This window comes from Streptacidiphilus sp. BW17 (assembly GCF_041262485.1).
Taxonomy (GTDB): domain Bacteria; phylum Actinomycetota; class Actinomycetes; order Streptomycetales; family Streptomycetaceae; genus Streptacidiphilus.
Genome location: NZ_JBGCCR010000025.1, coordinates 1 through 57,306 on the forward strand (window position 1 = coordinate 1; position 57,306 = coordinate 57,306).

The following is a 57,306-nucleotide window of genomic DNA, read 5'->3' on the forward strand; positions in this document are numbered from 1 at the left end:
GTCCACTGGGCCGACGGCGGCGAGACGGGGCTGGACAACCTCGCCCTGCTCTGCAACGAACACCACACCGATCTCCACCACACCGGCTGGGAACTCGAGATGCGCGGCGGCCGACCCCGAGCCGTCCCACCACCCGACACCCCACCCCCACCCAACACCCGCTACCCCCACCACCCATAGCCAACGAACCGCCGACCAGCCGCCCCACCACCCAGGAAGCGGCCCACCGGCACGCCCGCACGCGTGCGCACCGCGCCCGTCACCGACACAGACGCCCCAACTAGCGCAGGCCGTCACTCGGTGTGACGCTGCGTCTATGACCACCGTTGCCGACCGACCCCAGAGCGCGCCGCCCGTCCTCGACGTCCGACAGCGGAATATCGTCTTCGGCACGATCATGCTCGGGATGCTGCTGGCCGCGCTCGACCAGACCATCGTGGGGACCGCCCTGCCGACGATCGTCGCCGATCTCGGCGGTGCCGCCCACATGTCATGGGTGGTGACGTCGTATCTGCTTGCCGAGACCGTCTCCACCGCGCTGGTCGGCAAGTTCGGTGACCTCTTCGGGCGCAAACGGATCTTCCAGATCTCCGCCATCGTCTTCATCACCGGGTCGTTCTTCTGTGGGCTGGCCACCAACATGTCACTGCTCATCGGCTGGCGCGCGCTGCAGGGCGTGGGCGCGGGCGGGCTGATGGTGACGTCGATGGCGCTGATCGCGGACGTGATCCCGCTGCGCGAGCGCGGCAAGTACCAGGGCGCGATCGGTGCGGTCTTCGGCGTGGCGACGGTGATCGGACCGCTGCTCGGCGGGCTCTTCACGGACCACCTCACCTGGCGCTGGGCGTTCTACGTCAACGTCCCGATCGCGATCGTCGTCGTCATCACCGCCGCGCGGACCATTCCTTCCGTGCGGTCGGCGGTGCGGCCGGTCATCGACTATCTCGGGATCGCCCTGGTCGCGGCCGGCGCGAGCGCGCTGATCCTGGCGACCAGCTTGGGCGGGAACGAGTACGCGTGGGGGTCGCCGACGATCATCGCGCTCTTCGCGGGCGGGGTCGCCGGTCTCGGCCTGTTCTGCTGGGCGGAGACGCGGGCGGCCGAGCCGATGCTGCCGATGCGGCTGTTCCGCAACCCGGTCTTCACGGTCTGTTCGGTGCTCAGTTTCATCGTCGGCTTCGCGATGCTCGGCGCGATGACCTTCCTCCCGACCTTCCTCCAGTACGTCGACGGCGACTCGGCGACCGTCTCGGGCGTGCGCACGCTGCCCATGGTCGTCGGCCTGCTGCTGGCGTCGATCTTCAGCGGCAACGTCGTCAGCAAGACCGGCCAGTACCGGTGGTTCCCGGTGGGGGGCTCACTCGTCATGGCGGCCGGGCTCTACCTCCTCTCCCTGATGAAGCCGGGGACCGGGACCGGGTCGGCGTCGCTCTACATGTTCGTGCTCGGTCTCGGGATCGGGCTGTGCATGCAGGTGCTGACCATCGCGGTGCAGAACACGGTGGAGTACGCCGATCTGGGCACTGCGACGTCCGGTGTCACCTTCTTCCGAACCCTGGGCAGCTCCTTCGGCACCGCTGTCTTCGGGACCATCTACACCAACACGCTCAAGACCAACCTGGCCTCCGGCGTCGCCACCTCCGCCCGGCTGACCGGCGAGAACCCGGCTGTCCTGGCCAAGGCCGCGTCGAGTCCGCAGGGACTGCACGGACTGCCGAAGCCGCAGGCCGCGCCGATCATCAGCGCGTACGCCGACTCCCTGCACACCGTGTTCCAGTGGACGGTTCCGGTGGCGCTGCTGGGTTTCGTGGTGGCGCTCTTCCTCAAGCAGGTCAGGCTGCGCGACACCGCACGGGCCGCCTCCACCGACATAGGCGAGGGCTTTGCCCAGCCGAGCGGGAGCGACTCCAACCAGCACCTGGAGTTCGCGGTCGCGAAGATCATCAGCAAGGTCGACCTGGACACCGCGCGCCAGATCGTGCACAGCTCCGACAGCGGTCTCGACATGGCCGGGGCCTGGGCGGTGATGGAGGTCGAGGGGCTGACCCGGACCATCGGCTACGCGCAGGTCGGACTGATCGCCGCCCGCAGGCGGATCCCGCCAGAGGTGCTGGACCCGGTCTTCGACCGGATGGTGGCGGAGGGGTACCTGACTCGCGATCACGACTTCCTCTCGCACACCCCGATGGGCGAGGCCGAGGCACGGACCATCAGCAGCGCCTGGGCTCGCTGGCTCAACGCACAGCTCGAAGCCGACGTGGGCCACCCGCGCAGCGCGGAGCTCCGGGCAGCGGTGGACACGATCGCCAAGCGCCTGCTGGCCGAGGACCTCGCCCACGGCCTCCCGCCCGGCCGTACCACCGCCGGTCGCGCAGCGGCGTGAGTCGGCCGCCCGCATCAGTTGGCGGCTGATCAGCCGGGTGTGCGGCCCACGCGGTGGGCCAGAGCAACCGCGGCGACAGAGGAGTGCACGTCGAGTTTGGCCATGAGGTTCTGGACATGGCTGCGGACCGTGTTGGTGGACAGGAAGAGCCGTTGGCCGATCTCGGCCCGGCTCAGGCCGGCCGCGAGGCCGTCCAACACCTCCCGTTCGCGCGCGGAGAGGGTGGCCAGTCGCTCGGCGTCCTGCTCCAGGCCGTCGTGGAGCGTCGTCAGCTCGGCAAGGACCTGGGTGAGCAGCCGGGGCGGAATCCAGGTCTCACCGGACCGGACGCCCCGGATCACGGCCAGCAGGTGCTGGAGCGAGCTGTCCTTCGGCACCCAGCCGCGTACTCCGGCGCGTACCGCCGCGCAGGCCAGGTCGTCGGTGCGGGTGCTGTCGCTGAGCACGACCAGCGGCACGCCCAACCGCTCGGGCCAGGGGGTGGCGGTGAAGGCACTGCGGGTCGAGGCACTGTGGGTCGAGGTGCTGCGGGTCGACGCGCTGCGAGTCGAGGTGCTGCGACCGCCGGACCGGTTGGCGGCGAGCAGGAGGCCGATGTCGGCGACTACGACGTCCGCGTGCTGCTCAGCGGCCGCTTGGCAGGCGGCGCGCATCCCGGTGACGGGCAGGGGCGTCATGCCCAGTTGCCGTAGCCCCAGCGCGAGCATCTCGGCGACCGAACGCCGCCGGTCGGCCACCACGACCCGGATGTCGCCAGCCATGCTCCTGAGCCTGCCACCGTCGCCGACACGCGGCCACCGACGTCGGTGGCTGAGGGGGACCGACAGTGTTTAGCTGGGGTCATGGGAGCCACCCACGGAGACCCGTCCGGCCCGGCTGACCCGTCCGGCCCGGCTGACCCGGCTGACCCGGCTGACCCGTCCGGCCCGGCTGGTCAGTGCGGCCAGGACGGCCAGGACGACGTCCCTGGGCTGTGGACGCTCGTTGTCGCCGACGCCTCCCGGCTGCTCGCCGAGGCCTTGGCGTTGGTGTTGTCCAGCCGTGGATACCGGGTCCTGGCCACCGCTGCGACCCGTGACGGGCTGCTGCGCGCGGTGACCACCTGCCGTCCCGACGCCTGCGTCCTGGACCTGCAGCTGCTGGACGGGCAGGCGCTGGACACGATCAGGGAGATCCATGCCCGGGAGCAGGCAACCCGGGTGATCGTGCTCTCGCGCGCGATGGATCCGGACTCGGTGGCGGCTGCTGTCGAGGCCGGAGCGGTCGGCTATCTCGGCAAGGACCGCGGGCTCGACGTGCTGGACCGGGCGCTCCGCGCGGTGGCGGCGGGCGGCGGGTTCATCGAACCGACCCTCAGTCCGCAGACCCCGCGCCCGGCCGTCGGCGGCAGTCGTGGCGACGGCAGCCGGGCGGGTGACGTCGGCGGCGAGGACCCGCTGCGTCGGCTGACGGACCGTGAACGCGAGGTGCTGCGGCTGCTGATCGAGGGGGAGGACACCGCCGCGATCGCCAAGGCGCTGCGGATGTCGCCCCGTACGGCCCGCACCCATGTGCAGGGTGTGCTGGACAAGCTCGGTGTGCACTCGCGGCTGGAGGCGGTCGCGCTGGCGGGCCGCTCGGGGCGCTGGACCGCCCCAAGCTGACCACCCCCAGGCTGAGCACCCCCACGCTGACCACCTCCACGCTGACCACCCCCAAACTGACTGCAGCTCGTTGACCGGCTCTTCGGTCGGGCCGGGACCGCATGTGGTGCCCCGGTATGCGACACGCGTAGGTCCTGTGACGGTCACCGAGGGTGGCCGAAGGCCCCGACTAAGCTCACTGAATGCCGATGACGTGCGAGTTCTCCGCGGACGCCAATCAGCGACTTCGATTCGCTCTGCTCGGGCCGCTCCAGGCCTGGCATGGCGAGGCGGGTCTGGAACTCGGGCCGGTTCGTGAACAAGCCGTCCTCGCCGCTCTGCTGCTCAGACCGGGACGGACGGTCAGCCGACGGCAACTGCTCGACGACGTGTGGGGTTCGGAACCGCCCGGAACGGGCGACCGGGTGGTTCCTGTCTACGTGTACCGGTTGCGTCAACGCCTCGATGCTCGCAGCACGGACCCGAGCACGGACCCGAGCACAGACCGCAGCCCGGCCTCGGTGGATTCCGTCATCGACAGCGTTCGGGGCGGCTATCGCTTCGCTCCGAACAGCGCGTGCGTGGACGTGGCGCGATGGGAGGCGGGCGCTGCCGAAGGCAGGTCGGCGAGGGAGGCCGGAGATCTGGGCGCCGCAGTGGACGCGTGGTCCACGGCACTGGGATTGTTCCGCGGCGAGCCGCTGGCCGGAATCCCCGGGCCGTTCGCGGAGGGGGAGCGGCTGCGGCTGGCGGAGCACCGGTTGCTGGTGGTCCAGGACAAGGCCGACTGTCAGCTCCGGCTGGGGCATCACGCCGAGGTCGTGGCGGACCTGTTCTCCCTGACGGCGACTCATCCCCACAACGAGGCACTGGCCGCCCTGCTCATGCGTGCCCTCCACGCGGGCAACCGGCAGGCCGACGCACTGGACGTCTACGCCGCGATGCGCCGCCGACTGGTGGACGCGCAGGGAGTGGAGCCCGGCGCCGAACTGCGCCGTGTCCACGAGGCGGTCCTTCGCGGCGATCCCAGCGCCCCCCGACAAGCAGTCCCCGCTCGCCCGAAGCGCCGGGCACGGCATGAACTGCCGGTCGAGATCGGCAACTTCACGGGCCGGGACCGGGAGCTCGAGCTGCTCGTCGCGCCCGCCGACGCACAGGCGGTGACCGTCCGGGCGGTGGACGGCATGGCCGGGGTCGGGAAGACCGCCCTGGTGGTGCGCGCGGCGCGCACGCTGCGGGACCGGTACCCCGACGGCTGCCTCTTCGTGGAACTGCACGGGAACCGCCAGACCGGTGAGACCCGCGAGACCGGTGAGACCCGCGAGACCCGTGAGGCAGCGTGCCCGCACCGCGTACTGCGGCGACTGCTGCGGGCGGTGGGCGCCGGTGAGGGCGAGGACTCCGAGGACCTGGACGAGTTGGCCGCCTCGTGGCGGGCGGCGACCGCGTCCTTACGGCTGCTCCTGGTGCTCGACGACGCCTCCCGCGCCGAGCAGGTGCGACCGCTGCTGCCCTCCGGCTCCGGCAGCATGGTGATGGTGACCGGCCGTCGGCGACTGACCGGTCTGGACGCGGACCGCAGGCTCTCGCTGACCCCTCTCGACATCGACGCGGCGGCCGGACTGCTCGCCCGCATCGTCGGCGGCGCGTCCGGTCGCGAAGACTCACAGCGCGAGCGCGAGCGTGCCGCCGTACACCGACTGGCCGCGTTATGCGATCGTCTGCCGCTCGCGTTACGCATCGTCGGGGCACGGATCCAGGACCGTCCGCTGTGGGCGGTGGAGGCCCTGGTGGCGCAACTGGCCGACGACGAGCGTCGACTCGACGCACTCGCGGCGGAGGACCGCAGCGTCGAGGTCGCCTTCCAGGTCTCCTACGACCAGCTCCCGGCCGCCGAGCAGCGTGCCTTCCGTGCCTTGGGCCTGTCACCCACCGTGCGGCTGGACCGGCTGACGCTGGCCGCTCTGCTCGGCGTGACGCCCGCCGACGCCGGACGCGCCCTGGAGAGCCTGGCCGACGCGAGCCTGGTGCAGCGGGTGACGGTCGAGCGCTACCGGCTGCACGACCTGGTGGCCGTCTACGCTCGCCGCATCGCGACGAGCTCGCCTGCCACGACCTCGCCTGCCGCAGGCACGCCCGACGATGCCACGGCCGCCCGGTGCGGTGTGTTTCGACTCTATGTGGCGGCCGCGCACTCCGCCAGTGACTGGGGCAACCCGTCTCTCCGGACCGGCCCGCAGGGTACTCGGCCGTTCGCGGACTGGGAGGAGGCCACCACCTGGCTGGACGCGGCGGGCGGTGAACTGGTCGACGTGATCGGCCAGGCGGCGGCCACGGGCCACCTGGACGATGCCTGCCGGATCGCCGAGGGGCTGGTCGACTACCTCACCCGGCAGGGCCGGTTCCACGAGTGCCGCACCGCGCTGGAGCTGCTGCTGCCGCTGGTCGACCAGGCCGGACCGCCCAGCGACCGGCGGACGGCCGCCGCGCTGCGTACCGGACTCGGCATCATGTACGGGCTGCAGGGCCGTTACGCGCGGGCGCACACCTGGTTCACGGAGGCGCTGGACCTCAGTCGCCGGGCCGGTGACCCGCACGAGCAGGCCAGGGCCTCGGCCGGTCTCGGGACCTTCGCCAACCTGGCGGGCCAGATATCCGAGTCCATGGTGCATTTCGCCGAAGTCATCAGCCTGGCGGGGGAGTTGGCACACGACGACTGGCTCATGGGGTCGATCATGACCCGCGCCGGAGACGTCCACCACCAGCTCGGCGAGTACGACAAGGCGAACGCCCGCTATCTGGAAGCCATCGCCCTCGCCGAGAAGAACGGCAGTCCCAGGCTCCTCGGCAAGACCCTGCTCCGCCTCGGCGGTCTTCAACTCGACCTCGGCCGGCCGGCCGAGGCGGCGGGCACCCTCGGGAAAGCCGAGGACCTGGCCCGGCGTCTCGGGGATGTCCCCCTGTGTTCCGCCGTCCTCGGACGGCTGGCCGAGGCCGAGGTGAAGCTGGGCAACCCGCAGGCCGCTGCCGAACTCCGGCGCCGGTCACGCGCGTTGCTGGAGGAGGAGACCGGCACGGAGTCGGAGATCGCGATCCGTCATCGGATGCTCTGGCAGGGCGCCGTGGCGGAGGACCTGTCCGGGGCACGCGACTTCTTCGAGCGGGCCACCGGCCTCCCCACCGCCGAGGCCAACCGCGCGCGGATCTCCCGCGTGCTGGACGACCTCGGCGGTGGAGAGGTCCGACGCCGGCCCTGAGGTCCGACGCCGGCCCTGAGCGTCAGCAGGCTTACGCGGGGCTTCCGTTGGGGTTCCGCCAGAAGACCCCGTCCTGGCCGTCCTGGGCGAGGGTCTGGGCCATGACGTTGCCCGCCTGCGGGTACAGCGGGTGCAGGGTGAAGTAGCCCTGCACGCTCAGGAGGTTGGCGTCGCAGATGAAGTCGCCGTGGATGCAGTACCGGGCGACCGGGATGCCGTTGAACTCCGCCGGCCCGGCGCCCGCAGAGGTGGCCACCCCGGGTATGCCCAGACCCTTGGGGATCTGGGACAGGACGCCGGTGCCCGGCTGCATCGGGTCGGCGTAGAGCATGCCGTCGACCTGCGAGAGGGGGATGCCGGTGCTCCCGCTCGCGATCGTCTGGAGCACCTGGTCCGCGATCTCGGCACCCTGGGAGTAGCCGGTGATCGTGATGCGGGCACCCGGGTTGGCGTTGTGGGCGTCCTCCGCCGCCTTCAACGCCCCCTGGTAGCCCGCCTGCTCGCTGGCGTCGTAGGTCGGCGCGGTGAGGGCGTCGGGGTTGACCTGCAGCGGGTTGAGGGAGACGAGCGGGCCGTGCGGGCCGAGGATCGGGCCGGCGGTGGCCGGGTAGCACACCTCGACCGCCTGTGAGCCGGCCGGGAGGGCGCCGTTCACGCTGTTGTAGGAGGACGTGGTGGTGGGGCACGAGGGGGTGGCGGTGGTGGCGCCGGTGCCGCCGACCTCGATGTAGACGTGCCCCGCGCTGTCCGCCTGCGCACCCGCGGGGAACGCGACGGCGGTGCCGACCGCCAGCGCCGCCGTCATCACCGCGGTGCGAACAACGCGCACCGTCCTGCTCGTTTGCGACATTGCCGGATCTCCTCATGGCCTCGTGGACGTGCCTGGCAACGAACGCAACCGACGCTAGGCGCGGTTGTTCGCATCCTGATGAAATACCGATGACTCGTGGCCACGCGAGCCCTGCTGACGCTTCGTCAGAAGGTAATCTCCAGCGCCACGATGGGATGGCGGCGCCGCCTGCCGGTCAGGGAGGAGTACACGTTGCCCAGACGGGCCATCAGGTACTTGCGGCCCAGCAGGCGGCGCACCTTCTCCGTGCCCTCGGCGTCGAGCAGCCGGCCGGTGCCCACCGCTTCCGCAGCGCCGGGGGCGATCCGGCCGCGCACGTCGCAGACGACGACCTTGACCCGGGGGTCCCGGCGCAGCCGCTTGACCTTCCACGAGGCGGCCTCGGTCCACACGTACAGCAGGTCGTCGTCCATGACGTGCCACACCGGGGTGGCCACCGGCGTGCCGTCCTTGCGGTAGGTGGTGAGGCTGACGTAGCGAGCGCGCGTCAGCGCGTCCAGAGTGCTCGGGTCGAGTGCGGTCACGTGGCTCAGGCTACTTGTTTTCGCGCGCGGCCAGCCGCGTGGCGACCTCGGTCCTGACCGCCTCCTCCAGCCCGTCCGAGGTGAAGCCGAGGCCGCGCAGGATCCGCGCGGCCGGGCTCTCCTCGGCGCGGATCAGGCCCAGCAGCATGTGCTCGGTGCCGACCCAGTCGTGGCCGAGGTCCGCCGACGCCTGGCGTGCCTGGTCGATGGCCTCCTTGCCCTCCGGCCTGAAGGGGATGTGACCTCCCCGAGGCGGCTTCTTCCCGGCGGGCGGCATCGCCGCCTCGATCGCGTCCCGGACGCCCTGCTCCGAGCCGACCTTCGCCACGAGCACGTCGTATGCCAGGCCCCGCGGTTCGCCGAGCAGGCCGAGCAGCAGGTGTTCGGTGCCGATGGCGTCGTGCCGGTGGGTGCGGGCTGCCTCCTGGGACAGCACGATGCTGTGCCGGTTCAGGTTGGTGAACCGCTCGAACGCGGCGGGTGTGTGGCGCTGCTGGGCGGCCTGCTTGGAGACGCCGATCGCGTCGCCGATCTCGCTCCAGGACGCGCCGGCCTGCCTGGCCTGGCTGACGTAGTGGTCGACGAGTTGGTCGCCGAGGTCGGACATGGTCTGGGCGCGAAGCCGTGCCTCGCTGATGCGGGTCAGTTCGTTGGCGGCGGGAAGCTCCTCGTCGAGGCGGGCGATCAGGTCGGCGAGGCTGATGTCGAGTGGGCTCATGCGTCAAGACTAAGTTGACGGTCGTCGACCGTCAAGAGGAAGTTGACGATCGCTGCGCAGTGGCTTCAGTGGCTTCAGTGGCTTCAGTGGCTTCAGTGGCTTCAGCGGCTTGAGAGGGGCGGGAGGTGGGACGGTCCGTCCAGGACCGTCCCACCTGCGCGGCGCTGAATCAGTGGAGCAGATCGACGTTGCCGTCGAACTGCCAGAGCGGGTTCGGTACCACCTTTCCGTCAGCGACGATCAGGAAGTAGCCGTTCACCTGGACCGGGCCGTCCCCGTCGGCCTCGTACCGCCCGTTCGCGGTGACGTTGAGCTGGTAGATCGCCTGGGCGGTGACTCCGGAACCGCCGACGTTCCAGGAGACCGTGCAGCGCCAGTCGTTGCCCGGCCCCTCCTGCACGCCGAGTCCCTCGCTCTTGTCGCAGCTCGCGACGGTCTGCAATTGCGCCTCGGTGACCGGAGGTTGGCGCATCTGCTGCTGCTGGTACGGGTAGAGCTGGGAGAACACCGTGGCCACCGACTGCTGCACCTTGGCCTGGGTGATGCCGGAACCGCCCGCCCCGGTCGTCACGGCGACGACGCCGACCGTCGCGGCCAGCAGACCGGCGAGCGGGAGCGCGCCCATGGTCAGCACCCTGCGTCCGGCGCCGTCGTTGTTGAGGTTGGTGAAGTCCCGGCGGAGGAACAGCAGGTAGGCCAGCGCCGTGGCGACGACCGCCCACACCAGGCTGACCCCGATACCGATGAACAACGGCCCGAGTTGCTGAGGATCGGTGAAAAGGCCGTTCCAGGAGATGAAGGCGTAACCGGGCAGCGCCAGGCGCACCGCGACCGGCAGCGGCAGCAACTGGGCCACCTGCATGCCGAGGGCGGCGAGCATGGGCAGGAGCAGGCCCATCGGGGATCGGCCCAGGGCGACGGACCCGAGCAGTCCGATGGCGGCGAGGGCGAGCGTCGGCGCCAGCGCGCAGACCCACGCCAGCAGGACCCTGACCGCTGCGTCCCCGCCGCTGAGCAGGTGGCCGTCCAGGCCGACCAGCGGCTGGCTCCCCTCCGCGAGGAGTCCGCCGAACATGCCGGAGAAGGCCAGGCCCGCCACGAGCAGCCCGATCACGGTGACGCTGGCGATCGCCTTGGCCGCGAAGATCCGGCGGTACGAGCGGACCGCGATGAGCAGATGGCGCCAGGTGCCCAGCCGGTCCTCGGAGGAGAACACGTCGCCCGCGACCATGGACGTGACCAGCGGCAGCGCCCACGTGCCGGCGAAGCTGAGCACCACCAACGAGCCGGCCCAGCCGGTGGCGTGCATCCACCGGCCGAACAGGGTGTCCGACGGCAGCGTGCTCTGCTGGTCGATCGCGAAGACCAGCAGGCCAGGACCGAGCCAGCACAGCCCGACCAGCAGGCGCACCCGCCAGGTGGAGAACTGTTTGACCAACTCGAAGCGGAGGATGCGCGTTACGGGTACCGGGCGTGTGCCCGCTGTCCCGGCGCCAGGCCCGGTTCCGGCCTGCTCGGCCGGGGCATGGGTGACGGCCGCGGTCATCGGTCGGCCTCCTGGTCGCTGAGGGCGAGCTGATCCGTCAGGGCAAGCTGATCCGTCAGGGCAAGAAAGGCCGCTTCCAGCGGCGAGACGACGGGTGCCAACTCACGTAGCGCGATGTCCTCGCCCACCATCCGGGCCACGAGTTCGTCGAGAGCCGCCACCCGTGCGCGCACGACGATCACGTCGGTGTCCGGTCGTGCCGGGGCGTCGTGGCCTTCGACGAGGCTCACGCCGGGTGTTGCGACCGCGACCGCGCGAGCGGCGGACGGATCCGAAGCACGCAGCCGGTAGTCGAGTTCGCGGTTGTCGTCGGAGAGCTTCGACACCGGGCCGGAGAAGACCACGCGCCCGGTGGCCAGGATGGTGACCTCGGAGCACAGCGCCTCCAGGTCGTCCATCCGATGGCTGGACATGACGACCGTGACGCCTTCGGCGGCCAGCCGGCTGAGCACGGCGTGCACGTGCTTCTTGCCGACCGGGTCCAGGCCGTTGGACGGCTCGTCGAGTACCAGCAGCCGCGGCTTGGTCAGCAGCGCCGCAGCCAGCCCCAGCCGTTGGCGCATGCCCAGGGAGAAACCGCGGACCTTCTCGTCGGCGGCGTCGGTGAGCCCGACCTGTTCCAGAGACTCCTCGACACCCGCGGTAGGCGCGTCGTCGGGGCGCAGTGCGACGAGCGTCGCAAGGTTCTGCCGCGCGGTGAGAGTGGGGTAGAGGCCGGGGCCGTCGACGAATCCGGAGACACCGTCGGGCGCGGCCAGTTGGCGTCCCACCGGAGCGCCGAGGACCTCCAGAGTTCCTTCGTCGGCGACGGCGAGGCCCAGTAGCAGGCCGAGAAGGGTGGTCTTGCCGGCACCGTTCGGGCCGACCAGGCCGTGGATCTGACCCCGCGTCATGCTCACATCGACATGGTCGAGCGCGACGACATCACCGAAGACCTTGGTGATGCCGCGGCCCCTCACCGCGACGGGAGTATCCATTCGTCCATCCATCCCTCAGCCGCCGCGCAGCTGATGTCAGAGCCCAGCTGATGTCCGAGCCCAGCTGATGTCCGAGCCCAGGTGATTTCGAAGAGCCGGGTGGCGCACCGCAGTGCACCACCCGGCGGGTTGCGCGGTCAGATCCGACCTGTCGAGCTCAGCTGACGTTCAGCGCGGTGTCGTCGAGCACGAACGAGGTCTGGTACTCGGAGTCCTCGGAGCCGGTGAACTTCAGCGTCACCTGCTGGCCGGCGTACGAGCCGAGGTTGAAGGTGTGCTGTGCGTATCCGGTGTTGTGGCTGAGGTTGGAGTAGGTGGCCAAGGTGCCCAGGACGGTGCCGGAGCTGTTCAGCACCTGCACCTTGAGGGTGTCGTAGGCCGTGGTCGTCGAGGTCTCGGCCGTGTCGGTATGCAGCCAGAAGCTGAAGTTGTAGGTGCTGCAGCCGCTGGGCAGGGTGACGGTCTGGGCCACGGTGTCGGTGGTGGTCTTGCCCCAGCCGTCGAGCCACGCGTCGTAGGTGCCGCTGTGCGGCGGTTCGATGCTGTTGTTGTTGATCACCTCGGCGGGGCTGTGCGTCGAGGTCACCGTCCACGGAGCGGCGTTGGAGCTGCCGTTCTCGAAGCCGGGGTTGCCGAGCAGTTGCGCGGCCTTGCAGCCGGTGCTCCCGGTGGGGGTGGCGGACGCCTCGTTGCTCTGTGCCCCCTCGCCCACGCCGTTCACCGCGGTGACCCGGTAGTAGTAGGTCTGACCGGCTGTCAGTCCGGTATCGGTGCACGAGGTCACCGCGCCCAGGCCGCTGCAGCCGCCGCTGCTCAGCAGCGACTCGGTACCGCTGGAGGTGCCGCGGTAGACCTTGTACGAGGTGATGTTCTCGCCGCCGGTGTTGGACGGCGGTGTCCAGCTCAGCGCGACCTGCCCGGTTCCGGCGGTCCCGGTCAGACCGGTGGGCGCGCCCGGTGCCGTTGCCGCGATCGGGTCGGCGGTGACGGTCACCGTCGAGGACGCGGTGTTGGCCGGGGAGGCGCTGTCGGTGACGGTCAGCGTCGCGGTGTAGGTGCCCGCGGTGCTGTAGCTGTGACTCGGGTTCTGGGTCGTGCTGGTGGCTGAGCCGTCGCCGAAGTTCCAGCTGTAGGTGTACCCCGGCGTGCCGCCGGTGCCGGTGCCAGTGAAGGCGACGTTCAGTGGCACCTGACCGGAGGTCGGGGTGGCCGAGGCGGTGGCGGCCAGCGGGTTGCCGACGGCGTTGACCGTGGTCGTCACCTGCGACGTCGCGGTGTTGGCCGGGGAGGCGCTGTCGGTGACGGTCAGCGTCGCGGTGTAGGTGCCCGCCGCGCTGTAGGTGTGACTCGGGTTCTGCGTGGTGCTGGTGGACCCGTCGCCGAAGTTCCAGCTGTACGTGTACGGGGCCGTGCCGCCGGTGGCCGAGCCGGTGAAGTTCTCCGTCAGCGGCGCGTTGCCGGTGGTCGGGGACCCCGTGGCGCTCGCTGACAGGGGGGTCGCGCCCTGGACCCAGAAGTCCTCGAGCGGGTCGCCGAGCGCCGCCTGGTCCGCGGTCGTCATCGGGAAGGTGGACGCGCCCAGGCTGTCGCTCGGGTTGATGACGCCGGAGTGCACGTTCTCCATCGTGCGTTCCATCGCCGCCAGCACGTTGGCCGTGGTGTACGCCACGTGCGAGACGTAGTGCTGCTTGACGTACGCCGGGTTCCCGATGACGAGCAGCGGCACGCGGTAGGTGTTGCTGACGTGGTCCGCGCCGTTGTTGCCGTTCTGGGTGTCGTCCTCGGTGACGACGATCAGGGTGTTGTTCTTGTACGTCGGGTTGCTCATGATCGACGTGACGATGTTGTTCGTCGCGGTGTCGTTGCCAGGGATGTCCTGGTAGCTACCGGGGTGGTCGTTGAACAGCTCGACGTAGTTGTACGCCGGCATCCCGTACTGGTTGACGAAGTTCAGGTAGTCGCTGGATACCGTGCTGTCGGGGATGCTCTGGTTCTGGCAGGTGTACTCGGTGGTGTGCAGCTCTTCCGGGATGGAGGTGCCCGGACGGTTCGGCGGCAGGACCTCGACCTTGCCGTCGCCCGGGTTCTTCCAGTAGCCGCTGCCGCTGTTGAGCATCCAGTAGATGTCGCCGTTCATGATGAACGTGTACGGGCTGGTGCCGCTGCTGGTGCCGGACGGAGGAGTACAGGCGTTGGTGCCCTCGTCGGTGGGACCGGCGTCGCTCTGCAGGAAGCGGTCGAACTCCGTGCCGGTCGACGGGTACGACTGCTGCTGGTTGCTGGACGAGGACTGCCCCGAGAACAGGAACCAGTGGTTGGGGCCGGACGGCGGCTGGACGCCGGTGCTGTACGAGTCGGACAGCGCGTAGTTCTTGGCCAGCGCGTGCAGGTCCGGGACGGAGCTGATGTGGTTGGTGCTCTCCACCTGGCCGTTGCAGCCGGCGGCGATCGTGGTCGCGCAGTCTCCCAGGTAGTCGTCGAAGGTGTGGTTCTCCCGATAAATGATCACGAAGTGCTGGAACGGCGGGAAGTACGGCGCCAGCGGGTTGACCGCCGCGGCGGGTTTCCCCACGATCGTCTTCTGAGTGCCGACCTTCTGCTCGACGGTCTTGTCGGTGATCTTGAAGTTCTTCGGCTGCGGGAACTTCGCGAACTCCACGCCCGGCGCGGCGAACACCGCGCCGGAGCAGTCGACATCGTCCGGCTTGTACGTCATCGGACGCTTGCCGATGGGCAGGTTCGCGGCGTTCGCCGGGGTCGTCGCCGGGTTGAACCCTCTGAGCGTGCACGAGCCGACACCGGTCGTGGGACGCCCTCCGGCCCCCGCGGCCGTGGCCAGCGAGGCCCCGCCCAGTGCGACTACGGCGACTAACGCCACACTCGCCGATCTTTTCTTCCACTTCTTCATTGATACACCCCTCCGCACGTTGACCGTGCATGGCCACTTGACCACCGTCCGTATGGTCATGGCGGAACGGACGCCGGGCAAGTAGATGCGCGTAGAATTTTGTGGGAACCGGGGTTTTTCGTCCGGCGTTCGTCCCTTGTTGTCGGAAGGTTCGACGGGTTTTGGATCTTTGATCCGGCGTAAGTATTCAGAAGCAGGCGCATAGGGTGGGCAGTTCGTGATCGCCGGCAGACCTGGAGTGCTGATGCTTGATTCCTTCGCGTTCGACGAGCTGATCCCGGTGGGTGTGGTAGGTCTCGGCGACATCGCGCAGAAGGCATACCTGCCGGTGCTGGGTGCGCTGCCGGGGCTGGATCTGCGACTGATGACGCGGGACCGGGCGAAGGTGGAGCGGCTGGGGGATGCTCACCGTGTCGCGAGCGAGCACCGGTTCACCGACCTGGGCGAGTTGATCGACAGCGGCATCAGGGCGGCGTTCGTGCACGCGTCCACGGATCAGCATGTGCCGATCGTGGAGCGGCTGTTGGAAGCCGACATCGACGTGTACGTGGACAAGCCGCTGGACTACACGGTGGAAGGCGCCCGCTGTCTGGTCGAACTGGCGGAGCGTCAGGGACGCTCACTGATGGTGGGGTTCAATCGCCGGTACGCCCCCTGCTATGTCCGGGCGAAGGAGGGGCCGCGGGACCTGATCGTGCTGCAGAAGAACCGGGTGGGGCTCGCGGAGGGGGCGCGCACGCTGGTCTTCGACGATTTCGTGCACGTGGTCGACACCTTGCGGTTCCTGGTGCCCGGCGAGATCGAGCACGTGGACGTGCGGGCCCGGCGTCGGGACGGACTGGTGGAGCACCTGGTGCTGACGCTGGGCGGGGACGGTTTCACCGCGCTGGGGATCATGAACCGGGTCAGTGGTTCGACGGAGGAGGTGCTGGAGACCTCCGGAGGCGATGCCAAGTGCGCGGTCGTCAACCTCGCCGAGGTGATCGACCACGACGGTGGTCGGAATGGTGGGGGTCGGAACGGTGGCGGCCAGACCGTCATCCGTCGCGGTGACTGGGTTCCCGTCGCCCGGCAGCGTGGCATCGAGCAGGCGGTCCTCGCCTTCCTCGACGCCGTTCGCTCGGGCAAGGTCGTCGACGGGCGCGACGCGCTGCGCACGCACGAGTTGTGCGAGGAGATCGTGCGCCGGATCGAGGGCACGCGCTGACGGCGTGACCTACGGGCGGCGGAAGGCTCCCTCCTTCGTTGGGGGCTCGTCGCCGAGGAGGTAGCGGGCGCCGGTGCCCAGGTCGGCGGCCGAGTCGTCGGGGTTGTAGAGGCCGCACTTCTTGAGCGACAGGCAGCCGCAGCCGATGCAGCCGCTCAACTTGCGCCGCAGCAGCTCCAGTTCGGCGATCTGGGCGTCAATCCTGCGCTGCCAGGTGCGGGCCACGGGAGCCCAGTCGGCGGCCTTGGGCGCGTGGTTCTCCGGCAGGCGGGCGAGCGCCTCGCGCGCCTCGTCCAGCGACAGGCCGACCCGCTGCGCCGCCCGGACGAAGGCGAGTCGGCGCAGCATCGCACGGTGGTAGCGGCGTTGACCGCCGGCCGTGCGCTCGGAGCTGATCAGCTCGAGCTGCTCGTAGTAGCGCAGCGCCGAGGTCGCCAGGCCGCTGCGCGCGGCCAGCTCGCCGATGGTCAGCTCGCCGCCGGGCAGTCGTTCGCCGGTGCTGGTCACTCTGTCGCCTCCCGCTGGCTTGACTTCAAGTCCACTTGAAGTTGCAGCCTAGTCGCATGACGCTGACCACGGAGAATCCCGCTCGCGATCTGAACGAACTGAACGAACTGAACGAACCGCGCGAACTGCGCGACCTGCACCACCTGATGTCCCGGATGACCGGGGCCGAGAAGCACGGCCCGGCCGCGAGCTCCACGCTGGACGCCCTCTGGGTGCTCTACGACCGAGTGCTGCGGGTGGCCCCCGAGACGGCCACGGACCAGGGCCGGGACCGGTTCCTGCTCTCCAAGGGCCATGGCCCGATGGCCTACTACGCCGTACTCGCCGCCAAGGGGTTCCTCGACCCGGCGGTGCTCGACACCTTCGGACAGTACGACTCCCCGCTCGGCCACCACCCGGACCGGACCCTGGTCCCCGGCGTGGAGATCGGCAGCGGCTCGCTCGGCCACGGGCTGCCCCTGGGCGTGGGGACCGCGCTCGGACTGCGGGCGCAGGGACTGCTGGACCCGGCGGTCTGGGTGTTGATCGGCGACGCCGAACTGGACGAGGGCAGCAACCACGAGGCGATCTCCTACGCGGGAGCAGCGGGGCTGGACCGGCTGCACACCGTGGTGATCGACAACCAGTCCGCCACGCACGGCTGGTACGGCGGCATCGCCTCCCACTTCGCCACTGCCGGTTGGTCCACCGCGACCGTCGACGGCCGTGACCACGACGCGCTCCACGCGGCGTTCACCGCGCCGCACCCCGGCCGCCCGCACGCCGTCGTCGCGGTCGTCGAGCCGAAGAACTGACCCTCCACAACATGTACGCGTCCAAACCTGTACGCGTCCAATCTGCACGCGTCCGAATCTGTACGCGTCCGAATCTGTACGCGTTCGAAGGAGTCCTGCCATGATGCGTGACCGCTTCATCTCCACCGCCAGTGCCCTGCTCGACGAGGACCCGAGGGTCGCCGTCGTCCTCGCGGACATCTCCGCCGCCAGCTTCGACGACGCCGCCGCGGCCCATCCGGACCGGGTGATCAACGTCGGGATCAGGGAGCAGCTCCTGGTCTCGGTCACGGGCGGACTGGCGCTGACCGGGATGCGGCCGATCGCGCACACCTTCGGCAGCTTCCTGGTCGAGCGCCCCTTCGAGCAGGTCAAGTTGGACCTCGGGCACCAGGGCGTCGGCGCGGTCCTGGTCAGCGCGCTGGGCTCGTACGACTGGCCCGCCGGCGGGCGGACGCACATGTCGCCGGGGGACGTCGCGCTGCTCGACACGCTGCCGGGCTGGACCGTTCACGTCCCCGGGCACCCGGACGAGGCCGAGGCGCTGCTGCGCGACGCGGCAGCCGGGGACGGGCTGGTCTACGTGCGGCTCTCCGCGCAGAGCAACGCCGTCGCCCGCCAGGTCGTCCCGGGACGGTTCCTGACCGTCCGTCAGGGGGCGCCGGGCGGGGACGGTCCGGTGGTGGTGGCCGTCGGCCCGGTCCTGGACGACGTGCTGGAGGCGACGGAGGGGCTGGACGTCACGGTCCTCTACGCCACCACCGTCCGCCCGTTCGACGCTGTCGCGCTGCGCGCGGCGCTGGCCGGTCGCGGCAGCGCGGACGTCGTGGTGGTCGAGCCGTACCTCGCCGGGACCTCGGTCCCGTTCGTCACCGAGGCGCTCGACGACCGGGCGCACCGGGTGCTCGGCCTCGGTGTCTCCCGCGAGGAACTGCGGCACTACGGGACCATGGCGGAGCACATCGCCGCGCACGGTCTGGACGCCCGCGCGCTGCGGCGGCGGATCACCGACTGGGCGCCCGAGTCGCTCCGGTAGTCCGGTTGGGGTGGCGACGCGGCCGCAGCAGCGCCCAGACCAGCACGGCCGCCGCCACCAGCAGGCCCCCGGAGAGGAACGCGGCCACGCTCATGCCGTGGACGAAGGCGTTGCGGGCCGTGTCGAGGAGCAAGTCCCCAGCCCTGCCCGGCAGTTGGTGGGCGGCCTGGACGGCTCCGCCCAGCGAGTTGCGTGCGGCGGCCTCGGTGCCGGCCGGGAGCGCGGCGGGCAGGACCAGGCCGGATCGGTAGACGGCGGTCAACACCGTGCCCACCAGGGCGATGCCGAGCGCCGTGCCCAGCTCGTAGGCGGTCTCGGAGACGGCACTGGCCGCGCCCGCCTTCTCGGCCGGGGACGACTCCAGCACCATCGTGGTCGACAGCGCGTAGACGACGCCCTCGACCAGGCCGACGGCCGCGAACGCGGTCCCGATCAGCAGGTACGAGGTGGACGCGTCGAGCAGGCCGAGCGCGCCGAGGCCGAGACCCATCGCCAGCAGGCCCGCCGCCAGTGCGCGGCGGTAGCCGAGGCGGGTGGCCAGCGAGGTGGCGACCAGCGCGCCGACGGTGGAACCGGCGAACGCCGGCATGTCGGCCAGTCCGGCCTGAAGCGGCGACCAGCCACGGACCAGCTGGAAGTACTGCGAGAGGAAGAACACCACGCCGGACAGCCCGATCAGGGCGATCAACGCGGCCAGCACCGCGGCGGTGAACCGGCGTTCGGCGAAGAGCCGGACGTCCAGCAGCGGGACCGGCAGTCGGAGCTGACGACGCCAGAAGGTGACCAGGCAGCTCACACCGAGCACGGCGGCCACCCAGACGTCCCAGCGGCCCAGGCCGGCCGACGCGCCGTCGACCGCGGCCTCCTTGACCGCGTAGACCGCGCCGATGATGCCGACCAGTGACAGCACCACGCTGGCCATGTCCCAGGTGCCCGGCTTCGGGTCGCGCGACTCGGGCAGCAGCCTGTGGCCGAGCACGAGCAGCACCAGCACCAGCGGAATGTTGATCAGGAAGACCGAGCCCCACCAGAAGTGCTCCAGCAGCACGCCGCCGAGGAGCGGACCGGCGGCGGCACCGGCGGTCGCCGCGGCACCCCAGATGCCGATGGCGCGGGCGCGCTCCTTGTCGTCCGGGAAGAGGGCGCGGAGCAGCGAGAGCGTGGAGGGCATGATGGTCGCCCCGGCGACGCCGAGCAGGGCGCGGGCGGCGATCAGCCAGGCGGGGCTCGGCGCGTAGGCGGCGAGCAGCGAGGCCAGGCCGAAGGCGGCGGAGCCGTACAGCAGCAGTCGCTTGCGGCCGATGCGGTCGCTCAGCGAGCCCATACTGACCAGCAGTCCGGCGATGACGAAGGAGTAGCTGTCGCCGATCCAGAGCAGCTGCGGGGCGGAGGGGTTCAGGCTCTCGCTGATGAAGGGCAGGGCCAGCACCAGCACGGTGGCGTCGACGGCCACCAGCAGGACGGCGAGCACGAGCACGCCGAGAGCGATCCAGCGCCGACGCGGGGCGCTGGACTGCATATATCGGTAGGCGGAGGTGGTCTGCGGAACGGTCAGATCCGTGGGCATCTGGGTGTCCTTGGTGAACTCGGGTGTGCGTGGGGCTTGGTGTTGGGGCTTGGTACTTGGAGCAGGGTGTCGTGGTGAGCGGTCAGGCTCGTCGCTCCGCGCCGCCGAGGAAGAGCTCGGTCAGTGCGCGGACGCTGTCCCTGGGGGCCAGGCGGCCGTCCTCGACGGCCCAGCCGATGCCCGCCAGCAGGTCGAAGAACGCCTCGCTGAGCCAGGCGGCGGGGAGTTCGACCCGGAAGGCCCCGGACTGCTGGCCGCGCAGGAAGAGCGCGGCCACGCGGGCGTCCATCCGGTCCCAGGCGTCGGTGATCTCGGTGTCGTCGAAGAGTCGGCTCTCGCCGGAGAGGAAGGCGGTGAGCTGGGCGACCGGGATCAGCGCCGTCGTGAGTCGGCGGACGGCCTCGACCGGGTCGCCCTCGTCGATGGCCGCCTCGTCGAGCGCGGCGTCCATCCGGACCAGGGCGTACGCGCCGATCTCGCGGATCAGCGCGTCTCGGCCCGGGAAGAGCCGGTGCAGCGTCGCCCGGCTGATCCCGGCGGCGCGCGCGATCTCGTCCATCGCGGCGCTCGGCTGCCGGGAGAGCAGCGCGACGGCGGCGAGGAGGACGGAGTCGCGATCGGTGGCCACGAAGAGAGGATAGCTCATTTGAGACACGAATGTCTCAGATGAGCCGCACATGATTATTCCAGATCTCGCTCGGTGAGTGCCTGGTAGAGCGGACGCAGGGTCCGGGCCAGGGCGGGCGGCAGCCGGTCCAGTGGAGGATCGGCGGGTTGCGGGGTCGGCTTCGGGTAGGGCCGGGGCTCGGCCCAGAAGGTGGCGGGGGAGAGCGGTTCGGGGCCGACGCGGCGCGGTTCGCGGTGCAGCCGGGCCGTAAGGCGGGCGCGGTCCCGGCCGCGCCAGCGCAGCAGCAGGAACGGGTCGTGGTCGAAGGCCAGCGCGATCGCGCCCAGCAGCGCCGCCTGGTGACGGCAGGGTCCGACGTCGTAACCGCAGGAGCAGTCCAGGGTCAGCTCGGTGGCCTGCGCGGGGAGCAGCGGCAGGCCGACCCGGGCCAGCAGCGCGTCGACGTCGGGCGGGACCTCGCCTGCCAGCAGTCGGTCGCGGACCGGGAGCAGCGCCGTCCCGGCCTGCTCCCACTGCTGGGCGTCGAAGACGAGCAGGTCCGCCCAGACCTCTACACCACCCACCCGGGCCCGCGCCGCGCCCGGCGCGACGGAGACGTCCCGCACCTGCTTCGAGCCGCCCGCCTCGCGCATCTGGTCCGCGAGCAGGCCGACGCCCAGCGACTCGATCCGCGCCAGGAACCGCTCGGACCAGCTGGTCCACACGTTCTCGCTCACAGCTCGCTCACCGCCTCCTCGGCCAGGGTCAGCACCTCGCGCAGGGCGTCCGGGGCGAGGTGTGTCAGGACGTCCAGGGCGTTGCCGCCCGGGTCGGCCGCGCCGATCACCGCGTCGGCCAACGCGCGTTTGGCGGTGAGCAGTTCGTCGACACGCTCCTCGACCGTGCCGACGCAGACCAGCCGCCGGACCTGGACGTCACGGCGCTGCCCGATCCGGTAGGCGCGGTCGGTCGCCTGATCCTCGACGGCCGGGTTCCACCAGCGGTCGACATGGACGACCTGGTTGGCGGCGGTCAGGTTGAGCCCGGTACCGCCCGCCTTGAGCGAGAGCAGGAAGACCGACGGCCGGTCGTCCTCCTGGAACGCGTCGACCAGTTCGCGACGGGCGCGCTCGGGGACGCCGCCGTGCAGGAACCGCACCTCGCAGTCGAGGCGGCGGCGCAGATAGGGCTGGAGCAGCGTGCCGAAGCGGGCGAACTGGGTGAAGCACAGAGTGCTGTCGCCCTCGGCCAGCGCCTCCTCCAGGATCTCCTCCAGCCGGGCCAGTTTGCCGGAGCGCCCGGCCAGCCGGACCGCGCCGCGCTTCCCCCCGACCTGCCTGCCCTCGCCGCTGAACTGGGCGGGATGGTTGCAGATCTGCTTGAGCCGGGTGAGTGTCGCCAGCACGATGCCGCGGCGCTCCAGGTCGCGGCCGTAGCCGAGCGACTTGATGCGCTGGAGCAGTTGGGTCACCGTGGCGCGGTAGAGGGCGGCCTGTTCCGCCGTCAGATTGCAGAGGACGGTCATCTCCTGCTTGCGCGGCAGTTCGGCGGCGATGACCGGGTCGGTCTTGAGGCGGCGCAGCACGAAGGGCGCGGTCCGCTGCCGCAGCAGCGCGGTGGCGCGGACGCTGGCGTTGCGCTCGATCGCCACCGAGTAGCGCTCCTTGAACCGTTCGGCCGTCCCGAAGAGACCGGGGTTGGCGAAGTCCAGCACCGAGTGGAGCTCGGCGAGACGGTTCTCGACCGGCGTGCCGGTCAGCGCGATCCGGTGTGCGGCCGGCAGGGCGCGGATCGCGCGGGACTGGAGGGTGGCCGCGTTCTTGATGGCCTGTGCCTCGTCGGCCACGATCCGGTGCCAGCGGACGGTGTGCAGCGCCTCGAAGTCGCGGGCGGCCAGGCCGTAGGTGGTGATCACCACATCCGCCGCCAGCGCGGCCTCCCGCACCTGCGCCGCGCCGCCGCGTCGCGCGCCGTGGTGCACGTGGACACGGAGCGCGGGGGCGAACTTGGCGCACTCGCGCTCCCAGTTGCCGACCAGGGACATGGGGCAGACGACGAGGGTGGGCGCGGCGGGCTTGGCGGTGCTTCCGGCGGTTCCGGTGCCTCCGGCAGTCCCGGCGTACTCGGCGGCGAGCAGGGCGAGGGTCTGCACGGTCTTGCCGAGGCCCATGTCGTCGGCGAGGACCGCGCCGAGGCCGAGGTGGGCGAGCGAAGCCAACCAGGCGACGCCGTCGCGCTGGTAGGGACGCAGCTCGGCACGGAAGTCGGCGGGGACGCGCACGTCCGGCTGCTCCTGCGGCAGTTCGGCACTGCCGCCCAGCCGGGCGACCAGCTCGCGCAGGCGTCCCTCGACCCGGACGTCGTGGGTGACGTCGAGCACCGGCAGCCCGATCGGCTCGCGGGCGTCGAGCACCAGCGCGAGCACCTCGGACACGGCCATCTTCCCCTCGCCCGCGCGGTCGAGGAAGGCGATGGCGGCGTTCAGGCGGCTCGGGTCCGCCTCCAGCCAGCGGCCGCGGATCCGGACCAGGGTGTCCTTGGCGCCCGCGAGCCGGGTCAACTCCTCGGCGGTGAGCGGCTCCCCGCCCAGTGCGAGCCGCCAGTGGAAGGCGAGCATCTCGTCCCGTCCGACAGGACTCTCCCGCTCGACCACCCCGGCCTGGGCGGGGTGCGCGGTCAGCAGCATGCCGAGCTCGGGTGGCTCGCGCCACCACGAGGGGAGCAGCACCAGAAATCCCGCGTCGCCCAGGGCGGGCGCGGCTTCGCGCAGGAAGGTCAGCGCGTCCGCACGGTCCAGCCAGCAGCCCTGGGCGCGGTCCTGCTCGGAGAGTTGGGCCAACAGCGGATGGATGCGGGCGGCGCGGGAGAGTTCGAGCGCGAAGGCGGACTCCGGCGCGGGGATGCTCTCCGCCAGCACCTGGGCGGCCGGGCCACCGGCCCACAGTTCGGCGGCGGTGAGGAGTTGGGCGGGTTCGTCGGCCGGCGCCATCACCAGGTCGAGCCACCACCGGTCATCGGGGCCGGAGCCGGAGCCGGAGTCGGAGTCGGAGCTGGAGTCGGAGCCGTCGTCTTCGCTGCTCTCCGCGGCGCCGCCCTGCGGCTCGACCAGGCGGAAGCCGAGACGGAGCGGCCCGGCAGCGGGAGCGGGACGCAGCATGTCGGCGAGCGCCTGCCACCGCGCCGCGTCGCCCGCGTTGTCGCTGCCCGCGTTGTCGCTGCCCTCGGGCAGCGCGCCGTCGTCCGAGGCGAGGGCGACGGCCAACGGATCCGTCGACGCGAGCCGGGCGTCGGCGAGGACCGCGCGGGCCTCGCGGTCGACCAGGACACCGAGCAACTCCTCCGCCAGGCCCGCGGCTCCGCGACGGTGGCCCTCCTCGGCGCGGCAGGCGGCGGGACAGGCGGCGGCGAGGGCGGCGAGTTCGCCGGCGTCTGCCGCCGTCGGGGCCGGGGCCCAGACGGCCTGATGGGGCGTCAGCTCCGCGCGGACATCAATGCGGGGCAGGACCCGGCCGCGGCCCACCAGTCGCCAGGCCAGATCGTGGACGGCCGTCAGCCAGCGCAGGGACGCGCCGTAGCCGACCTCGACCGGACCGCGTCCGGGAATGTCGGGGTGGAGGGCCTGCCGCTCCGGATCGTGCAGCGCGCCGAGCAGCTGCGCCGCCTCGTCGGCGTCGAAGAGAAGCGAGGGGACCTGCCAGGGGACCAGCAGCGGACCTGCTGCGGCGGGCGCCCGGGAGGGTCCCGGAAAGGCGATCTCGGGAGAGGGGAGCGGCGTGCCCTCCGACGTCGGGAGGAGCAGTCGGGTGTCGTCCTCGTCGGCGCGTCCGGCCAGCCATTCCAGGCCGGGGCCGACCGCCCCGAGCAGGTCCCGCAGCGCCTCGGGGGAGGAGGCGAACGGGTGGATGCCCTCAGGCCGGGCGTCGGCTCCCGTCGGGGTTCCCGAAACCGCGGCGTCCTCCGCCCAGAGGGCGAGCCGACGGTCGGCCCGCCACAGGCCGTGCAGTGCCAACATCCCAGAAACCCCGCTCCCACAAGAAACCGGCAGCCGCGACGGGGGCACGGCTGCCGGTGGCGGGCTTGCCTGTCGGATCCGGACAGGCTGCCCTGATCAGCTCTGGTTGTAGAACCCCGAGTCGTCCGAGGCGTTGTCGATGACCATGACTTCGATCTCCGGCGGCGCGAGCAGGAAGACCCGGCGCGCGATCCGCTCCATGGTGCCACGAGTACCGAACACCAGGCCGGAGGCGAAGTCGATCAGACGCTTGGCGTCAGGGTCGGCCATCTGGCTGAGGTCCATGATGACCGGCGTGCCGACGCGGACGTGCTCGCCGATCTCGCGCGCCGACTCGAAGCCGGTGGGCTTGACCTGGGTGATCCGCGGCGAAGGCTGCGGCGCGGGGTCGAGCTCCGGGGAGTCCCAGGGCTCCTCGTAGTCCGGGACCGCCACCGGGTACCTCCCCGAAGGCGCCAGCCACCCGCGGTAGTCGTCACGCAGTGCTGCTCCCATGCCCAACCTCCCCATCCGTCCTGCTACCCCGTGAGATGCGTGTACCCGCGTGATCTGTGTCTCTAGGCACACGCCCGTGCTGTGTCGTACTTTCCCTGGTGCTGTCCGAGTATCGCATTGATCACCGACAAGACACCCGTCCGGACGCGTCGCCGCGCCGTACGTGTCAATCGTTCTGACGATTCGTTCGGACGAAATCCTGAATCACTTGGTTCCATTCGAACGATTGTGCGAATTTCTACTCACTGGAACTGCTGACATCCCGAACGGGCCGGTTTCACCCGATCCAGTGCGGGCATGCTGGCTACTCTGTGCCTGGTGACGCGTCGGTGATGCGTCCGGTGACGTTCCCCGTGACGATCCCGACGACCCGTCAGATGCCGTCGGCGGCCGTCGGTTGTCGCGCCGTGCGCCCATGATTGCGGGTCCGCGCTAATGCGGCCATCGGATTAGCAGAAGGAAACCAGAATCGGCATATTCGGAATCGTTCACATTTTCGATTGGCATGTCTCGGCAATACTCGCGCGGCGCCCTCGGGGTCCTGACGCGCGGGGTCCTTGGGCGAGGATGCCCGCGCCCGCGACCAGACCCACCGTCAGAAGCGTGACGACGGCGAAGGATCCGCGCAGCGAGGTGGCCTGGGCGATGGCGCCGACCGTGGCGGGCGCGATCAGGCCGGAGGTGTAGGTGACGGTGGCGACGCCCGCGATCGCCCGGCTGGGGTTGTCGCCGCTGTGCCCGGCCGCCGCGAAGCAGAGCGGAACGACGACCGCGATGCCGATCCCCAGCAGCGCGAACCCGGAGATCGCCGCGAAGGGAGCCGCAGCCGTCACCACCAGCACGCCGCCGGCGACCGCGATCGCGCCGCCGCCGCGCACCGTCCGCGTCGGGCCGAACCGGCGCACCAGCATGTCGCCCGCGAGCCGGGAGCCGGCCATGGTGCAGGCGAACGCCGTGTAGCTGGCTGCCGCGACGGCGGGCGAGGCGCCCGCGACCGTGCGGAGGTAGACGCCGCTCCAGTCGCCGGACGCACCCTCGGCGAAGACCGCGCAGAAGCCGACCATCCCGATCAGCAGCGCCGAGCGCGGCGGCAGGGTGAACCTGGGCGGCGCCTCCTCCTTCGGCTCGGGGCGGATGTCCGCCAGGCCGCGGCAGGCCGCGAAGGAGAGCAGCACCAGCACGGCGGCCACCGCCGCCAGATGCACGGGCGCGGCCACGGACGCCGCTGCGGCGGCCACGCCGACGGCCGAGCCGAGCAGACCGCCGATGCTCCACATGCCGTGAAGCCCGGACATGATGGAGTGCCCGACCCGTGCCTCCACCTCCACGCCCTGGGCGTTCATGGCCACGTCCGCCACGCCTGCCGCCGCGCCGTAGCAGAGCAGCGCGAGGGCGAGCAGCGGCAGGTCGGGCGCGAGCGCGGGCAGGGCGAGCGCCGCGCTCCACAGCACGATCAGCAGCCGGATCCCGGCTCGGTGGCCCCGTGCGTGCAGCAGCCGGCTCGCCAGCGGCATGGCGGCGAACGAGCCGATGGCAGGCGCGACCAGGGCCAGTCCGAGCTGACTCGCACTCAGATGCAGATGGTCCTTGATCCAGGGGATGCGGGTGGCGAAGCTCCCGGTCACCGCGCCGTGGATGACGAAGACGGCGGAGACGGAGCGTCGGGCTGAAAGGACGCGTCGGGTTGCTGGGCTGCGTCGGGCTGCCGGAGTGGGGGAAAGCTCGGCCACGCCGACAACCTAGCGGCGGACTCGGTTCGGGCACAGCCCCATCCGGCAGCTGGACACCTGCACATGCGAGGTGGCTTGGGCGGTGTCAGTCGCTTGTGCCATGCTACGAGTGACGGAGAGCTGGCAATTGCGACAGGATGATCGTCACGTGAACAGCTATCGGATCGGCGAGGCCGCCGCTCTGCTCGGAGTCAGCGCAGACACCATGAGGCGCTGGGTTGACGCGGGCCGCGTGAGCGCCGAACGGGACGACAACGGTCATCGCATCGTCCCTGGTCGCGAGCTCGCCGCCTTCGCCAGGGAGCTTGCCAGGCCGGAGACGGCGGCGGCAGAGGGGCTTCCCTCCTCCGCTCGCAACCGTTTCCGGGGCATCGTCACCGAGGTGATCCTCGGGGATGTGGCCGCGCAGGTGGAGATCCAGGCCGGGCCGTTCCGGGTGGTGTCGCTGATCAGCCGCGAATCCGCGGAGGAGCTGCGGCTGGAGCCCGGGGTCCCGGCCGTTGCTGTGATCAAGTCGACAAATGTCGTGGTCGAGAGGGCCTGACGGCAACCGCTGCCGTTGTTGACGAACTGCCGTTTTTTGACGAACTGCTCTGCCTGACGAAACCGTGGGGGTTTCCTGATGTCCCGTCTGCACGTGTCCCGTTCCCGCATGTCCGGCGTGCGCCGCGTCGCGGCCGCCTCGACAGTCGCGCTCGCCCTGGTGGGCCTGGCGGCCTGTAGCTCCTCCTCGTCCTCGTCCTCTGCGGGCTCGTCCTCCTCGGCCTCGGCAGGCGCGTCCGCGTCGAGCAGCGCGGCCGTGACGGGGAAGATCACCGTCTTCGCCGCCGCCTCGCTCAAGGACACCTTCACCACGCTGGCCAAGGAGTTCGAGGCGGCCCACCCGGGCACCTCGGTCACTTTCAGCTTCGGCGGCAGCGACACACTGGCCGCTTCCATCGTCAACGGCGCCCCGGCGGACGTCTTCGCCTCGGCCAGCACCACGACCATGCAGACGGTCACCGCCAAGGGTGATAACGCCGGTGCCCCGGTCGACTTCGCCAAGAACGAACTGGAGATCGCGGTCGCCCCGGGCAACCCGAAGCAGATCACCTCGCTCGCCCAGCTGGCCGACCCGAAGTACAAGGTCGCCCTCTGCGCCAAGACCGTCCCCTGCGGCGCGGCTGCCGTCAAGGCGCTGGCCGCTGCCGACATCAAGCTGACCCCGGTCACCCTGGAGCAGGACGTCACCTCCGCGCTGACCAAGGTCGAGCTCGGTGAGGTCGACGCCGCGCTGGTCTACCAGACGGACGTCAAGGGCGCCGACAAGAAGGTCACCGGGGTCAACTTCCCCCAGGCCGCCAAGGCGATCACCACCTACCCGGTCGTCGCGCTCAAGGGCAGCAGCAACTCGGCCACCGCGCAGGCCTTTGCCGCGTTCGTCGCCTCGGCGCAGGGTGAGCAGGTGCTGCAGGCCGCGGGCTTCCAGGCGCCGTGACCAGCGAGTCCAGGACAAGCGACTCCGAGACGCTGGAGCGCAGCGCCCCGGTCCGTGTGGCCCGCAGGCCGCGCGGCGGGGCGCCGCTCGCGTTGCTGCTGCCCGCGGTCATCGGGCTGACGTTCCTGGTGCTGCCGCTGATCGGACTGCTGGTCCGGGCGCCCTGGAGCTCGATGCCGCAGCTGATCGGCGGCGACGCCGTCTGGCCCGCGCTGCGGCTCTCGCTGATCTGCGCGACCTCGGCGACCGCGCTGTCACTGGCCTTCGGCGTGCCGCTGGCGTGGCTGTTGGCCCGGACCACCTTCCCCGGGCAGCGGCTGGCGCGGACCCTGGTGACGCTGCCGCTGGTGATGCCGCCGGTCGTCGGCGGTGTCGCGCTGCTGCTCGTCTTCGGCCGCAACGGGCTGGTGGGGCAGTGGATCTACCAGCAGTTCGGCTACTCGCTACCGTTCACCACGGCCGGAGTGGTCGTCGCGGAGACCTTCGTGGCGATGCCGTTCCTGGTGCTGAGCGTCGAGGGCGCGCTGCGCGGAGCGGACGCGCGCTACGAGGAGGCAGCGCTGACGCTCGGCGCCTCGCGGTTCACCGTCTTCCGGCGGGTCACGCTGCCGCTGATCGCGCCGGGCGTGGGGGCCGGCGCGGTCCTGGCATGGGCGCGGGCGCTGGGCGAGTTCGGCGCCACCATCACCTTCGCCGGCAACTTCCCCGGCACCACGCAGACCATGCCGCTCGCCGTCTACCTCGCGCTCCAGGACAACCCCGACGCCGCGATCGCGGTCAGTCTGGTGTTGCTGCTGGTCTCGCTCGCCGTCCTGTTCGCGCTGCGCGGTCGCTGGACCACGGGGACGCACTGAACGAGCCTGGAGACCACGACACATGAGCGCACTGGACGCGCACCTGGCAGTGAGCCGGGGCGGCTTCACGCTCGACCTGGTGCTGACCGCCGCGCCCGGCGAGGTGGTCGCGCTGCTCGGGCCGAACGGCGCGGGCAAGACCACCGCACTGCGCGCCCTGGCCGGACTCGCGCCCCTGAACGACGGTCATCTGCGGCTCGACGGCGAGGTCCTGGAGGACCCGGCGGCACGGGTGCGCGTACCCACCGAGCAACGGCCCGTCGGGGTGGTCTTCCAGGACTACCTGCTCTTCCCGCACCTCTCCGCGCTGGACAACGTGGCGTTCGGCCTGCGCACCCATGGCCGCCGCAAGGCCGAGGCGCGGGCCGAGGCCCGGCAGTGGCTGGAGCGGGTCGGGCTGGCCGACCACACCGGGTCGCGCCCCGGCGCGCTCTCCGGCGGGCAGGCCCAACGCGTCGCGCTGGCGCGGGCGCTGGCACCGCAGCCGCGACTGCTGCTGCTCGACGAGCCGTTGGCCGCCCTCGACGCCCGGACCCGGCTGGAGGTGCGCACCACGCTGCGCCGTCACCTGGCCGCGTTCGAGGCGGTGGCCGTCCTGGTCACCCACGACCCGCTGGACGCGATGGTGCTGGCCGACCGGCTGGTGGTGCTGGAACACGGCCGTGCGGTCCAGGAGGGCGCGCCGGCCGAGATCGCGCGCCATCCGCGCAGCGACTACATCGCCCGACTGGTCGGCCTCAACCTCTTCCGCGGCACGGCCGACGGGCATCTGGTCGAGCTGGACGCCTCCCGCGAGGTCGTGGCCGACGGCACCGTCCTCGCGGCGGACGACGCGCACCACGGCCCGGTCTTCGTCGCCTTCCCGCCTGCTGCGGTGACCGTCCACGGCAGCCGCCCCGACACCAGCGCGCGCAACCAGTGGCCGGTCACTGTCGTCGGCATGGAGCTCCACGGCGACCAGGTCCGCCTCGACCTCGCCGGTCCACTCCGCCTGACCGCGGACCTGACCCCGGCAGCGGTCGCCGAGTTGGCCATCGGCGAGGGCAGCGAGGTCTGGGCCGCCGTCAAGGCCGCGCAGACGCGGGCGTATCCGGCGTAGGGCTTGCCGGCTGGTAGGCCTTCGCGCGGTGATCTGCGCTGTTCTGACGGCGCGCCGCTCCGGTCGCGAGGCCCGACGGGCCGACGATGATCGGGAGGGCGTGTCGGACGGAGGACGGTTCATGGGCAAGGCAGCAGGTCGGCTGCGGGAGCGTGTGGTGGCGGTCGCGGTGGCCGTCGCGGTGGTGACCGGAGCGTCGGCGGGCTGCTCGTCGGGGACGAACGTGTCCAGCGTGTCCGGTACGGCTGCCGCGTCCGGCACAGGCGCGTCGGTCGGCACGTCGCCCGGCACGTCCGGCGGGGCCGCGGCTCCCGGAAGTCCGGTGGTCACGACCGCGCCCTCGCCGTCACCGTGGTCACAGGAGCGGCTGCAGCGGGCCCTGTCGACGCACGGCGGGAACACCAGGACTGCGAAGTCCAACGAGATCACGGCCCGGGTCGGTGCGATCTTCTCGACCAGTCAGAAGGGCGACCACTTCTGCACCGGAAGCGTCGTGCAGAGCAAGGGCAGCAGCATTGTGGTGACCGCCGCCCACTGCGTCCACGGCGGCAAGGGCGGCAACTACAACACCGACATCGTCTTCGTGCCCGGCTACCGCAACGGCACCGAACCGCAGGGGGAGTGGCCGGTCAAGTCGATCGTCGTGGACCAGCGCTGGATCGACTCCAGCGATCCGGATCTGGACGTCGCCTTCCTGGTGCTCGGCACGGTGAACAACCAGACCATCGCCTCGGTGCTGGGCGGCAACCGGCTGGGCATCAACCTCGGCTTCGGTCGGACCGTCTCGCTGACCGGTTACCCGTCCGACGCGGGCGAGCCGATCGCGTGCTTCAACAGCACGACGCAGCAGAGCACGTACCAGATGAAGATCGCGTGCAAGTCCTTCCCCGGCGGCACCAGCGGCAGCCCGTGGCTGACCGCGTTCGACCGGACCACCAGGACGGGCACGGTCATCGGCGTGATCGGTGGCTACCAGCAGGGCGGCAGCACCCCGGACGTCTCCTACAGCCCGTACTTCGACAACGATGTCCTCGCCCTGTACGACCGGGCGGTCGCACAGGGCGGGTGACGCGTCGTCAGTCCATGGCGCACGGCATTTGTTGAGCGCAGCCCAGTAGTTCAGTGCAGCGCAGTCCTACAGGCCGAGGAACTTGACGGACTCCTCGCGCATCTCGACCTTGCGGATCTTGCCGGTGACGGTCATCGGGAAGCCGTCGACGAGGTGCAGGTAGCGGGGGATCTTGTAGTGGGCCAGCTTGCCCTCGCAGTAGGCGCGGAGTTGCTCCACCGTCAGTTCGTCGGCTCCGGGGCGGAGCTTGACCCAGGCCATCAGCTCCTCGCCGAAGCGGTCGTCCGGGACGCCGATGATCTGGACGTCCTCGATGTCGGGGTGGGCGTAGAGGAACTCCTCGACCTCGCGCGGGTACACGTTCTCGCCGCCGCGGATGACCATGTCCTTGATCCGGCCGACGATCGAGACGTAACCGTCCTCGGCCATCTCGGCGAGGTCTCCGGTGTGCATCCAGCCGTCCTCGTCGACGGCCTCGGCGGTGCGGTCCGGCTCGTTCCAGTAGCCGAGCATCACCGAGTAGCCGCGGGTGCACAGTTCGCCTGGCGTGCCGACGGGGACGGTGGCGCCGGTGGTCGGCTCGACGATCTTGATCTCGACGTGGGGGTGGACGCGTCCGACGGTGGCGACGCGGTGTTGGAGGGAGTCGTCGGGGCGGGTCTGGGTGGAGACGGGGCTGGTTTCGGTCATGCCGTAGGCGATGGTGACCTCGGCCATGCCCATCTCGGACATGACCCGCTTCATCACCTCGACCGGGCAGGGCGACCCGGCCATCACCCCCGTGCGCAGGGTGGACAGGTCCCAGCGGTCGGGATTCGCCTCCAACTGGGCGAGTTCGGCGATGAACATGGTCGGCACGCCGTAGAGCACGGTGCAGCGCTCGGCCTGGACCCCATTCAGTGCCTCGACGGGGTCGAAGAGCGGGCTGGGGATGACCAGGCAGGCGCCGTGGGAGGTGGCGCCGAGGTTGGCCATCACCATGCCGAAGCAGTGGTAGAACGGCACCGGCACGCAGACGCGGTCGTCCGCCGTCCAGCCCTGCACGTCGGCGACCTGGAAGCCGTTGCCGAGGATGTTGCGGTGCGAGAGCGTGGCGCCCTTGGGGCGGCCGGTGGTGCCGGAGGTGTACTGGATGTTCGCCGCGTCCTCCGGCGAGAGCGTCGCTTCGCGCGCACGCAGCACCGAGAGCGGTACGCCGTCGCCGGAGGCGACGAGTTGCTCGAAGTCGGGCGTCCCGATGAACACGACACGCTCCAACTCCGGACAGTCGCCGCGGACCGCGTCGACCAGGGCGACGTAGTCGCTGGTCTTCACCCGCGTCGCGGAGATCAGCAGCTTGGTGCCCGACTGCTGCAGCGCGTAGGCGATCTCGTGTTGGCGGTAGGCGGGGTTGAGGTTGACCAGGATCGCGCCCGCGCGGGCGGCGGCGTACTGGGTCAGCACCCACTCCGCGCAGTTGGGCGACCAGATGCCGACGCGGTCGCCGCGTTCGATCCCGGCGGCGAGCAGCCCGCGGGCGAGGTCGTCGACGGCGGCGTCGAACTCGGCGTACGTCCAGCGGCGTCCGCTCGCGCGTTCGACCAGGGCGTCGTGGTCGGAGTGGCGGCGCGCGGTGCGGGCCAGGTCGGCGCCCACGGTCAGCTCCGGCAGCGCCGGGCTGGCCTCGCCGCGTCGGTGGGACAGGCGCGGATCGAGATCGGCATCCATGACGGAACTCCCTGAGGGCACGGGGGTTGGGACTGCACGGCGGTCGGGACCGAACGTGGTCGGGACCGACAGTGTGGATCTCCATCCTGTCGGGCCCGGGGGCGCGAGGGAAGGTCACGGAGAGGGTGTGGCGTGGTGTGGGAAGACTGTGGTGATCCTGTTCATCACTGTTCGATGAATGCGCGTACATGTCACCAGGTCGTACGCCATCATGTGGGAACGAGCCTCAGTGAACGAGACTCACCCTCTTCCGGGAGTCGCCGACGTGGGCAGACACGCGAACGATCCACTTCCACCACCGGCCGTGACCCGTACCCATCTCCGGGTGCTGTCGACGCTCCTGGCCCGGCAGGCGGCGGATCTGCCCGATGAGCGGCTGCTCGACGCCGCGTACCACGACGCGGTGCGGTTGCTCGCCTGGTCCACCTCGGCCGCCGCGCTCGCCGCCGCCGCCCTGGCCGAAACCGATCCCCAGCAGGCGCGGCGCTACCGCAGCCAGGTCAGGTCGACGCTGGCCGAGGCGCACGCGATCGCCTGGTACCCGGGGGAGAAGGCCTAGCTCAGAGGCGCAGGTCAGCCCAGCTGGGCGTCCTGCTCCAGGGCCTGGTGGTACAGGGCGTCGATGCGGTCGCCGAAGTAGGAGCTGTAGGAGACGTCGTCGGTGTAGCCGCCCTGCTCGAAGCCGCCGATCACGCCGATGACCGTGCCCTCGTCGCCGGTCGGGCCGCCCTGGCCGGGGATCAGCCAGGGGCTGCCGCTGGTGCCGTCGCTGTAGCCGGTGCAGTCGATGCGCATCTGGGTGGCGCTGAACCGGTCGACCAGGTCGGTGCAGGTGATCGGCTCCTCGGAGCTGTTCGGATAGCCGGTGATCGTGACCACGTGGTCGAAGCCCTGGTCCACCGCGATCCGGTTGGCGCCCACGACCTGCTGCACGGTCTGGCCGTCGAGCGGTTCGAGCAGGCCGAAGGCGACGTCCGCGTTCACGTCGCCGTTCGCGGTCCAGCCCGGGTCCTCGACGGTCTGCGCGATCTGCCAGACCCCGTACGGGGCCGTGCCGTCGCGGTAGCCGGGGACGAACACCTTGTCCTGGTTCGCGCCGCTGAGGCAGTGCGCGGCGGTGACGATCATGTTGCCCCGTGGGCTGTCGACCACGCTCGCCGTGCAGTAGTGCGTGCCCGCGACGCCTCCGCCGTTGAACAGCGCGCCGACGCGGGAGTCGACCCGGTTCGCGACGGCCGTGCGGGACGCGCCGAGATCCTGCGACGGGGAGGCTGCTCCCGTCGCGCCGGCGAGCGCCAGGACCACGAGCCAGGCCATGGCGGCGAGGGACGGCCGACGCCGCCGGGGAACGGCCTCACCGTCAGGCTCAGTGCCGTCAGGGGAGGGCGCATCGTCAGTGGTGGGCGCACCGTCGGGGGAGGACGCGCCGTTGGGGGAGATCGAGGCGTCTCGGGGTGACAAGGCGTGGTTCAGGGGAGCCTCGCAGGGGTGAGCCTTGCTGGGGAGGGCAGTGGCTGCAGCGGGATTCGAGCGACATGCTGCCGTGCCGCAGCCGCTGGTCACAAGCCCCCGCGCGGAAAATCACCCCACGTCACCCCACGTCACCGCATCCGGCCGTACGGGGGAAGACGAGCGGGCGACGTGACGCTGAAGCGAAATGGATCGTGAAGTGAAAGAGTGGGGCCTTTGCCTCTTGGAGGATCCACTGAGAGGAGAGAGGCTGGAGAGGTACCAGGCCCCGTCCCCGACGCGAAGGACCTGTCCTGCCGTGGCCGCCCATCTCTCCGCCCCCGCCGTACTCACCGTCGAGGCCGTGCTCTTCGACAACGACGGCACGCTGATCGACTCGATGCCCTCGGTCCGCCGCTGCTGGACCCGCTGGGCCGAGGAGTACGGCGTCGCACGTGAACGCCTGGACCAGGTCGGCTATGTGGGCCGTCCGGCCGGAGAGGTGGTCGCGGAGCTGTTGGCGGAGCGCGCCGTCGAGGAGCAGCTCAGAGCGGTGGCCCGGGTGCAGGAGCTGGAACTCGCGGACGCGGCGAGCAGCCGACTGCTGCCGGGCGTCGAGGAGCTGCTGTCCGCGCTGCCCAGGGACCGCTGGGCGGTGGTCACCGCCGCCACCCGGACCCTGGCGCTGCGTCGGCTCTCCTGCCTCGGACTGACCGTGCCGATGCTGGTCGGCGCGGAGGACGTGACCCGGGGCAAGCCCGACCCGGAGGCGTACCTCCGGGCGGCGAGCAGACTGGGCGCCCCGCCCACGCGCTGTCTGGTGGTCGAGGACGCCCCGGCGGGCCTCGCTGCGGGACGCGCCGCCGGCATGGCGACGCTGGCCCTGGCCACCACCCACGACCCGGCCGAGCTGTGCGCGGCCGACGTGGTCGTCAGCGACCTCACCCTGGTCCGCCCGCTGGTCCAACGCGACGGGACCCTGGCACTGTTCGTCGGCTGACGCGCCGATCCCTGACGGTCCGTCAGCGGTGGTGCGTCCGTCAGTGGTGGCGCTGCAGGAGCCCGCGCACCAGGGCGGCCTGGCCCGCGTGCTGCAGGTCGTCCGCGATCACGCTGACCAGCCGGACCGCCGCCGTGACCGGGGGGTCCCAGCGTGAGTCGACGATCCGGTCCAGATGGTGCCCGCCCGGTCCGGCCAGGTAGGCGACGGTGCGGTCGTGGACGTCGTCGTGGTAGCCCAGTAGCTGCTCCGCCGTCAGCCCCCGCACCGCGGCCACCTGCTGGGAGGTGTGCCCGTAGCCGTGGGCCTCGACCGGGAAGGGCAGGCCGAAGCGCTCGGCCCACCCCAGCTCGGTCCAGGCCTGCGCCATGTCGGCCATGTCACAGATGTGGTCGTCCTGAATGCGGGTCAGATGCCAGACCAGCCAGGCGATGGAGTTGGCGCGCGAATCGGCACGGAAGCACAGCTGCTCCGGGTCGAGCCCGGAGACGGCTTCGTGCACGGCCTCCTTGACGCGCCCGAAGGCGTCGGTGAGTAGCTCGGTTGCGACAGTCACTGCTCCAGGCTAGATCGTCGGACGCTCAGAACCGGGCGCAGCGCGGCGGTGGTCAGCCGCAGATGGACTACGGCCAGGACGAGACAGGCGGCGGCCATGGTGCCCCAGAGGACGGTCGTCCCGACCGCAGCAGTGGCTGCGCGGCAACGGTGCCAGGAGCAGCAGTCGGACGGTGTGTGGCATACGTCAGGCGGTCTCGGTCGCGTCCGGTATCCCGGCCGGCTCGGTCGGCTCGGTGGAACCGGCCCGCTCGGCGTGCTCGGCCTGGACACCGCGTTGGAGGCCCACGAGGGCGATCACGGCGGTGACGGCCATGATGCCCGCCATGCCGTAGAAGACCGTCTGGCAGGCGTGCGCGAAGTCCAGTTGGATCCAGTGCGGGATCGGCGCGCTGCTGCTGCCGCTACCCGTGCTGCCGCTCCCGCCCTGCTTGGCCGCGGCGGCTGCCGCAGCGTTCGCCACCGCGCGGGACGCGCCTTGGGCGACCAGGGAGTCGGCGATCTGCGACTGGAAGACCGAGATCATCACCGTGCCGAGGATGGCCAGGCTCAGGCTGGAGGCGTAGTTGCGCACGGTCTGGGTGATGCCGGTGGCCTCGCCGTAGGAGAGGCTGGAGGCGCGGTTGACCGCGTCGGTGTTGGAGGGGCCGATCATCAGGCCCATCCCGGCGCCGGCCAGGATGATGTACGAGGTCATGTGGCTGAGGTTGAGATCGGGCATCTTGCTGGCCCAGAGGTAGAAGCCGACCGCCGAGAGCACCGAACCGGCCACGACCGGTCGCTTGGCGCCGATCCGGTCCAGCATCCGGCCGCCGATCTGGGCCGTGACGATGAAGCCGATGAAGAAGTACAGCAGCGTCACACCGGCCTGCTGCGCGGACTGTCCGAGGGCCACCGACGCGTACTCGCTGGCGAAGAAGAACATCGGCAGGAAGACCGTCATCGACAGGCCCAGCACCAGGCACTGGACCGCGAAGGCGCGGTTGCGGAAGATCGAGACGTCCATGAGCGGCGAGGGCCGTCCGCGCTCGAAGCGGAAGAAGAACACCAGCAGTGCCGCGCCGAGCGCGATCGACAGCCAGATCGCCGGGTTGGACCAGCCCCAGACGTGCGACTGCTGGAAGCCGAAGACGCTGAGTGCGACGCCGCCGCCGATCAGCGCCAGACCGCGGTAGTCGATCGGCGCGGGGCGGTACTGCGTCTGCGGCTTGGAGATCCAGATCAGCAGCAGCGCGACCAGCGCCACCGGAACGTTCACCCAGAAGATCCCGCGCCAGGTCCACTCGGTCAGGTACCCGCCGAGGATCGGGCCGACGGCCGTCAGTCCGCCCGCGATGCCGAAGAAGAGCGCCAACGCCCGCCCGCGCTCGCGGAGTTCGTAGGTGTTGACGACGATGGCGAGCGCCGCCGGGTACATGATCGCGCCGCCGAGGCCCTGGACGGCACGGAAGGTGATGATCCAGCTCTGCGCCAGCGCCCCGGTGGGCGTCAGGCCGCACAGTGCCGAGGCGGCGGCGAAGACGATGACGCCGAGGGTGACCATGCGGCGGTGGCCCAGGGTGTCGGAGAGCCTGCCGCCGTAGGCGAAGAGCGCGGCCATGGCCAGCAGATAGGAGTTGATGGCCCACTGCATGCCGGTGCCGGTCAGGTTCAGTTCGCTCTGGATCTTCGGCGCGGCGATCGAGACGATCGTCTGGTCGATGAAGGTCATCGCCACGGCGAAGATCATCGCCGCCAGGACCACGCCTCTTCGGCCTCCGGCGGCACCGTTCCCACTCATGCGCACACTCCCCCTGCCGTCCCCTGACGTCCCTACAGGGGCCAGACGGTAGCACCGGGCAGTGACAGCGGCGGAGTATCCGTGCGGCTTCTGCGGAGCTTCTGAAGGCCGGCTGCACCCGTCCGCGTGCGGGTTCAGCCCGTTGCGCCGTCCCGGTTCAGGACGGCGTCGATCAGGGCGTAGCCGGGGTAGTCCATCAGCACCACCCCGGTGCGACCCGAACTGCCCTGGCTGTTCAGGTAGTTGAGCGCCAGCTGGTTGACGCCGGTCTGCCACAGGTAGCCGCCCGCCACGTCCGCCGGGCCCGCGCCGAAGGGCGAGCAGTTGGCGGAGAGGTAGGTGGTGAACATCGCGCCCGTCGAGTCGGCGCCCGCGGCGGCGATGTTGGATTGGGCCTCGCCCCACTTGGTCGAGGTGGTGCACTGGGTCCAGTCGTTCTCGACGTAGGACCCGGCGCCGGCGCCGGTCAGCTGGGACAGGCCGTAGCCGGGGTAGACCTCGCCGAGCGGGCCGGTGAAGGTCGTCAGCACGATGTGGCCGCGGACCTGACCGAGTGTCGGCATCGCCGCCGTCGACGTCCCGGTGACGGTCGGCGCGTAGAAGAGTCCGGGATAGCGGGCCAGGTAGCTCTGCAGGATCCGCATCCGGTCCGCGGCGGTGGTCGACGCGGGGTCGTCCGCGCAGTGGCCGACGCTGGAGGTGCCGCTGCCGCCCTCGGTGGTGTCCGCGTCGCACTCGCCGTGCAGGTCCATCAGGATCGTCTCCCCCGGATGCGCGGCCAGGAACGTCTGCGCGTGGGTGAGCACGTCGTCGAAGTTGGCGTTCTGGTAGACGTCGGTGTGGTGGATCGCGAACGCCGTGCCGTTGTTGACGACCCGTACCCGGATGTCGATGGCACGGATCCCGGCGTCGAGCTGCGCGGTGAGCGTGGCGGCGCTGTCGCCGTGGTCCTCCTGCGCCTCGTACGCCCAGGGCGCGAGGCCGCCGTGGATGGCGAGCGTGTCGTGCGTCCCGGGGACGGACAGCGTGCCGAGCCCGGTGCTGTCGGGCAGCCCGGCCATCCAGTCCGTGTGGCTCTGCTGGGTCAGGCTGTCGAAGGCGGGCGTGGACGTGGTCGGCTGTGCGGAGGCGGCGCCGCCCCCGACGGTCGCCGCCAGCAGCACGGCGAGCGCGGCGGGGGTGAGCAGACGGAGCGCGGTGCGAGACGTGAGGCGCATCTGATCTGGAGTCCTCTCCTAGGGATGACCGAACCATGACAGGGCGCCGAACGTGGCAGCCCGTTCGATTACCGGATAGTAGGGACTGGGCGCCTCGCTTGGAAGAGGTCGGAGATGACGGTTTGTCAGCCGGCTGGTCGCGAAGGGCAGTCGGAGTGTTCATCGGAGCGTTAGGACACGTTTGTATCAGCTGTTAGATCGACGGCTTAACGTGCGGTGACCGATTCTCCCGTGGAAGGACCTCGCACATGCGCCGTGCCACCAAGCTCTCCGCCGCAGCCGCCGGACTCGCCGTCCTCGCGGTCACAGGCACCGCCGTCGCAGTCGGAAACCGGCACGGCAGCGACAACGACTGGCCCTACGCGGGCCACGGCGTCGGTGCCGCGTCGTACACCCTGGCGGCGGTCGGTGACATCGCCTGTGAGCCCGACGATCCCGAGAACTCCGCCACCCCGACCTCGCTCAAGTGCGGCAGCCCCACCCTGGGCGGCATGAGCGCCGAGTTCGCCACCGCGAAGCAGGCCACCGACATGCACCCCGACGTCGTGGCGCTGCTGGGCGACGAGCAGTACCAGGTCGGCAAGTTGACCGACTTCGAGCAGTCCTTCGACCAGGCGTGGGGCGGCCTGAAGATGCTGGAGCGTCCGGCGCCGGGGAACCACGAGTACTACGCGTACGCCAAGAAGGGCGACAACGAGGCCGCGCAGAACGGAACCGGCTACTTCGACTACTTCAACGGCCATGACCAGTCCGGCGCGCCGACCACCCAGGGTCAGGCCGGTGACGACAGCGCGGACAACCAGGGCTGGTACTCCTACGACCTGGGCAACTGGCACATCGTCTCGCTCAACGCCGAGTGCGACTCCGACGAGTTCAAGCACGACTGCTCCACGACGGACAACGGCCTCCTCGCCCAGGAGACCCAGTGGCTCGCGAAGGACCTGACCGCCAACCAGCGCCCGTGCACCATCGCCTACTGGCACCAGCCGACGTTCAGCGCCACGACGGCCTCCACCGCCACGGTCCCCGCTTCCGCGCCGGGAGCCGGCGGCGTCGAGGGCGCAGCGGCCGACGCGTGGTGGAAGCTGCTCTACCAGCACCGCGCCACGCTGATCCTCAACGGCCATGAGCACGCCTACGCCCGGCTGCGCCCGATGAACCCGGCGGGTCAGTACGACCCGACCCACGGCATCCCCGAGTTCGTCATCGGCTCGGGTGGTGAGGCCCTGGACACCCTCGCGGGCACGCAGGGCGACTACGCCAACCCCAACGTGGTCACCGCTCAGGCCAGCGCATTCGGCGTCATGAACTTCACGCTCAAGCCGCACGGCTACAGCTGGGACTACAAGCCCGTGCTGCCCGGCCCGGGCTTCGACGCGAGCGCGCTGCAGTACAGCGACTCCGGTAGCGGCAGCTGCAACTGACGATTCGTCAATCTCTTGCTCCTTCTTCCTGACGTTCTTCCTGACGTCGACCGTCCTCTTCCCAGGAGTATCCCGATGGCCTCCCGCCTCGCCCTTGCCGCCGCTGTCGGTGGCGTCCTGTCCGGTCTGGTGCTGTTCCCCGGTACGACCGCGACTGCCGCGCCCGCGCACCGTCCGGCCGGGCCGAACCACGTCCTCCTCCCGGGACACCTCATCCTGTCCCGCACGGTCTACACCGCCGGCACGGACACGATCGTCCCCGGTGTCACCCAGCTGCCGCCCGGCTGCACCACCGACTGCGTGACCGCCGTCGCCGACGGCGGCTACCCGGAGGTCTTCAACAACGAGTCGGTCGACGGGAGTTTCGGCGTCACCTCGCCGATCCTGCTCGACACGGTCACTCCGTCCGGCCACACGATGCGCACGCTCGACGTGCCGTCCGGCACGAACGGCGACCACCTGGTCTCCAGCTTCTCCTCGAAGTCCGAGCTGGGCCTCAACCTCTCCACCGACGCCAGCGCGCTCACGTTCATGGGCTATGTCGCGCCCGTCGGCGCGATCGACGTGTCGAACTCCAACACCCCTGGGGTCGTCGACCCGACCAACCCGGTCAGCGCCTCCTACTACCGCGCGGTCGCCGAGCTGCACGGCAACGGCAGCCTCAGCTACACCGAGACCAACGCCTACAGCGGCAACAACGGGCGTGCCGCGATCCTCGACAGCGCCGACGACAAGCTCTTCATGTCGGGCAACGCCGGCAACGGCGGCAGCCCGGAGCCGGTCGGCGTGATCGCCGGCGCCGGTGCGCAGATCACCACGTCGTCGACGCTGCCGGAGAGCCAGCAGCAGGTCGGCCAGCCGACCCCGGTCGGCGGCTTCAGCATCACCGAGCTGGGCGACAAGGCCGACAAGGTCGGCAAGGACACCAACTTCCGTGGCCTGACCGTCCACGACAACGTCGTCTACCTGACCAAGGGAAGCGGCGGGAACGGCGTCAACACCGTCTACTTCATCGACACCACCGGCAAGGCCTGCCCGAGCGGCGTCGGCCTCCCGGCACCGGGCGCGGCGCTGCCGACCTCGGCGGTGTCGTACAACCCGGCGACGCTGCAGGCCACCGGCCTGCCGGAGAACATCTGCGTCCTGAAGGGCTTCCCCACCGCCACGAAGTCGACCACGTCGTTCCCGTTCGGCGTGTGGTTCGCCAACGACACCACGATGTACGTCGCCGACGAGGGCAGCGGCTCGAACACCTACGACCCGGCCACTGGCACCTACACCGACGCCGCCGCCCAGACCGGCGCCGGACTGCAGAAGTGGGTGCTCAGCGACGGCTCGTGGAAGCTGGCGTACACCATCCAGAACGGCCTCGACCTCGGCACGCCCTACGCCGTCTCCGGCTACCCGACCGGTGACAACTCCGTCACCGGCCTGCCGTGGGCGCCGGCCACCGACGGCCTGCGCAATCTCACGGGTGAGGTGAACCCGGACGGCACGGTCTCCCTCTGGGCGGTCACGTCCACGGTCTCCGGCGCGACGGACGAGGGCGCCGACCCCAACCGCCTGGTCCGGGTGACCGACCACCTCGACGCGACCAGCGCGGCGGGTGACACCTTCCAGACCCTCCGCACGGCCCGGTCCGGCGAGGCGCTGCGCGGCATCGTCTACGTCCCGGGTAACTAGCCGGGCCGGGTAGCTAGCCCGTACGTACCCGGCAACCGGCGAGGCGCTAGCGGGCCGCGGTCGGAGGCAGCAGGCGCAGGTCGGCCAGGTCCGGTGGGACGGGGGAGTCGGGGCGGAAGAAGAACGGCGCCGACTCCCCGTCAGAAGCCGTCGCGGGCGCGTCGGTGAGCTGGAACCGGTCCCGCAGGCGGCCGTAGAAGTCGGTCGGGTGGATGCGGATCAACCGGACCCGTTGCGGGGCGCGGTAGACGCCGATCCAGTCGCCGGGGTCGAGCACCCCGCGCAACTGGCCGTCGATGGTGACCACCGCCCGGCCGGAGTGCGGCAGGATGCGCAGCGCGACCGGCTCGTCGGGGGCTGCCACGACACTGCGGTTGAAGGTCATGTGGGGTGCGATCGGCGTGAACACGACGGCGTCCATGTGCGGGGAGAGCACCGGACCCCCGGCCGAGAAGGAGTAGGCGGTGGAACCGGTGGGCGTGGCGACCACCAGGGCGTCGGCCGAGTAGGCGGCCAGCAGTCGGCCGGAGATGTAGACGCCGGCACTGACCTGGCGGTCCCGGGCGAGCTTCTCCACGACGACGTCGTTGAGGGCGTTGACGTCCAGGGCCATCCCCCAGCCGCCGCCTTCGGTGCTCTCCGGCCGCACCGGTGGGGGCGGCAGGGCAGGACCGCGACCGAAGTGGAGGAAGGACTCCAGCTCCTTCGGCAGCTCGGGTGGCCTGGACGCCCGCATGGTCAAGGTCATGCGTTCCTCGACCAGGGCGTGGCCGGTGTGGACGGCGTCCAGGGCGGCGGTGACGTCGTGGGCGGGCACCTCGGTGAGGAAGCCGACGTGGCCCAGGTCGACGCCGAGCACGCTGGCCGAGGTCTTCACGGCGATCCGTGCGCCGCGCAGGAACGTCCCGTCCCCGCCCAGGGTGACGACCAGGTCCGGGTCTCCGGCCGCGTGCGACTCGTCGCGGCCGGAGCGCCGGTGGTGGTCCGCCCAGACGTCGATGTCGGTGCACGGCAGGCCGTGCGCCGCGCACCAGGCCCGCACGGTCTGTGCGGCGTCCCTGGCGGCGGCACGGCCCTGGTGGACGACGAGTCCGACGCGGTGCACGGCCATCTACGTGTCCGAGCGGGCGCGGCTCGGCTGGACCCGCTTGGGCTCGCCCGGCATCTTCGGGTACTCGGGTGGGTACGGCATGTCGCCCAGGCCGCGCTCCTCCTCGTCCTGCCGGGCCAGCTCCAGAGCCGCCGTCAGGTCGAAGGCGTGGTCCTCCATGTCCGCGTGGACGTCGCCGAGTTCGGCGTAGCGGCGCGGCATGGTGACGATGTCGAACCGGTCGGGGCGGGCCGCGTCCAGCTCCTCCCAGCGCAGGGGTGCGGAGACGGGGGCGTTGGGGTGCGGGCGGACCGAGTACGCGGAGGCGATGGTGCGGTCGCGGGCGGTCTGGTTGAAGTCGACGAAGATCCGGCTGCCGCGCTCCTCCTTCCACCACGCGGTGGTGACCCTCTCGGGCATCCGGCGTTCCAGCTCCCGCCCGATGGCGATCACCGCGCGCCGTACCTCGACGAAGGTCCACTCCGGGCGGATCGGGACGAAGACGTGCAGGCCGCGACCGCCGGAGGTCTTCGGCCAACCGGTCAGGCCGAGTTCGCCGAGCACCTCGCGGAGCCGGTGCGCGGCGTGGACCGCGTCGGTGAAGTCGGTGCCCGGCTGCGGGTCGAGGTCGATACGGAGCTCGTCGGGGTGGTCGGTGTCGGAGCTGCGGACCGGCCACGGGTGGAAGGTGAGGCAGCCGCGGTTGACCGCCCAGAGCACGGCGGCCGGCTCGGTCGGGCACATCTCGTCCGCCGGCCGGCCGCTGGGGAAGGTCACCCGAGTGCTCGGAATCCAGTCGGGCAGGTCGCGCGGGACGCGCTTCTGGTAGAAGGCCTCGCCGCCGATGCCGTCGACGAAGCGCTGCAGCGTCGTCGGCCGGTCGCGGACCGCGCGCAGCGCGCCGTCCTGGACGGCCTCGAAGTAGCGGGCCACGTCCAGCTTGGTGTAGCCGGTCTCGGGGAAGTACACCTTGTCCGGGTGGGTCACGCGCACCGCGCGCCCGCCGATCTCGAGCTCCAGCGCGTCCGCCATGACGTCCACCGTAGGGCGGCCTTCGGGGCTGCGCCTGTCGGGAGTGCGCCTGTCGGGCGGAGCCGGGACTGCGGAGACCGGACCCAGGCAGCAGAATCGGCTCATGGACCTGCCCGTGATGCCGCCGGTCAAGCCGATGCTGGCCAAGTCCGTCAAGGCGATCCCGCCGGGGATGCTCTACGAGGCCAAGTGGGACGGCTTCCGTGCCATCGTCCACCGCGACGGGCCGGAGACGGTGATCGGCTCCCGCACCGGCAAGCCGCTGACGCGTTACTTCCCCGAGCTGGTCCGCGAGCTGGAACGGCAGCTGCCGCAGCGCTGCGTGCTGGACGGGGAGATCGTGCTGGTCCGCGGCGACCGGCTGGACTTCGACGCGCTGACGGAGCGGATCCATCCGGCGGCCTCCCGGGTCAAGCTGCTCTCGGAGCGGACGCCCGCCTCGTTCGTCGCGTTCGACCTGCTGGCGCTGGGGGACCGCAGCCTGCTGGACGCCCCGCAGCGCGAGCGCCGCGCCGAGCTGGAGCAGGTCCTCGCCGGGACCGAGCCACCGCTGCACCTCGCGCCCGCGACCCTGGACCAGGCGGAGGCGCAGCAGTGGTTCGAGCGGTACGAGGGCGCGGGCCTGGACGGCGTGGTGGCCAAGCCGCTGGACCTGCCCTACGCGCCGGACCAGCGGCAGATGTTCAAGATCAAGCACGAGCGCACCGCCGACTGCGTGGTGGCCGGCTACCGCGAGCACAAGAGCGGACCGGTGGTCGGCTCGCTGCTGCTCGGCCTGCACGACGCGGACGGGCGGCTGCAGCACGTCGGCGTCTGCGCCTCGTTCCCGATGAAGCGGCGCGCGGAGCTGGTCGAGGAGCTCGCGCCGCTGCGGATGGGGACGGCCGAGGGCCATCCGTGGGCCGCGTGGCAGGACGAGGACGCCCAGGCGAGCTCGCGGCTGCCGGGCGCGACCAGCCGCTGGACCGGCACCAAGGACCTGTCCTGGGTGCCGCTGCGGCCGGAGCGGGTGATCGAGGTCGGCTACGACCACATGCAGGGGGACCGGTTCCGGCACACCACGCAGTTCAAGCGGTGGCGTCCGGACCGGTCCCCGGAGAGCTGCGACTACACCCAGTTGGACGAGCCGGTCGGCTACGACCTCAGCGCGATCCTGGGGTAGCGAGGGTAGCGAGCGATCCTCACGTGGCGACAGGCTCCGCCACGGCGTTCGGGACGGCGTCCGTCGCAACGTCCGCGGGCGCGGCCAGAACGCCCCCCGGAGCCGCAGCACGCGGGCGGTAGGCGAGGGCCAGCCCGGCGAGAACGGTGCCGATCAGGCCGGCCACGACGAAGCCCCAGACGGGGGACGAGTGGTCGATGACCGAGCCCGCCAGCGGCGCGCCCAGCGAGCCGCCCAGCGTCAGCGCGGAGCCCTGCAGGCCCATGGCCTGACCGCGTGCCGACTCCGGGACCGACCGGCTGATGGCCTCGGCCGTCGACGCGATCGTGGGCGCGCAGACCAGGCCCGCTGGCAGCAGCGCCAGCGCGGCCCAGGTCCAGCCGTGGGCGGCGACGACACCGATCGGGACGGTGCCCAGACCCAGCATCAGCATCAGCACCGGCAGCCGCAGCGGCTTGGCCGTCGTCCCGTGCCAGAAGCCGCCGATCAGGGAGGCGGTGCACCAGGCGATGATGGTCACGCCCGCCCACTGGGTCTGCCCGACCGCACGCAGCGACGCCACCACGGAGACCTCGGTGCCGGAGAGCACCAGGTTGGCCGACATGCAGACGGCCAGCGTCAGCAGTAGCCCCGGGTGCAGCCAGAACGGGCGTCCGCCCTTGACGGTCTCGGTGGCTGTCGACGCCGCCTCGGCGCCGGGCAGGCCCGGGGTGAGGATGCGGCCGAGCGGCCAGAGCGCGGCGGCGCCGGCCAGCGTCAGCACGCCGATGGCCAGCATGGCCGGCTCGGCCCGGTGCAGGCCGGTGACCACGAGGACGGCGACGGCGGGGCCGATCATGTAGGCGACCTCGACGATCATCGAGTCCAGCGCGAACGCCTGCCGCCGCTGCCCGCCCGGAACGTGCACCGAGACGGCCTGCCGGATCGCCGGGAAGACCGGCACCGCGACCAGCCCGCCGACCAGGGTGGCCGGGAGCAGCGCGTCGTACGGGAGGAACGGTGCGGCCAGCCAGAAGACGCTCTCGGCCAGCCCGGTGACCACCAGCACCGGCCGCACCCCGTGCCGGTCCACCATCCGGCCCAGCACCGGGCTGCCCGCCGCCACGCCTATGGTCAGCGCCATCGCGGCCAGGCCTGCGGCGCCGTAGCCGCGGTGCAGGTCGAGCACGATGTGCAGGGTCAGCAGCATCCCTTTGGCCGTCGACGGGACGCGTGCCAGCAGGGCGACGGCGAACAGCGACCTGGTGCCGGGTATGCGCAAGACGGAGCGGTAAGGACTGAACAGACGGTGCATGGGTTTCCTCCGGCGTGATCATCGCAGATCCGCGGGTTTCGCTGTCCGGAATTTCCGGCGGCCTGCCGGTGCCGGGGAGGTGCCGGGCCGGGTCTGCGCGCCCGCTTTCTGCCGAGGAAACGTTTCCGCTGGTCAGAAGGGGTGCTTTCGAAACATAAAAGCGTCCGTGTTTGTCAGCTGTACGGGGGGCAAAAGCAGCCGTACTGTGATTTTCGTGACGTCCTGTGCGACGTCCTGATCGAGCCTCTTGGAAGGAGCACGGTCATGAGCAACGAAACCCCCACCGCGTCATCCGGCTCGTCGTCCAGCCCGCTGACGACGAACACCCCCGCGCCCGCGTACGCCGATCCGGCGCCGCTCGGGCTGGCCGGCTTCGCGCTGACCACCCTGGTGCTGTCGTTCGTCAACGCCAACATCATCAAGGAGACCGGCGCGATCCTCGTCGTGCTGGGCCTGGCCGCGTTCTACGGCGGTCTGGCGCAGTTCGTGGCCGGCATCCTCGAATGGCGGCGGGGCAACACCTTCGGCCTGATGGCCTTCTGCTCGTACGGCGCGTTCTGGCTGTCCTACTGGTGGATCATCACCCATGTCACCCTGCGCACCGGAGACGTCCACCAGGCGATCGGTCTCTACCTGATCGGCTGGTGCATCATCAGCGCCTACCTGACCCTCGCCGCGTTGCGCACCAACCTCGCGGTGGTCGTCGTCCTCGCGCTGCTGACGCTGGCCTTCCTCTTCCTGGGCATCGGCTACTTCCAGAACGGCGTGCCCGTGCCGGACACGATGATCAAGGTGGGCGGGTGGATCGGCATCTTCACGGCCGCCGCCGCGTTCTACGCATCCGCCGCGACCGTCGTGAACGCCCAGCACAAGCGCACCGTGCTGCCCATCCCGCCGTTGGAGCGCTGACACCCGGTCGCCCCGACGAGCTCGTCGTCGCCAAGAGTCCGTCGTCCCAAGGAGGAACTCACCATGGCTGCGGAAGAGGCAGCAAAGGGGACAGCGCAAGGGGCGGCGCAGGAGACGCTGTCCAACCTGCTCCACGAGGGGCGGCGGTTCCAGCCGCCCGCTGCGCTCGCCGAGGCCGCCAACGTCCGCGCGGACGCCTACCAGGCCGCCCGCGCGGACCGGCTCGCCTTCTGGGCGGAGCAGGCCCGACGGCTGCACTGGGACCAGGAGTGGACCGAGGTCCTCGACTGGAGCGGCGCGCCCTTCGCCCGCTGGTTCGTCGGGGGACGGCTCAACGTCGCCTACAACTGCGTCGACCGGCACGTCGAGGCGGGCCACGGAGACCAGGTGGCCTTCCACTTCGAGGGCGAGCCCGGCGACCGACGCTCCGTCACCTACGCGGAACTCCAGCGCGAGGTGTCCAAGGCGGCCAACGCGCTGACCGAACTCGGCGTCCGGGCGGGGGACCGGGTCGCCATCTACATGCCGATGATCCCGGAGACGGTCGTCGCGATGCTGGCCTGCGCCCGCATCGGTGCGCCGCACTCGGTGGTCTTCGCGGCGTTCTCGCCGAGCGCGCTGCGCTCGCGGATCGACGACGCCCGGGCCAAGGTGCTGATCACCGCGGACGGGTACAACCGCCGCGGCGCGTTGGTGCCGCTCAAGCCGAACGCCGACGAGGCAGTCGGCGCGGGCGGGGCCGGCGAGTCCAGCGGCGTCGCCGGCAGCATCGAGCACGTGATCGTGGTCCGCCGCACCGGCCAGGAGGTGCCCTGGACCGAGGGCCGCGACCTGTGGTGGGACGAGCTGATGGAGCGTCAGTCCGACCGGCACACCCCGGAGTCGTTCGACTCCGAGCACCCGCTCTTCATCCTCTACACCTCCGGCACCACGGGGAAGCCGAAGGGCATCCTGCACACCACCGGCGGGTACCTGACCCAGGTCGCCTTCACCCACAACGCCGTCTTCGATCTCAAGCCGGACACCGACGTCTTCTGGTGCACGGCGGACGTGGGCTGGGTGACCGGCCACTCCTACATCGTCTACGGGCCGTTGGCCAACCGGGCCACCAGCGTGCTCTACGAGGGCACCCCGGACACCCCGGACAAGGGCCGGTTCTGGGAGAACGTCGACCGCTACGGCGTGACGCTCATCTACACCGCGCCCACCGCCATCCGCACCTTCATGAAGTGGGGCGACGAGATCCCGGCCCGGTTCGACCTCTCCTCGCTGCGGGTGCTCGGCTCCGTCGGCGAGCCGATCAACCCCGAGGCGTGGATCTGGTACCGGGAGAACATCGGCCGCGACCGCTGCCCGATCGTCGACACCTGGTGGCAGACCGAGACCGGGGCGATGATGATCAGCCCACTGCCGGGCGTCACCGCCACCAAGCCGGGTTCGGCGATGACCCCGCTGCCGGGGATCTCCGCCGAGGTGGTGGACATCGACGGCAAGCCGGTGCCCAACGGCAGCGGCGGACTGCTGGTGATCGACCAGCCGTGGCCGTCGATGCTGCGCGGCATCTGGGGCGACGACGAGCGGTTCCGGGAGACGTACTGGGCGCGCTTCGCCGACCAGGGCTACTACTTCGCGGGCGACGGTGCCAAGAAGGACGAGGACGGCGACATCTGGCTGCTGGGCCGGGTCGACGACATCATGCTCGTCTCCGGGCACAACATCTCGACCACCGAGGTCGAGTCGGCGCTGGTCTCCCACCCGGCGGTGGCCGAGGCCGCAGTGGTCGGCGCGGCGGACGAGACGACGGGCCAGCGCATTGTCGCCTTCGTCATCCTGCGCGGCGGGAACGAGGAGGTCCCCACGCTCGTCGAGACGCTCCAGGCGCATGTCGCCAAGGAGATCGGGCCGATCGCCAAGCCGCGGCAGATCCAGGTGGTTCAGGAGCTGCCCAAGACCCGGTCCGGCAAGATCATGCGACGGCTGCTGAAGGACGTCGCCGAGGACCGCGCCCTCGGGGACACCACGACGCTCACCGACGCGTCGGTGATGGACCTGATCGCGGCCAAGCTCCCGCACGCGGCGGAATAGGAGCTCTCAGGAGACGGTGATGTGGGTGTCCATGCCGAGGGCCTTGTGGCCGTCGACCGGGCACCAGAGTTCGTAGCTGCCCGGCTTCAGGGTGACCGAGAGGTCGGCCTTGCCGCCGGGCGAAAGGATCGGCGTCTGGTGCGTCGGGACGCCGGGACCGGAGATCGCCAGCGCGTGCGAGACGGTCCCGGCGTTCTGGGCGACGAAGGTGTAGGCGCCGGGCTTGAACGCCGTGGTGGAGAGGGTGAGTTTGAACTCGGTCTCCTTCACCGTGACGTTCGTGCCTGTGCCTGTGCTCGCGATCGCGCTCGTGGCAGCGGTCGACGCGGGCGGGGAGGTGGACGCTGACGTCGAGCCGCTCGAAGAGCATCCAGCGGTGAGCGCGGCGAGAGAGACGGCCACGACGAGGGAGCGTTTCACAATCGCCTGCTTTCGACGGCACGGGTTTCGACGGCACGGGCGGGGCTTCCCTCGACGCTAGCGGCGCGGAGCGGAGGGCGGGAGGCGGCGCGCGCGGGAGTCGCGAGGTTAATTCGGTTGCGCCGCCGGCGCCGCTCGTTACGATGGCTGACGTTCCTGCAGATGTGAGTGAGTGAGTACGGCGAGGAGGTGCGTAGCAGTGGTTGTCGCCTTCGTGCGGCGCGCCTTCGTATGCGCGCCAGACGCCTTCCCTCGTCACCCGCTCGCCGGCTGAATCCGCGTCACTTCCATGCGCTCCGGCGGGCCCTCCAGCAGGAGACCTTTCCGTGCGCAAGCGCTTTGCCGACAGCGACGACCACTCCTTCGTGCGTATGTCCCGCCGCGGCCGTGACCGCGACGCCGAGTACGCGATCGCCTACGACTTCCCTCACGACTGGCTGCCGGGTGCGGACGATGAGTCTGCGTCCGACGAGTCCGGCACATTCGCCGTGTCCGCCACGTCCGCCGAGCTGCCGCCCGAGGGCGACCGCTGGTCGACCTGGGACCGGTCCACGCCCACCGAGAAGGGCCCCGAGCCGCGCCCTGACTGGGTGGTCACCGAACTCGCGGCCGTGGACACGGAGTTCGGCATTCTCAAGACCGGCAAGGAGGCTGACGTCTTCCTCCTCGAACGCGGCGTCCCCGGGACCGACTGCCGCACCCTGATGGCCGCCAAGCGCTACCGCGACGGCCGGCACCGCCTCTTCCACCGCGACTCCGGCTATCTGGAGGGCCGCGCGCACAAGGAGTCCCGGGTCAGCCGGGCCATGTCCAAGCGCACCGAGTTCGGCAAGCAGGCCATCGCCGGGCAGTGGGCGGCAGCCGAGTTCGCCGCGCTGTCGCGGCTCTGGCAGGCCGGTGCGGCCGTGCCGTACCCGGTGCAGATCATGGGCACGGAGATCCTGATGGAGTTCATCGGCGATGCCGAAGGCGCCGCCGCCCCGCGGCTCGCCCAGGTGCGGCCGGAGGAGGCCGACCTCGACGACCTCTGGGAGCAGCTCGGGCACAGCCTCTCGCTGCTCGCCCGGGACGGCTACGCGCACGGGGACCTCAGCGCCTACAACATCCTGGTGCACGAGGGCCGGTTGGTGATCATCGACGTGCCCCAGATCGTCGACGTCATCGCCAACCCGCGCGGACGCGCCTTCCTGGAGCGCGACGTGCGCAACGTCGGGGCCTGGTTCACCGCGCGCGGCCTGCCGGAGCGGCGGGTGGAGGAGCTGGCGGAGTCGCTGGCCTTTGACGCCCGGCTGGACTGACAGGCCGTCACCTCGCGGGCTCAGTCTCGCGGGTGCTCAGGCTCGCCGGTGCTTGACGGGCAGCGAGGCCGGGCCGCGCAGGATGAGGTTGTCCCGGTAGGGCACCTCGTCCGTCGCGAGCTCCGGCTCGCGCACCCGTCGGGCGAAGGCGGCGAGCGCGATCTGACCCTCCATCCGGGCCAGTGCCGCGCCCAGGCAGAAGTGGATGCCGAGGCCGAAGGCGAGGTGGCGGTCGGTCGCGTCCGCGCGGGCGAAGTCGAGGCGGTCGGGGTCGGCGTAGGCCTCGGGGTCGCGGTTGGCCGCGCCGATCACCAGCAGGATCTGCTCGCCCGCCGCGATCGGGGTGCCCTCGACGTCGGCGTCCTCCAGTGCCGTGCGCATGGTCAGTTGGACCGGCGGGTCGAAGCGGAGCAACTCCTCCACCACGGCGGGAGCGGCCTCCGGATGGGCGCGGAACCAGGCCAGCTGCTCCGGCTCGCGCAGCAGCGCCAGCGTGCCGTTGGCGATCAGGTTGACCGTGGTCTCGTGCCCGGCGATGAGCAGCAGGATGCAGGTGGCGATCAGCTCTGCCTCGGAGAGCACCTCGCCCTCGTCGCAGACCGCGACCAGGGCGCTGAGCAGGTCGTCGGTCGACCGAACACGGCGCTGCGCGGCCAGTTCGCGGAAGTACGCCTCGAACTGCTCACGGACGCTGTCGATCTCGGCCAGCGCGTCCGGCGGCAGCAGGTACTCCGGCCCCAGCGCGCGGGCCAGGGTGTCGGACCAGGCGGTGAACCGGTCGCGGTCCTGCGTCGGCACGCCCAGCAGCTCGCTGATCACGATCACCGGCAGCGGGTGGGCGAACGTCGCGACCAGGTCGAACTCGTCGTGCCGCAGCGCCTCGTCGAGCAGCTGTTCCGCCAACTCCTCGATGCGCGGGCGCAGGCCCTCGATCAGCCGCGGCGTGAACGCCTTGGCGGCCAGGCGGCGCAGGCGGGTGTGGTCCGGCGGATTGAGCGCGAGGAAGGAGCGGGTACGGCCGTCGTCCGGCAGTTCGGCACGTCCGAAGCGCGGGTCGCGCAGCACCTGTGCGCATACGCGGTAGGAGGGCGAGATCCACGCGCCGAACGCGGTCCGGCGCAGCCGACCGGCGGCGTGCAGGCGCGCGTAGCCGGGGTAGGGGTCCGCGCGGAACCGGGGGTCGAAGAGCGAGAAGTCCGTGCCGGCGTCGGCGTGTTCTGTGGCGGGGTGTTTTGCGGCGGGGCGTTCTGCGTCGGTGTGCTCGGTCGCGTGCGCCATGGCGGATCCTCGGGGTGGACGGCAGGACAGGCTCATCCTGCCCCCGGACCCGCGAACTGTCTGCAGAGCCCGGAAGATTACCAGCTCAGCCTGGTGGCCGTGAGGAGTTCGGGCGAGATTGCGGTCCTTCGCCGAGGCGGCTGCGACTGTGAAGATCGTGTCGCTGGAACAGTCCCTGGTGGCGCCACTCTTCATCCCCGTCCCGCATTCCCGTCCCGCGCCGCGCGGAGGCCCGTCATGAGGTTCTGCCCGCCCTGTCATCGCTATCTCAACGGCGCGTTCTCCTGCGCGGGCTGCGGCGCCGATGCCCGGACCCTGCCCGAGGTGCCGACGCCGGTCGAGCCACCGCGGCCGAGGGTGACGATGCGCCCGCTCCCGTCCCGCCCGGACGCGTCGGTGTTCCGGGCCGGACGCCCGCGCGTCCCGATCAGCCACGCGCGACGGCCGGTGCGGCAGGCGGGTGCGCGGAAGGTCGCCCCCGCGCTGCTGGCGGCCGGGCTCGGATTCGCCGTGATGAGCGCCGTCGCCGGAGCCGGGGCCGGCACCGGGCAGGCGAGTGCGGCCGGGGGTTCGTTGCCCTCCTCGTCGGGCCCGTTGGTCGGCCTGCCCCCGAACGTCGACGCGCCGCAGAACCCGACCGTCGGCGGCTACGGAACCGCCCCCGGCCTGACGGCCACTCAGACCCCCAACGCCGCACCGGTGGCAGCCGTCGCCGACGCGACGCCGGACGACACACCGTCCGGCGTGCCGACCAGCCTGCTCACCGGCTCGCCGACACCTGCCCTGCCCACCGGCGCCGTGCCCACCGGCGCGGGCGGGAGCAACCCGACGCCCCTGCCGTCGCGCGCCCCGACGCCTGGCCGACCGACGCCCGCGCCGACCGGCCCCGCCAGCCCGACCTACATCCCCGGCCTGCCGAGCCAGCTGCCCACGCCCGGCGTCACCGTTCCGCTCGGGTCCACCGGGACCCCCGGCCCCGCGTGCGCGATCCAGCTGCTGATCATCTGCCTGGGCTAGGGCCTGTCTGACAATTCCCGTCGGATCAGCCCGGGTCGGCTGGCGCGGTCAGCTGCAAGGCGGAGGATCGCCCTCGTGCTGGGCCGTACTTGGGCGATTCGACAACGCAGCGTGGGGGCACCCCCTAGCCGAAGGCCGGGGGAGGCCGTGCCAGGCGGGTCGGGCCCGGCGGGAATTGTCAGACAGGGCCTAGGGCCTGTCCGGCTTGCGGACAGCTCGACGATTCGACATCCGGTCGGAAGTACGGAAGCTGTACGCCGACGCGTGTCGTGGCCGGAGGGACTGACGGAGCGGACGGGCCGGGTGGAAGATGGGACCGTCAGTATCGTCAGTATCGGAACCATCACGTTCCGACGATCGCGAGGGGACGGAAGCGCATGCCGCTGAACGGTGAGTACGAGCCGAGCCCGACCGAATGGGTGCGCAACCAGGTCGAGGAGATCGAGTCCTCGGGCGGGGCGAAGGGCATGTCCATGCGTGGGATGTCGGTGATCCTGCTGACCTCGCGCGGTGTGAAGAGCGGCAAGCTCAGGAAGACCCCGCTGATGCGGGTCGAGCACGACGGCAGCTACGCTGTGGTCGCCTCCCAGGGCGGTGCGCCGAAGCACCCGGTCTGGTACTGGAACCTGAAGGCCGACCCGCACGTCGAGCTCCGGGACGCCACGGTCGTCCAGGACATGACGGCCCGTGAGGTCACCGGCGAGGAGAAGGCGCAGTGGTGGGAGCGGGCCGTCGCGGCGTTCCCGGACTACGCCGACTACCAGCTCAAGACGGACCGTCAGATCCCGGTCTTCGTCCTGGAGCCGACCGCAGCGCCGCACTAGCGGCGGCTGGAACCGAGAGCGAAGGACCGGAGGAGCGGGAGCGTCGTGTCGCTGACCGGCAGCGGGGTGCTGATCCTCGGGATGGTGCTGACCGTGCTCTCGGTCGTGGGAACCGTCTGGATCTGGCCCCGCCTCGCCCGGCGTCGCTGGTGGGCGCTCCTGGGCCGGATCGGGACGATCGTGGTGACGCAGGTGCTCCTGCTCTGCACGCTCGGGATCTGGATCAACGACTCCTTCTCGTTCTACGGCAGTTGGTCCGATCTGCTGGGCATCGGGGCGAAGGGCCCGGTCACGGTGGGGTCTGGTCCGTCGGGCACGTCGGGGCACTCCGGCTCCGGTCCGCACGGACCGGCCGGGGCGCAGGTGCAGGTGCTGGGCCCGGTCACCGTCGCCTCGGCGGGTATCGGTCTGCTCGACCCCGCCAAGGTGGGCAAGCTGGAGCGGGTCCGCATCCCCGGCACGGTCACCGGTCTGACCACCGACGGCTATGTCTACCTGCCGCCGCAGTACTTCCAACCCGCCTACGCCAAGGACCGGTTCCCGGCGCTGGTGGCCATGACCGGGTTCCCCGGCGAGGCCACCAACCTGGTGACCAAGCTCCAGTACCCCTCGATCGAGCTGCAGCTGATCCAGCAGGGGAGGATCAAGCCGATGATCCAGGTGCTGATGCAGCCGTCACCGTCCATGCCCAGGGACAGCGAGTGCGAGGACATCCCGAACGGCCCGCAGGCGGAGACCTACTTCACCGCTGACGTGCCGTTGGACGTGGAGAACTCGTACCGGGTCCGCACCGACGGTCGTGGCTTCAGCGCGATGGGTGACTCGACCGGCGGTTACTGCGCGCTCAAGCTCGCGATGCGCAACCCCGCCCTCTACGCCACCGCGGCCTCCCTCTCCGGCTACTTCAAGGCGGCCGAGGACGTGACCACCGGCGACCTCTTCGGCGGCAGCCAACTGCGGCGCAACGAGGCCGACCTGAGCTGGCGGATGCAGAACCTGCCCGCGCCGCCGGTGGCGCTGATGCTGGCCAGCAGCAAGCAGGACGGCGACACCTACGCGCTCGCCCGGTCCTTCGCCGCGCTGGTGCGCCCGCCGACCACGGTCGCCGAGGCGACAGTCGACACCGGCGGGCACAACTTCACCACCTGGGTCCGGCTGCTCCCGGCGTGCCTGACCTACCTGAGCGACCATCTCCCGGCGCCTGCGCCGTGACCTCACCGGGCCGGCTCAGAGCTTTCAGAGCCTTTAGAGTTTGTAGCCGATCGTCCTGAGCAGCTGCTTGCGCGCGGCGACGTCGGTCTCGGTCTCCTCACCGAGCGGCGGCTCGCCGTCGACCACGCCCACGATGCCGCGGCCCTGCCCGGTCACCGCGACCAGTACCTGGACCGGGTTGGCGGTCGCGCAGTAGAGGCTGCAGACCTCCGGCACGGCCTTGATCGCGTTGAGCACGTTGACCGGGTAGCCCTCGCGGAGCAGCAGGACGAAGCAGTGCCCGGCCCCGATCGCCGTCGCGTTGGCGACGGCCAGCGCGGTCAGCTCGGCGTCGTTGCCGGAACGGCGGACCAGGCGTGGGCCGGAGGCCTCGCAGAAGGCCAGACCGAAGCGCAGGTGCGGACTGATGCCGACCAGCGCCTCGTGCAGGTCTTCGACGGTCTTGATGAAGTGGGACTGGCCGATGACGACGTTGAGGTCGTCCGGCTTGTCCACGCCGACCACCTCGATGCCGACCGCTTCGCTCGATGCCACGCTGTGGGCCCGCCTCTCCTGCCGCGGAAACGTCCCTCGACGACTCCAGCCTGCGGGCCGTGAGTTCCCGGCGCACCTCGGAAGTCCGAACCCCGCCGGGCCCCGGACGCTATGCTTGCCCCATGCATCGTTCTTCGTGCGTGCGTACGACATCGCTGGGTTGGTGGCGCTCCTTCTAGGAGCGGCCGACCCTCACGCACGCATGCCCAGTACGCATGCCAGGGCCGTCCGTCTGGACGGCCCTTCGGTTTCCCCGGTCCCGGTTTCCCAGGCGCGGGTGGCCCGCCGTCCTACGGCCCCTGCCATCCGCACCGCCCAGCGACACCACCGGGAGAAACCATGACCAGCACCGCCACCGCCACCCGCGTGCTCACCGGCGACCGTCCCACCGGTCGGCTGCACCTGGGGCACTACTTCGGCACCTTGCGCAATCGCGTCGCGCTCCAGCGGCAGGGCGCGGACCTCTTCGTCGTGATCGCGGACTACCAGGTGATCACCGATCGCGACGTCGCCGAGGACCTGCCCGGCCATGTCGAGGAGCTGGTCCTCGACTACCTCGCCGTCGGCATCGACCCCGAGCGCGCCACGATCTTCACGCACAGTGCCGTCCCGGCCCTCAACCAGCTGCTGCTGCCGTTCCTCAGCCTGGTCTCCGTCGCGGAACTGCGCCGCAACCCGACGGTCAAGGACGAGATCGCCCACTCGCGCCAACATGCCGTCAGCGGACTGATGTTCACCTATCCCGTGCACCAGGCGGCCGACATCCTCTTCTGCAAGGCGTCCGTTGTTCCGGTCGGGCAGGACCAGCTGCCACATCTGGAGGTCACCCGGACCGTGGCACGGCGCTTCAACGAGCGCTACGCCTCTGCCGCAGAGCCCGTCTTTCCCGAGCCGGAGGCGCAGCTCTCCGCCGCGCCGCTGCTGCTGGGGACCGACGGCACCAAGATGAGCAAGAGCCGGGGCAACGCGGTCTCGCTGGCGGCGACCGCGGACGAGACGGCCAAGCTGATCCGCGGTGCGGTCACCGACGCCGACCGTCGGATCAGCTACGACCCCGTCGGCCGCCCTGCGGTCTCGTCCCTGGTGCTGCTGGCCGCGCTCTGCGAGGACGTCGATCC

Annotated in this window: 48 protein-coding genes and 1 pseudogene (1 of these 49 only partly in view); 24 read left to right on the plus strand and 25 right to left on the minus strand. The window is 71.0% G+C overall.

Annotated elements, in window-relative coordinates:
• Positions 1-180 (plus strand): annotated as a pseudogene (locus ABH940_RS26030) (HNH endonuclease); the annotation flags it as partial.
• 136 nt (positions 181-316) lie between these two features.
• Entirely contained in the window at positions 317-2,383 is a 2,067-nt protein-coding gene (locus ABH940_RS26035) for an MDR family MFS transporter (RefSeq protein WP_370106298.1), read from the plus strand.
• A 29-nt stretch (positions 2,384-2,412) separates the two neighbouring features.
• Here the strand turns inward: ABH940_RS26035 and ABH940_RS26040 are convergent, their stop codons facing one another.
• Positions 2,413-3,144: a DNA-binding response regulator gene (locus ABH940_RS26040; protein ID WP_370063883.1), complete on the minus strand. Its 732-nt coding sequence runs from the start codon at positions 3,142-3,144 to the stop codon at positions 2,413-2,415.
• An 81-nt stretch (positions 3,145-3,225) separates the two neighbouring features.
• Here ABH940_RS26040 and ABH940_RS26045 point away from each other — a divergent pair, with 81 nt between their 5' ends.
• Together ABH940_RS26045 and ABH940_RS26050 are read left to right on the plus strand one after the other, a co-directional pair.
• Positions 3,226-4,026 (plus strand): DNA-binding response regulator, encoded by an 801-nt coding sequence (locus ABH940_RS26045; protein ID WP_370106299.1) that lies wholly within the window; start codon positions 3,226-3,228, stop codon positions 4,024-4,026.
• A gap of 182 nt (positions 4,027-4,208) precedes the next feature.
• The gene (locus tag ABH940_RS26050) at positions 4,209-7,262 is read left to right on the plus strand and encodes a BTAD domain-containing putative transcriptional regulator (protein WP_370106300.1); all 3,054 of its coding nucleotides are present in this window, start codon (positions 4,209-4,211) and stop codon (positions 7,260-7,262) included.
• A gap of 31 nt (positions 7,263-7,293) precedes the next feature.
• On the opposite strand, the gene ABH940_RS26055 is transcribed toward ABH940_RS26050, so the two are convergent.
• The 6 genes from ABH940_RS26055 to ABH940_RS26080 all read right to left on the minus strand — a co-directional run bounded on the left by ABH940_RS26055 (position 7,294) and on the right by ABH940_RS26080 (position 14,785).
• Positions 7,294-8,112, minus strand: a complete 819-nt coding sequence (locus ABH940_RS26055) for a PE-PPE domain-containing protein (RefSeq protein WP_370106301.1) — start codon at positions 8,110-8,112, stop codon at positions 7,294-7,296.
• A gap of 125 nt (positions 8,113-8,237) precedes the next feature.
• The gene (locus tag ABH940_RS26060; RefSeq protein WP_370063875.1) at positions 8,238-8,636 is read right to left on the minus strand and encodes a PPOX class F420-dependent oxidoreductase; all 399 of its coding nucleotides are present in this window, start codon (positions 8,634-8,636) and stop codon (positions 8,238-8,240) included.
• Between the two features lie 10 nt (positions 8,637-8,646).
• A complete protein-coding gene (locus ABH940_RS26065) occupies positions 8,647-9,354 on the minus strand; it encodes a Clp protease N-terminal domain-containing protein (protein ID WP_370063873.1) in 708 nt (235 codons plus the stop codon).
• A gap of 169 nt (positions 9,355-9,523) precedes the next feature.
• Entirely contained in the window at positions 9,524-10,900 is a 1,377-nt protein-coding gene (locus tag ABH940_RS26070; protein ID WP_370106302.1) for an ABC transporter permease, read from the minus strand.
• Positions 10,897-11,877 (minus strand): ABC transporter ATP-binding protein, encoded by a 981-nt coding sequence (locus tag ABH940_RS26075; protein ID WP_370063869.1) that lies wholly within the window; start codon positions 11,875-11,877, stop codon positions 10,897-10,899. Before ABH940_RS26075 ends, ABH940_RS26070 begins: the two co-directional genes overlap by 4 nt.
• Before the next feature lie 157 nt (positions 11,878-12,034).
• A complete protein-coding gene (locus ABH940_RS26080) occupies positions 12,035-14,785 on the minus strand; it encodes a PKD domain-containing protein (protein ID WP_370063867.1) in 2,751 nt (916 codons plus the stop codon).
• 274 nt (positions 14,786-15,059) lie between these two features.
• On the opposite strand from ABH940_RS26080, the gene ABH940_RS26085 reads away from it, so the two are divergent.
• Complete coding sequence (locus tag ABH940_RS26085) at positions 15,060-15,992, plus strand: Gfo/Idh/MocA family protein (protein WP_370106341.1); 933 nt, start codon at positions 15,060-15,062, stop codon at positions 15,990-15,992.
• 9 nt (positions 15,993-16,001) lie between these two features.
• Here ABH940_RS26085 and soxR read toward each other — a convergent pair whose 3' ends face one another.
• On the minus strand, positions 16,002-16,499 hold the full coding sequence (gene soxR / locus ABH940_RS26090) for a redox-sensitive transcriptional activator SoxR (RefSeq protein WP_370063864.1): 498 nt from the start codon (positions 16,497-16,499) through the stop codon (positions 16,002-16,004).
• Between the two features lie 56 nt (positions 16,500-16,555).
• Here soxR and ABH940_RS26095 point away from each other — a divergent pair, with 56 nt between their 5' ends.
• Together ABH940_RS26095 and ABH940_RS26100 are read left to right on the plus strand one after the other, a co-directional pair.
• Positions 16,556-17,293: a transketolase gene (locus tag ABH940_RS26095; RefSeq protein ID WP_370063862.1), complete on the plus strand. Its 738-nt coding sequence runs from the start codon at positions 16,556-16,558 to the stop codon at positions 17,291-17,293.
• Between the two features lie 100 nt (positions 17,294-17,393).
• A complete protein-coding gene (locus ABH940_RS26100; protein WP_370063860.1) occupies positions 17,394-18,308 on the plus strand; it encodes a transketolase family protein in 915 nt (304 codons plus the stop codon).
• On the opposite strand, the gene ABH940_RS26105 is transcribed toward ABH940_RS26100, so the two are convergent.
• The 6 genes from ABH940_RS26105 to ABH940_RS26130 form a co-directional block, all read right to left on the minus strand.
• A complete protein-coding gene (locus ABH940_RS26105) occupies positions 18,277-19,827 on the minus strand; it encodes an MFS transporter (protein WP_370064413.1) in 1,551 nt (516 codons plus the stop codon). The genes ABH940_RS26100 and ABH940_RS26105 overlap by 32 nt on opposite strands.
• Positions 19,828-19,957: 130 nt before the next feature.
• Positions 19,958-20,503 (minus strand): TetR/AcrR family transcriptional regulator, encoded by a 546-nt coding sequence (locus ABH940_RS26110; RefSeq protein ID WP_370063858.1) that lies wholly within the window; start codon positions 20,501-20,503, stop codon positions 19,958-19,960.
• 53 nt (positions 20,504-20,556) lie between these two features.
• A complete protein-coding gene (locus ABH940_RS26115) occupies positions 20,557-21,219 on the minus strand; it encodes an SWIM zinc finger family protein (protein WP_370063856.1) in 663 nt (220 codons plus the stop codon).
• Positions 21,216-24,494, minus strand: a complete 3,279-nt coding sequence (locus ABH940_RS26120) for a DEAD/DEAH box helicase (RefSeq protein WP_370106303.1) — start codon at positions 24,492-24,494, stop codon at positions 21,216-21,218. The genes ABH940_RS26115 and ABH940_RS26120 overlap by 4 nt, the downstream gene beginning before the upstream one ends.
• Positions 24,495-24,590: 96 nt before the next feature.
• Positions 24,591-24,989 (minus strand): cell division protein SepF, encoded by a 399-nt coding sequence (locus tag ABH940_RS26125; RefSeq protein WP_370063852.1) that lies wholly within the window; start codon positions 24,987-24,989, stop codon positions 24,591-24,593.
• 488 nt (positions 24,990-25,477) lie between these two features.
• Positions 25,478-26,719: an MFS transporter gene (locus ABH940_RS26130; RefSeq protein ID WP_370106304.1), complete on the minus strand. Its 1,242-nt coding sequence runs from the start codon at positions 26,717-26,719 to the stop codon at positions 25,478-25,480.
• Between the two features lie 148 nt (positions 26,720-26,867).
• Between ABH940_RS26130 and ABH940_RS26135 the strand changes: the two genes are divergently transcribed.
• From ABH940_RS26135 to ABH940_RS26155, 5 genes are all read left to right on the plus strand, one after another.
• The gene (locus tag ABH940_RS26135) at positions 26,868-27,263 is read left to right on the plus strand and encodes a molybdopterin-binding protein (protein WP_370064411.1); all 396 of its coding nucleotides are present in this window, start codon (positions 26,868-26,870) and stop codon (positions 27,261-27,263) included.
• 93 nt (positions 27,264-27,356) lie between these two features.
• Positions 27,357-28,196, plus strand: coding sequence for a molybdate ABC transporter substrate-binding protein (gene modA, locus ABH940_RS26140; RefSeq protein ID WP_370063848.1), 840 nt, complete (start codon positions 27,357-27,359; stop codon positions 28,194-28,196).
• 32 nt (positions 28,197-28,228) lie between these two features.
• On the plus strand, positions 28,229-29,050 hold the full coding sequence (locus ABH940_RS26145; RefSeq protein WP_370064409.1) for an ABC transporter permease: 822 nt from the start codon (positions 28,229-28,231) through the stop codon (positions 29,048-29,050).
• Between the two features lie 22 nt (positions 29,051-29,072).
• The gene (locus ABH940_RS26150) at positions 29,073-30,149 is read left to right on the plus strand and encodes an ABC transporter ATP-binding protein (protein WP_370063846.1); all 1,077 of its coding nucleotides are present in this window, start codon (positions 29,073-29,075) and stop codon (positions 30,147-30,149) included.
• Between the two features lie 121 nt (positions 30,150-30,270).
• Positions 30,271-31,218, plus strand: coding sequence for a serine protease (locus ABH940_RS26155; protein ID WP_370106305.1), 948 nt, complete (start codon positions 30,271-30,273; stop codon positions 31,216-31,218).
• 66 nt (positions 31,219-31,284) lie between these two features.
• On the opposite strand, the gene ABH940_RS26160 is transcribed toward ABH940_RS26155, so the two are convergent.
• Positions 31,285-32,925, minus strand: a complete 1,641-nt coding sequence (locus ABH940_RS26160; protein WP_370106306.1) for an AMP-binding protein — start codon at positions 32,923-32,925, stop codon at positions 31,285-31,287.
• 304 nt (positions 32,926-33,229) lie between these two features.
• Between ABH940_RS26160 and ABH940_RS26165 the strand changes: the two genes are divergently transcribed.
• Positions 33,230-33,484 carry a hypothetical protein gene (locus tag ABH940_RS26165; RefSeq protein WP_370063840.1) on the plus strand — a complete coding sequence of 85 codons (255 nt, stop codon included), beginning with the start codon at positions 33,230-33,232 and terminating at the stop codon, positions 33,482-33,484.
• Positions 33,485-33,498: 14 nt separating this feature from the next.
• Here the strand turns inward: ABH940_RS26165 and ABH940_RS26170 are convergent, their stop codons facing one another.
• Entirely contained in the window at positions 33,499-34,242 is a 744-nt protein-coding gene (locus ABH940_RS26170) for a serine protease (protein WP_370063838.1), read from the minus strand.
• A 451-nt stretch (positions 34,243-34,693) separates the two neighbouring features.
• Here ABH940_RS26170 and ABH940_RS26175 point away from each other — a divergent pair, with 451 nt between their 5' ends.
• A complete protein-coding gene (locus ABH940_RS26175) occupies positions 34,694-35,374 on the plus strand; it encodes an HAD-IA family hydrolase (protein WP_370106307.1) in 681 nt (226 codons plus the stop codon).
• A gap of 40 nt (positions 35,375-35,414) precedes the next feature.
• On the opposite strand, the gene ABH940_RS26180 is transcribed toward ABH940_RS26175, so the two are convergent.
• The 3 genes from ABH940_RS26180 to ABH940_RS26190 form a co-directional block, all read right to left on the minus strand.
• Positions 35,415-35,930 (minus strand): DUF664 domain-containing protein, encoded by a 516-nt coding sequence (locus ABH940_RS26180; RefSeq protein ID WP_370106308.1) that lies wholly within the window; start codon positions 35,928-35,930, stop codon positions 35,415-35,417.
• A gap of 186 nt (positions 35,931-36,116) precedes the next feature.
• Positions 36,117-37,709: an MFS transporter gene (locus ABH940_RS26185; RefSeq protein WP_370063832.1), complete on the minus strand. Its 1,593-nt coding sequence runs from the start codon at positions 37,707-37,709 to the stop codon at positions 36,117-36,119.
• A gap of 134 nt (positions 37,710-37,843) precedes the next feature.
• Positions 37,844-38,926, minus strand: coding sequence for a phosphatidylinositol-specific phospholipase C domain-containing protein (locus tag ABH940_RS26190; RefSeq protein ID WP_370063830.1), 1,083 nt, complete (start codon positions 38,924-38,926; stop codon positions 37,844-37,846).
• A 248-nt stretch (positions 38,927-39,174) separates the two neighbouring features.
• Here ABH940_RS26190 and ABH940_RS26195 point away from each other — a divergent pair, with 248 nt between their 5' ends.
• Positions 39,175-40,350: a metallophosphoesterase gene (locus ABH940_RS26195; RefSeq protein WP_370063828.1), complete on the plus strand. Its 1,176-nt coding sequence runs from the start codon at positions 39,175-39,177 to the stop codon at positions 40,348-40,350.
• Between the two features lie 75 nt (positions 40,351-40,425).
• Entirely contained in the window at positions 40,426-42,033 is a 1,608-nt protein-coding gene (locus ABH940_RS26200) for a hypothetical protein (RefSeq protein ID WP_370106309.1), read from the plus strand.
• Between the two features lie 46 nt (positions 42,034-42,079).
• Here the strand turns inward: ABH940_RS26200 and ABH940_RS26205 are convergent, their stop codons facing one another.
• Both ABH940_RS26205 and ligD read right to left on the minus strand, forming a co-directional pair.
• Entirely contained in the window at positions 42,080-43,144 is a 1,065-nt protein-coding gene (locus ABH940_RS26205; RefSeq protein WP_370065558.1) for an NAD(+)/NADH kinase, read from the minus strand.
• A complete protein-coding gene (ligD, locus tag ABH940_RS26210; protein ID WP_370065559.1) occupies positions 43,145-44,155 on the minus strand; it encodes a non-homologous end-joining DNA ligase in 1,011 nt (336 codons plus the stop codon).
• A 103-nt stretch (positions 44,156-44,258) separates the two neighbouring features.
• On the opposite strand from ligD, the gene ABH940_RS26215 reads away from it, so the two are divergent.
• Positions 44,259-45,317 carry an ATP-dependent DNA ligase gene (locus tag ABH940_RS26215; RefSeq protein WP_370065560.1) on the plus strand — a complete coding sequence of 353 codons (1,059 nt, stop codon included), beginning with the start codon at positions 44,259-44,261 and terminating at the stop codon, positions 45,315-45,317.
• 19 nt (positions 45,318-45,336) lie between these two features.
• Here the strand turns inward: ABH940_RS26215 and ABH940_RS26220 are convergent, their stop codons facing one another.
• Positions 45,337-46,611, minus strand: coding sequence for an MFS transporter (locus ABH940_RS26220; RefSeq protein WP_370106310.1), 1,275 nt, complete (start codon positions 46,609-46,611; stop codon positions 45,337-45,339).
• 264 nt (positions 46,612-46,875) lie between these two features.
• Here ABH940_RS26220 and ABH940_RS26225 point away from each other — a divergent pair, with 264 nt between their 5' ends.
• The gene (locus tag ABH940_RS26225) at positions 46,876-47,520 is read left to right on the plus strand and encodes an acetate uptake transporter (protein WP_370065563.1); all 645 of its coding nucleotides are present in this window, start codon (positions 46,876-46,878) and stop codon (positions 47,518-47,520) included.
• 63 nt (positions 47,521-47,583) lie between these two features.
• A complete protein-coding gene (acs, locus tag ABH940_RS26230) occupies positions 47,584-49,605 on the plus strand; it encodes an acetate--CoA ligase (protein WP_370065565.1) in 2,022 nt (673 codons plus the stop codon).
• 6 nt (positions 49,606-49,611) lie between these two features.
• Here the strand turns inward: acs and ABH940_RS26235 are convergent, their stop codons facing one another.
• Positions 49,612-49,875 carry a hypothetical protein gene (locus tag ABH940_RS26235; RefSeq protein WP_370065566.1) on the minus strand — a complete coding sequence of 88 codons (264 nt, stop codon included), beginning with the start codon at positions 49,873-49,875 and terminating at the stop codon, positions 49,612-49,614.
• Between the two features lie 476 nt (positions 49,876-50,351).
• Here ABH940_RS26235 and ABH940_RS26240 point away from each other — a divergent pair, with 476 nt between their 5' ends.
• Positions 50,352-51,323 carry a serine protein kinase RIO gene (locus tag ABH940_RS26240; protein ID WP_370065568.1) on the plus strand — a complete coding sequence of 324 codons (972 nt, stop codon included), beginning with the start codon at positions 50,352-50,354 and terminating at the stop codon, positions 51,321-51,323.
• 36 nt (positions 51,324-51,359) lie between these two features.
• Here the strand turns inward: ABH940_RS26240 and ABH940_RS26245 are convergent, their stop codons facing one another.
• The gene (locus ABH940_RS26245) at positions 51,360-52,601 is read right to left on the minus strand and encodes a cytochrome P450 (RefSeq protein WP_370106311.1); all 1,242 of its coding nucleotides are present in this window, start codon (positions 52,599-52,601) and stop codon (positions 51,360-51,362) included.
• 237 nt (positions 52,602-52,838) lie between these two features.
• Here ABH940_RS26245 and ABH940_RS26250 point away from each other — a divergent pair, with 237 nt between their 5' ends.
• From ABH940_RS26250 to ABH940_RS26260, 3 genes are all read left to right on the plus strand, one after another.
• Positions 52,839-53,618, plus strand: coding sequence for a hypothetical protein (locus ABH940_RS26250; RefSeq protein ID WP_370106312.1), 780 nt, complete (start codon positions 52,839-52,841; stop codon positions 53,616-53,618).
• 377 nt (positions 53,619-53,995) lie between these two features.
• A complete protein-coding gene (locus ABH940_RS26255) occupies positions 53,996-54,442 on the plus strand; it encodes a nitroreductase family deazaflavin-dependent oxidoreductase (RefSeq protein WP_370065574.1) in 447 nt (148 codons plus the stop codon).
• A gap of 45 nt (positions 54,443-54,487) precedes the next feature.
• Positions 54,488-55,654 carry an alpha/beta hydrolase gene (locus ABH940_RS26260; protein WP_370065576.1) on the plus strand — a complete coding sequence of 389 codons (1,167 nt, stop codon included), beginning with the start codon at positions 54,488-54,490 and terminating at the stop codon, positions 55,652-55,654.
• Positions 55,655-55,687: 33 nt separating this feature from the next.
• On the opposite strand, the gene ABH940_RS26265 is transcribed toward ABH940_RS26260, so the two are convergent.
• Positions 55,688-56,188 carry an adenosine-specific kinase gene (locus tag ABH940_RS26265; RefSeq protein WP_370065578.1) on the minus strand — a complete coding sequence of 167 codons (501 nt, stop codon included), beginning with the start codon at positions 56,186-56,188 and terminating at the stop codon, positions 55,688-55,690.
• A 339-nt stretch (positions 56,189-56,527) separates the two neighbouring features.
• On the opposite strand from ABH940_RS26265, the gene trpS reads away from it, so the two are divergent.
• On the plus strand, positions 56,528-57,306 hold the 5' portion of the coding sequence (gene trpS, locus ABH940_RS26270) for a tryptophan--tRNA ligase (RefSeq protein ID WP_370065580.1). Its footprint extends 226 nt past the window's final position; 779 of the gene's 1,005 nt are visible here — the first part of the coding sequence; the start codon lies at positions 56,528-56,530; its stop codon lies beyond the right edge, outside the window.

What these genes read in the sequence shown, in the direction of transcription:
- ABH940_RS26035 (WP_370106298.1), top strand. Translation starts at nt 317, where the DNA reads ATGACCACCGTTGCCGACCGACCCCAGAGCGCGCCGCCCGTCCTCGAC.
- ABH940_RS26040 (WP_370063883.1), bottom strand. Translation starts at nt 3,144, where the DNA reads ATGGCTGGCGACATCCGGGTCGTGGTGGCCGACCGGCGGCGTTCGGTC.
- ABH940_RS26045 (WP_370106299.1), top strand. Translation starts at nt 3,226, where the DNA reads ATGGGAGCCACCCACGGAGACCCGTCCGGCCCGGCTGACCCGTCCGGC.
- ABH940_RS26050 (WP_370106300.1), top strand. Translation starts at nt 4,209, where the DNA reads ATGCCGATGACGTGCGAGTTCTCCGCGGACGCCAATCAGCGACTTCGA.
- ABH940_RS26055 (WP_370106301.1), bottom strand. Translation starts at nt 8,112, where the DNA reads ATGTCGCAAACGAGCAGGACGGTGCGCGTTGTTCGCACCGCGGTGATG.
- ABH940_RS26065 (WP_370063873.1), bottom strand. Translation starts at nt 9,354, where the DNA reads ATGAGCCCACTCGACATCAGCCTCGCCGACCTGATCGCCCGCCTCGAC.
- ABH940_RS26070 (WP_370106302.1), bottom strand. Translation starts at nt 10,900, where the DNA reads ATGACCGCGGCCGTCACCCATGCCCCGGCCGAGCAGGCCGGAACCGGG.
- ABH940_RS26075 (WP_370063869.1), bottom strand. Translation starts at nt 11,877, where the DNA reads ATGGATACTCCCGTCGCGGTGAGGGGCCGCGGCATCACCAAGGTCTTC.
- ABH940_RS26080 (WP_370063867.1), bottom strand. Translation starts at nt 14,785, where the DNA reads ATGAAGAAGTGGAAGAAAAGATCGGCGAGTGTGGCGTTAGTCGCCGTA.
- ABH940_RS26095 (WP_370063862.1), top strand. Translation starts at nt 16,556, where the DNA reads ATGACGCTGACCACGGAGAATCCCGCTCGCGATCTGAACGAACTGAAC.
- ABH940_RS26100 (WP_370063860.1), top strand. Translation starts at nt 17,394, where the DNA reads ATGATGCGTGACCGCTTCATCTCCACCGCCAGTGCCCTGCTCGACGAG.
- ABH940_RS26105 (WP_370064413.1), bottom strand. Translation starts at nt 19,827, where the DNA reads ATGCAGTCCAGCGCCCCGCGTCGGCGCTGGATCGCTCTCGGCGTGCTC.
- ABH940_RS26120 (WP_370106303.1), bottom strand. Translation starts at nt 24,494, where the DNA reads ATGTTGGCACTGCACGGCCTGTGGCGGGCCGACCGTCGGCTCGCCCTC.
- ABH940_RS26125 (WP_370063852.1), bottom strand. Translation starts at nt 24,989, where the DNA reads ATGGGAGCAGCACTGCGTGACGACTACCGCGGGTGGCTGGCGCCTTCG.
- ABH940_RS26150 (WP_370063846.1), top strand. Translation starts at nt 29,073, where the DNA reads ATGAGCGCACTGGACGCGCACCTGGCAGTGAGCCGGGGCGGCTTCACG.
- ABH940_RS26155 (WP_370106305.1), top strand. Translation starts at nt 30,271, where the DNA reads ATGGGCAAGGCAGCAGGTCGGCTGCGGGAGCGTGTGGTGGCGGTCGCG.
- ABH940_RS26160 (WP_370106306.1), bottom strand. Translation starts at nt 32,925, where the DNA reads ATGGATGCCGATCTCGATCCGCGCCTGTCCCACCGACGCGGCGAGGCC.
- ABH940_RS26170 (WP_370063838.1), bottom strand. Translation starts at nt 34,242, where the DNA reads ATGGCCTGGCTCGTGGTCCTGGCGCTCGCCGGCGCGACGGGAGCAGCC.
- ABH940_RS26185 (WP_370063832.1), bottom strand. Translation starts at nt 37,709, where the DNA reads ATGAGTGGGAACGGTGCCGCCGGAGGCCGAAGAGGCGTGGTCCTGGCG.
- ABH940_RS26190 (WP_370063830.1), bottom strand. Translation starts at nt 38,926, where the DNA reads ATGCGCCTCACGTCTCGCACCGCGCTCCGTCTGCTCACCCCCGCCGCG.
- ABH940_RS26195 (WP_370063828.1), top strand. Translation starts at nt 39,175, where the DNA reads ATGCGCCGTGCCACCAAGCTCTCCGCCGCAGCCGCCGGACTCGCCGTC.
- ABH940_RS26200 (WP_370106309.1), top strand. Translation starts at nt 40,426, where the DNA reads ATGGCCTCCCGCCTCGCCCTTGCCGCCGCTGTCGGTGGCGTCCTGTCC.
- ABH940_RS26205 (WP_370065558.1), bottom strand. Translation starts at nt 43,144, where the DNA reads ATGGCCGTGCACCGCGTCGGACTCGTCGTCCACCAGGGCCGTGCCGCC.
- ligD (WP_370065559.1), bottom strand. Translation starts at nt 44,155, where the DNA reads ATGGCGGACGCGCTGGAGCTCGAGATCGGCGGGCGCGCGGTGCGCGTG.
- ABH940_RS26215 (WP_370065560.1), top strand. Translation starts at nt 44,259, where the DNA reads ATGGACCTGCCCGTGATGCCGCCGGTCAAGCCGATGCTGGCCAAGTCC.
- ABH940_RS26220 (WP_370106310.1), bottom strand. Translation starts at nt 46,611, where the DNA reads ATGCACCGTCTGTTCAGTCCTTACCGCTCCGTCTTGCGCATACCCGGC.
- ABH940_RS26225 (WP_370065563.1), top strand. Translation starts at nt 46,876, where the DNA reads ATGAGCAACGAAACCCCCACCGCGTCATCCGGCTCGTCGTCCAGCCCG.
- acs (WP_370065565.1), top strand. Translation starts at nt 47,584, where the DNA reads ATGGCTGCGGAAGAGGCAGCAAAGGGGACAGCGCAAGGGGCGGCGCAG.
- ABH940_RS26245 (WP_370106311.1), bottom strand. Translation starts at nt 52,601, where the DNA reads ATGGCGCACGCGACCGAGCACACCGACGCAGAACGCCCCGCCGCAAAA.
- ABH940_RS26250 (WP_370106312.1), top strand. Translation starts at nt 52,839, where the DNA reads ATGAGGTTCTGCCCGCCCTGTCATCGCTATCTCAACGGCGCGTTCTCC.
- ABH940_RS26255 (WP_370065574.1), top strand. Translation starts at nt 53,996, where the DNA reads ATGCCGCTGAACGGTGAGTACGAGCCGAGCCCGACCGAATGGGTGCGC.